The 56852-nt window shown below is 71.9% G+C and carries 53 protein-coding genes and 2 tRNA genes (2 of these 55 only partly in view); 35 read left to right on the forward strand and 20 right to left on the reverse strand.

Translation table 11 applies throughout. The features are described 5' to 3' along the window. The 4 genes from QL987_RS01455 to QL987_RS01470 all read right to left on the reverse strand — a co-directional run. Positions 1-232, reverse strand: partial view of a DUF255 domain-containing protein gene (locus QL987_RS01455; RefSeq protein WP_290155928.1) — the 5' end (the start) only. Its footprint begins 1625 nt before the window's first position; 232 of the gene's 1857 nt are visible here — the first part of the coding sequence; the start codon lies at positions 230-232; its stop codon lies beyond the left edge, outside the window. A gap of 103 nt (positions 233-335) precedes the next feature. After that, the gene (locus tag QL987_RS01460; protein WP_290155930.1) at positions 336-1403 is read right to left on the reverse strand and encodes an NAD-dependent epimerase/dehydratase family protein; all 1068 of its coding nucleotides are present in this window, start codon (positions 1401-1403) and stop codon (positions 336-338) included. A gap of 63 nt (positions 1404-1466) precedes the next feature. Beyond that, complete coding sequence (locus QL987_RS01465) at positions 1467-2312, reverse strand: rhodanese-like domain-containing protein (protein ID WP_290155932.1); 846 nt, start codon at positions 2310-2312, stop codon at positions 1467-1469. Positions 2313-2511: 199 nt separating this feature from the next. Then, positions 2512-4083 carry an MFS transporter gene (locus QL987_RS01470; RefSeq protein WP_290155934.1) on the reverse strand — a complete coding sequence of 524 codons (1572 nt, stop codon included), beginning with the start codon at positions 4081-4083 and terminating at the stop codon, positions 2512-2514. 166 nt (positions 4084-4249) lie between these two features. Between QL987_RS01470 and QL987_RS01475 the strand changes: the two genes are divergently transcribed. Then, positions 4250-4909, forward strand: a complete 660-nt coding sequence (locus tag QL987_RS01475; RefSeq protein WP_290155936.1) for a TetR/AcrR family transcriptional regulator — start codon at positions 4250-4252, stop codon at positions 4907-4909. Positions 4910-5228: 319 nt separating this feature from the next. Here the strand turns inward: QL987_RS01475 and QL987_RS01480 are convergent, their stop codons facing one another. Further along, positions 5229-6860 carry a phospholipid carrier-dependent glycosyltransferase gene (locus QL987_RS01480; protein ID WP_290155938.1) on the reverse strand — a complete coding sequence of 544 codons (1632 nt, stop codon included), beginning with the start codon at positions 6858-6860 and terminating at the stop codon, positions 5229-5231. Between the two features lie 79 nt (positions 6861-6939). Here QL987_RS01480 and rsmI point away from each other — a divergent pair, with 79 nt between their 5' ends. The 4 genes from rsmI to rsmA all read left to right on the forward strand — a co-directional run bounded on the left by rsmI (position 6940) and on the right by rsmA (position 11245). Next, on the forward strand, positions 6940-7761 hold the full coding sequence (gene rsmI / locus QL987_RS01485; RefSeq protein WP_204607095.1) for a 16S rRNA (cytidine(1402)-2'-O)-methyltransferase: 822 nt from the start codon (positions 6940-6942) through the stop codon (positions 7759-7761). A 123-nt stretch (positions 7762-7884) separates the two neighbouring features. Next, complete coding sequence (gene metG, locus QL987_RS01490) at positions 7885-9462, forward strand: methionine--tRNA ligase (protein ID WP_253464344.1); 1578 nt, start codon at positions 7885-7887, stop codon at positions 9460-9462. Then, complete coding sequence (locus tag QL987_RS01495) at positions 9459-10382, forward strand: TatD family hydrolase (RefSeq protein ID WP_111074528.1); 924 nt, start codon at positions 9459-9461, stop codon at positions 10380-10382. Before metG ends, QL987_RS01495 begins: the two co-directional genes overlap by 4 nt. A 2-nt stretch (positions 10383-10384) precedes the next feature. Continuing rightward, a complete protein-coding gene (gene rsmA / locus QL987_RS01500) occupies positions 10385-11245 on the forward strand; it encodes a 16S rRNA (adenine(1518)-N(6)/adenine(1519)-N(6))-dimethyltransferase RsmA (RefSeq protein ID WP_290155941.1) in 861 nt (286 codons plus the stop codon). Between the two features lie 24 nt (positions 11246-11269). Here rsmA and QL987_RS01505 read toward each other — a convergent pair whose 3' ends face one another. Together QL987_RS01505 and QL987_RS01510 are read right to left on the reverse strand one after the other, a co-directional pair. Then, positions 11270-11767 carry a hypothetical protein gene (locus QL987_RS01505; RefSeq protein ID WP_290155942.1) on the reverse strand — a complete coding sequence of 166 codons (498 nt, stop codon included), beginning with the start codon at positions 11765-11767 and terminating at the stop codon, positions 11270-11272. Positions 11768-11828: 61 nt separating this feature from the next. Continuing rightward, a complete protein-coding gene (locus QL987_RS01510) occupies positions 11829-12569 on the reverse strand; it encodes an SDR family NAD(P)-dependent oxidoreductase (protein WP_290155943.1) in 741 nt (246 codons plus the stop codon). Between the two features lie 101 nt (positions 12570-12670). Between QL987_RS01510 and QL987_RS01515 the strand changes: the two genes are divergently transcribed. From QL987_RS01515 to QL987_RS01535, 5 genes are all read left to right on the forward strand, one after another. After that, complete coding sequence (locus QL987_RS01515) at positions 12671-13528, forward strand: helix-turn-helix transcriptional regulator (protein ID WP_290155944.1); 858 nt, start codon at positions 12671-12673, stop codon at positions 13526-13528. 160 nt (positions 13529-13688) lie between these two features. Further along, entirely contained in the window at positions 13689-14687 is a 999-nt protein-coding gene (locus tag QL987_RS01520) for an alpha-L-glutamate ligase (protein ID WP_290155945.1), read from the forward strand. A 128-nt stretch (positions 14688-14815) separates the two neighbouring features. After that, entirely contained in the window at positions 14816-15886 is a 1071-nt protein-coding gene (locus QL987_RS01525; protein ID WP_290155946.1) for an LLM class flavin-dependent oxidoreductase, read from the forward strand. Further along, entirely contained in the window at positions 15886-17214 is a 1329-nt protein-coding gene (locus QL987_RS01530) for a PLP-dependent transferase (protein WP_290155947.1), read from the forward strand. The genes QL987_RS01525 and QL987_RS01530 overlap by 1 nt, the downstream gene beginning before the upstream one ends. 9 nt (positions 17215-17223) lie before the next feature. After that, positions 17224-18156 carry a 4-(cytidine 5'-diphospho)-2-C-methyl-D-erythritol kinase gene (locus QL987_RS01535; protein WP_111074535.1) on the forward strand — a complete coding sequence of 311 codons (933 nt, stop codon included), beginning with the start codon at positions 17224-17226 and terminating at the stop codon, positions 18154-18156. Positions 18157-18222: 66 nt separating this feature from the next. Here QL987_RS01535 and QL987_RS01540 read toward each other — a convergent pair whose 3' ends face one another. Beyond that, positions 18223-19875, reverse strand: a complete 1653-nt coding sequence (locus QL987_RS01540; RefSeq protein ID WP_290155948.1) for a glycosyltransferase family 39 protein — start codon at positions 19873-19875, stop codon at positions 18223-18225. A 108-nt stretch (positions 19876-19983) separates the two neighbouring features. Between QL987_RS01540 and QL987_RS01545 the strand changes: the two genes are divergently transcribed. The 5 genes from QL987_RS01545 (at position 19984) to QL987_RS01570 (ending at position 24284) form a co-directional block, all read left to right on the forward strand. Then, positions 19984-20394: a TOBE domain-containing protein gene (locus tag QL987_RS01545; RefSeq protein WP_111074537.1), complete on the forward strand. Its 411-nt coding sequence runs from the start codon at positions 19984-19986 to the stop codon at positions 20392-20394. Further along, positions 20391-21437 carry a ThiF family adenylyltransferase gene (locus tag QL987_RS01550; protein ID WP_290155949.1) on the forward strand — a complete coding sequence of 349 codons (1047 nt, stop codon included), beginning with the start codon at positions 20391-20393 and terminating at the stop codon, positions 21435-21437. Before QL987_RS01545 ends, QL987_RS01550 begins: the two co-directional genes overlap by 4 nt. Positions 21438-21511: 74 nt before the next feature. After that, the gene (gene modA / locus QL987_RS01555; RefSeq protein WP_290155950.1) at positions 21512-22333 is read left to right on the forward strand and encodes a molybdate ABC transporter substrate-binding protein; all 822 of its coding nucleotides are present in this window, start codon (positions 21512-21514) and stop codon (positions 22331-22333) included. A 77-nt stretch (positions 22334-22410) separates the two neighbouring features. Next, positions 22411-23193, forward strand: coding sequence for an ABC transporter permease (locus tag QL987_RS01560; RefSeq protein WP_290155951.1), 783 nt, complete (start codon positions 22411-22413; stop codon positions 23191-23193). Continuing rightward, a complete protein-coding gene (locus QL987_RS01570) occupies positions 23190-24284 on the forward strand; it encodes an ABC transporter ATP-binding protein (RefSeq protein WP_356839165.1) in 1095 nt (364 codons plus the stop codon). Before QL987_RS01560 ends, QL987_RS01570 begins: the two co-directional genes overlap by 4 nt. A gap of 80 nt (positions 24285-24364) precedes the next feature. Here the strand turns inward: QL987_RS01570 and QL987_RS01575 are convergent, their stop codons facing one another. From QL987_RS01575 to QL987_RS01585, 3 genes are read right to left on the reverse strand one after another with little or no spacing between them, the layout of a single operon-like run. After that, positions 24365-24604: a MoaD/ThiS family protein gene (locus tag QL987_RS01575; protein WP_290155953.1), complete on the reverse strand. Its 240-nt coding sequence runs from the start codon at positions 24602-24604 to the stop codon at positions 24365-24367. A 5-nt stretch (positions 24605-24609) separates the two neighbouring features. Beyond that, a complete protein-coding gene (gene moaA, locus QL987_RS01580; RefSeq protein ID WP_290155992.1) occupies positions 24610-25689 on the reverse strand; it encodes a GTP 3',8-cyclase MoaA in 1080 nt (359 codons plus the stop codon). A gap of 58 nt (positions 25690-25747) precedes the next feature. Continuing rightward, positions 25748-27226, reverse strand: a complete 1479-nt coding sequence (locus QL987_RS01585) for a glycosyltransferase family 87 protein (protein WP_290155954.1) — start codon at positions 27224-27226, stop codon at positions 25748-25750. A 21-nt stretch (positions 27227-27247) separates the two neighbouring features. Between QL987_RS01585 and QL987_RS01590 the strand changes: the two genes are divergently transcribed. The 4 genes from QL987_RS01590 to pheA are packed head-to-tail and all read left to right on the forward strand — an operon-like array spanning position 27248 to position 31157. Further along, the gene (locus QL987_RS01590; RefSeq protein WP_290155955.1) at positions 27248-28594 is read left to right on the forward strand and encodes a molybdopterin-dependent oxidoreductase; all 1347 of its coding nucleotides are present in this window, start codon (positions 27248-27250) and stop codon (positions 28592-28594) included. Next, positions 28591-29076, forward strand: coding sequence for a hypothetical protein (locus QL987_RS01595; protein WP_290155957.1), 486 nt, complete (start codon positions 28591-28593; stop codon positions 29074-29076). Before QL987_RS01590 ends, QL987_RS01595 begins: the two co-directional genes overlap by 4 nt. Before the next feature lie 9 nt (positions 29077-29085). Beyond that, a complete protein-coding gene (locus QL987_RS16885; protein ID WP_356839169.1) occupies positions 29086-30177 on the forward strand; it encodes a GNAT family N-acetyltransferase in 1092 nt (363 codons plus the stop codon). A 20-nt stretch (positions 30178-30197) separates the two neighbouring features. Continuing rightward, complete coding sequence (gene pheA / locus QL987_RS01610) at positions 30198-31157, forward strand: prephenate dehydratase (RefSeq protein WP_111074543.1); 960 nt, start codon at positions 30198-30200, stop codon at positions 31155-31157. A gap of 51 nt (positions 31158-31208) precedes the next feature. Here pheA and QL987_RS01615 read toward each other — a convergent pair whose 3' ends face one another. Beyond that, positions 31209-32276, reverse strand: coding sequence for a diacylglycerol kinase family protein (locus QL987_RS01615; RefSeq protein WP_253464307.1), 1068 nt, complete (start codon positions 32274-32276; stop codon positions 31209-31211). Positions 32277-32415: 139 nt separating this feature from the next. On the opposite strand from QL987_RS01615, the gene serS reads away from it, so the two are divergent. From serS to QL987_RS01640, 5 genes are all read left to right on the forward strand, one after another. Then, positions 32416-33687, forward strand: a complete 1272-nt coding sequence (gene serS, locus QL987_RS01620) for a serine--tRNA ligase (protein ID WP_290155959.1) — start codon at positions 32416-32418, stop codon at positions 33685-33687. Next, entirely contained in the window at positions 33684-34583 is a 900-nt protein-coding gene (locus QL987_RS01625) for an HAD family hydrolase (protein WP_290155960.1), read from the forward strand. Before serS ends, QL987_RS01625 begins: the two co-directional genes overlap by 4 nt. Before the next feature lie 96 nt (positions 34584-34679). Next, positions 34680-34764 (forward strand) — tRNA-Ser (locus QL987_RS01630). A gap of 81 nt (positions 34765-34845) precedes the next feature. Beyond that, on the forward strand, positions 34846-35613 hold the full coding sequence (locus QL987_RS01635) for an SDR family NAD(P)-dependent oxidoreductase (protein ID WP_290155961.1): 768 nt from the start codon (positions 34846-34848) through the stop codon (positions 35611-35613). Beyond that, positions 35610-36455, forward strand: coding sequence for a helix-turn-helix transcriptional regulator (locus QL987_RS01640; protein WP_290155963.1), 846 nt, complete (start codon positions 35610-35612; stop codon positions 36453-36455). Before QL987_RS01635 ends, QL987_RS01640 begins: the two co-directional genes overlap by 4 nt. 60 nt (positions 36456-36515) lie before the next feature. Here QL987_RS01640 and QL987_RS01645 read toward each other — a convergent pair whose 3' ends face one another. Both QL987_RS01645 and QL987_RS01650 read right to left on the reverse strand, forming a co-directional pair. Continuing rightward, entirely contained in the window at positions 36516-37031 is a 516-nt protein-coding gene (locus QL987_RS01645; RefSeq protein ID WP_290155965.1) for a GNAT family N-acetyltransferase, read from the reverse strand. Continuing rightward, on the reverse strand, positions 37018-37203 hold the full coding sequence (locus QL987_RS01650) for a hypothetical protein (RefSeq protein WP_166781397.1): 186 nt from the start codon (positions 37201-37203) through the stop codon (positions 37018-37020). The genes QL987_RS01645 and QL987_RS01650 overlap by 14 nt, the downstream gene beginning before the upstream one ends. Positions 37204-37393: 190 nt before the next feature. Between QL987_RS01650 and QL987_RS01655 the strand changes: the two genes are divergently transcribed. Further along, entirely contained in the window at positions 37394-38029 is a 636-nt protein-coding gene (locus tag QL987_RS01655) for a ScbR family autoregulator-binding transcription factor (protein ID WP_111074588.1), read from the forward strand. Between the two features lie 133 nt (positions 38030-38162). Here QL987_RS01655 and QL987_RS01660 read toward each other — a convergent pair whose 3' ends face one another. Then, positions 38163-39422 carry an AI-2E family transporter gene (locus QL987_RS01660; protein WP_290155968.1) on the reverse strand — a complete coding sequence of 420 codons (1260 nt, stop codon included), beginning with the start codon at positions 39420-39422 and terminating at the stop codon, positions 38163-38165. Positions 39423-39471: 49 nt separating this feature from the next. Beyond that, a complete protein-coding gene (locus QL987_RS01665) occupies positions 39472-39900 on the reverse strand; it encodes a BLUF domain-containing protein (RefSeq protein ID WP_253464296.1) in 429 nt (142 codons plus the stop codon). Between the two features lie 81 nt (positions 39901-39981). Between QL987_RS01665 and QL987_RS01670 the strand changes: the two genes are divergently transcribed. Genes QL987_RS01670 through QL987_RS01680 form a run of 3 tightly spaced genes read left to right on the forward strand, consistent with a single transcriptional unit; the run spans position 39982 to position 42092 of the window. Then, the gene (locus tag QL987_RS01670; RefSeq protein WP_290155970.1) at positions 39982-40716 is read left to right on the forward strand and encodes an MSMEG_4193 family putative phosphomutase; all 735 of its coding nucleotides are present in this window, start codon (positions 39982-39984) and stop codon (positions 40714-40716) included. A gap of 33 nt (positions 40717-40749) precedes the next feature. Beyond that, complete coding sequence (locus tag QL987_RS01675; RefSeq protein WP_290155972.1) at positions 40750-41292, forward strand: DUF3090 domain-containing protein; 543 nt, start codon at positions 40750-40752, stop codon at positions 41290-41292. Next, the gene (locus QL987_RS01680) at positions 41289-42092 is read left to right on the forward strand and encodes an SCO1664 family protein (RefSeq protein ID WP_290155973.1); all 804 of its coding nucleotides are present in this window, start codon (positions 41289-41291) and stop codon (positions 42090-42092) included. The genes QL987_RS01675 and QL987_RS01680 overlap by 4 nt, the downstream gene beginning before the upstream one ends. Positions 42093-42231: 139 nt before the next feature. Here the strand turns inward: QL987_RS01680 and QL987_RS01685 are convergent, their stop codons facing one another. The 3 genes from QL987_RS01685 to QL987_RS01695 form a co-directional block, all read right to left on the reverse strand. Next, a complete protein-coding gene (locus QL987_RS01685) occupies positions 42232-44313 on the reverse strand; it encodes a VWA domain-containing protein (protein WP_290155974.1) in 2082 nt (693 codons plus the stop codon). A gap of 44 nt (positions 44314-44357) precedes the next feature. Beyond that, positions 44358-45746: an AAA family ATPase gene (locus QL987_RS01690; RefSeq protein ID WP_221849215.1), complete on the reverse strand. Its 1389-nt coding sequence runs from the start codon at positions 45744-45746 to the stop codon at positions 44358-44360. A gap of 207 nt (positions 45747-45953) precedes the next feature. After that, complete coding sequence (locus tag QL987_RS01695; RefSeq protein ID WP_290155976.1) at positions 45954-47153, reverse strand: cobalamin-independent methionine synthase II family protein; 1200 nt, start codon at positions 47151-47153, stop codon at positions 45954-45956. Positions 47154-47322: 169 nt separating this feature from the next. Here QL987_RS01695 and QL987_RS01700 point away from each other — a divergent pair, with 169 nt between their 5' ends. The 7 genes from QL987_RS01700 (at position 47323) to QL987_RS01730 (ending at position 56182) form a co-directional block, all read left to right on the forward strand. Continuing rightward, on the forward strand, positions 47323-48852 hold the full coding sequence (locus QL987_RS01700) for an MFS transporter (RefSeq protein ID WP_253464284.1): 1530 nt from the start codon (positions 47323-47325) through the stop codon (positions 48850-48852). A 222-nt stretch (positions 48853-49074) separates the two neighbouring features. Continuing rightward, positions 49075-49779: a GntR family transcriptional regulator gene (locus tag QL987_RS01705; RefSeq protein WP_221849216.1), complete on the forward strand. Its 705-nt coding sequence runs from the start codon at positions 49075-49077 to the stop codon at positions 49777-49779. Positions 49780-50145: 366 nt separating this feature from the next. Beyond that, positions 50146-50234 (forward strand) — tRNA-Ser (locus QL987_RS01710). A 127-nt stretch (positions 50235-50361) separates the two neighbouring features. After that, a complete protein-coding gene (locus QL987_RS01715; RefSeq protein ID WP_290155977.1) occupies positions 50362-51369 on the forward strand; it encodes a glycosyl hydrolase family 18 protein in 1008 nt (335 codons plus the stop codon). Positions 51370-51550: 181 nt separating this feature from the next. Then, on the forward strand, positions 51551-52480 hold the full coding sequence (locus tag QL987_RS01720; RefSeq protein ID WP_111074644.1) for an AAA family ATPase: 930 nt from the start codon (positions 51551-51553) through the stop codon (positions 52478-52480). Further along, positions 52480-53814, forward strand: coding sequence for a DUF58 domain-containing protein (locus tag QL987_RS01725; protein ID WP_290155979.1), 1335 nt, complete (start codon positions 52480-52482; stop codon positions 53812-53814). Before QL987_RS01720 ends, QL987_RS01725 begins: the two co-directional genes overlap by 1 nt. 28 nt (positions 53815-53842) lie before the next feature. After that, on the forward strand, positions 53843-56182 hold the full coding sequence (locus QL987_RS01730; protein WP_290155980.1) for a transglutaminaseTgpA domain-containing protein: 2340 nt from the start codon (positions 53843-53845) through the stop codon (positions 56180-56182). A gap of 93 nt (positions 56183-56275) precedes the next feature. Here QL987_RS01730 and QL987_RS01735 read toward each other — a convergent pair whose 3' ends face one another. Continuing rightward, positions 56276-56852 carry the 3' portion of a TetR/AcrR family transcriptional regulator gene (locus tag QL987_RS01735; protein WP_111074598.1) on the reverse strand. 62 nt of this gene lie beyond the right edge of the window, so 577 of the gene's 639 nt are visible here — the last part of the coding sequence; its start codon lies off the right edge, out of view — the gene reads right to left on this strand; its stop codon occupies positions 56276-56278.

The following is a 56852-nucleotide window of genomic DNA, read 5'->3' on the forward strand; positions in this document are numbered from 1 at the left end:
CGGCGACGAAGTCCTGTCGGAGCATCGCGCCGATCTCCGGGTCGGAGAAGCTCTCGCGCGCCATGACGTGACACCAGTGGCACGTGGCGTAGCCGATCGACACCAGGACGGGCACGTCACGCTCCCGCGCCTCGGCGAAGGCGTCCGCTCCCCACTCACGCCAGTCCACCGGGTTGCCGGCGTGCTGGCGGAGGTAGGGGCTGACGGCGGTCCCGAGCCGGTTGTCGTTCATGCACCCAGCGTGCCTCGCGCGCCCTGTGTGGGCGGGCCTCCAGGCCGATCTGTGGACGAGCCGCCGCTGTCCACAGCCCCGTGCGCCCCTGCCGAGTCCGGCGTCAGCCGAGCCCGAGCGACAGCAGCACCATCGCCGCGTCCTCCGGCCCGTAGTCGAACATCCGGTCCCAGAACGAGTCAGCTGCCCACGGGACGTCCCCGTCGGCCGGCGTGCGGTGCGCGGTCTCGACCAGCCAGTCGATCTCCGGCACGACCGCGTCCGCGAAGCGCGGCGGCACCCATCCGAGCGCCCGTGCTGCGGCGGTGTCGAGCACGAACGGCGACGGCACGGACCACGGCGTGAGGCCGACGAACGCGGGGGCGTCCTCGCCGAGCAGGACCTCGTCGAACGTGTGGCCGAGGTGGCCGCCGACGGTCCGGACGATCTCGAGGACACTGGGCGCCGTGTCGTCGGCGACGTTGAGGATCCGGCGGTCGGGCGCGTCGGCGACGAGTCGGACCAGGGATGCGATGCCCGACGCCGCCGTGGTGTGGTCGACGCCGCGGCCCTCGTCAGCGAGCAGGATGCGCTCGCGGCCGTCGAGCACCCGACGCACGACGAACCATTCGCGGGGCCGGCCGATGCCGACGCCGTACACCTTCGAGGGACGCAGGACCGTGACGGGGGCACCGTGGTCGAGCAGGACCTGTTCGGCGGCGACCTTCGCGGCGCCGTACCCGTCGCGGCTCGTCGGGTCGGCGTCGCCCGGGGCAACCGTGGGCTGGAGTTCGGTGACCGCACCGCCGAACACCGGCTTGTCGACCGAGTTCGCGTGCCGCCCCTGCTCGTCGGCGTAGACCGCCTTGGACGACACGAAGACGGTCGATCCCACGTCGTCGAGGAACGGGGCCAGCTGCAGGGCATCGTCGCGGGTCACGCCGACCGTGTCGACGAGCAAGTCCGCGCCGGGACGCAGCAGGTCGCGCAGGAACGCGGTGTCGCGTCGGTCTCCCGGACGGCCGACCGCACCGCGGGCCAGCAGTTCGTCGGCGACCGGCCCACCGGTGCGGGAGACGACTTCGACCTCCCAGTCGTCGCCGCCCCGGCCGGACACGTCGAGGAGTTCGCGGGCGACCTGGGACCCGATGCCGCCGGTACCGCCGAGGACGACCGCGCGTCTGCTGCTCATGCGGGCAACGCTAGCCCGCCGCGGGGGACCGGCAGCGCCAGCCGAGCAGGGGGCGTCGGCCGGTCAGGAAGCGATCGGCTCCCGCCACCACTCGGCGAGCGACCCGTCGTAGACCCGGACCTTCTGGTGGCCGAGCACCGTGAGGGCCAGGGCGTCCACGCACGAGGCGCTGCCGACACCGCAGTAGGTCACGACCTCGTCCGCCGAGAGGACCGGTGCGAGGGCCCGCTTCAGCTCGGGCTGCCGGAGGAGCGCGTTCGACCCGTCGAGCAGCGCACGGACACCGATGGTGGTGCTGCCCGGGACGATCGGCGGGTGGTCGTCGCCCAGGACGGCCGGGTCGGCAGCCATGACGAGCGCAGCGGGTTCGGACCCGTCGACCGCACGGAGGACCCGCGCGCGGTCGGCCCAGAGCGGACGCTCTTCTCCCGCGACGAACGCGTCCGCGGACGGTCGGGGCGTGCGGGACAGCGCGCCGACGCGGACCGGGCGACCCTCGTCGCGCCACTTCGGGAAGCCGCCGTCGAGCACGGCGACGGCGTCGAAGCCGAATGACCGGAAGATCCACCACAGGCGAGCGCTCCACTCACCGATGCCGTCGTCGTAGACCACGACCGTGGAGGCACGGCTCACCCCGAGCGCGCGGGCTGCGGACTCGAAGCGGTCGACCCCGGGACGGGTGAGCGGCAGGTCTGACTCGGCAGCCGAGAACTCGTCGATGAGGTCGGCGTAGACGGCACCCGGGACGTGTCCGCGACGCTCGTGGGCGTCGCGGGCGGAGTGCCACGACATGTCGAACCCGATGCCGTCCGTGTGCACCGAGGCGTCGAGGACGAGCAGGTCGTCCGCACCCAGGTGGTCGGCGAGCCACTGCGTCGACACGAGCGGCGAGGTCAGGACGGGTGCCATGAGCCAAACGCTAATCGAGACCTCCGACTGATGACAGAGATTCAGCAACAGTTCGGAACAGGGCACGGACAGGACTCTGGGCGTCCGCGCGATGTGGCTTGCGACAGGACGGTGGCTTGCGACATGACGAACGCCGACCCGCTCCGCATGTTGCTGCGGGGCCGGTCGGCGTTCGACGTGCTGCTGTGGTGGGGCCGGGTCAGTGCGCGGCGACCGGGACGCTGCCGGTCGTGTCCGATCCGGCACGAGCGAGGCGTGCCAGACGGACCGACTGCCGGTTGATGAGCAACCCGCTGGCGATCGCGACGAGCACGAGCACGCCGGCCGAGATGCCGAAGGCTGCGTGGTAGCCGTCGAGCGTGGCCTGCGCCTGCTGCAGCTTCGTGGGCGCTGCGTTCAGCCCGGAGAGGCTGTTCTTCACCACGTCGGCGAAGATCGTCGACAGCAGCGCCGTCCCGATCGAGCCACCGATCTGCTGCATCGTGTTGACGGTCGCGGAGGCCACACCGGCGTCGGAGCGGGCCACACCGGTCGTCGCGGTGTTCATCGCGGACGAGAAGATCGTGCCCATGCCGAGCCCGATCACGATCAGTGCCGGCAGGACGGTTCCCGCGTAGGAGCTGTCGAGGTCGGTGCGGAGCAGCAGCAGGAGCCCGGTCGCGGCGACGAGGCCACCGGCGAAGATCAGGATCTTCGGGCCGACGCGGGGCAGCAGGCGGCCGCCGATCTGCGTCGCGGAGATCATGATCGACAGCGGCATCGGCAGGAATGCCAGGCCGGTCTGCAGCGCCGAGAAGCCGAGGGTCTGCTCGAGGTAGTAGGTCAGGAACAGGAAGATCCCGAACATGCCGATCGCCACGAGGCCGATCGCGACGAACGAGCCACCGCGGTCACGGTCGAGCACGACACGCAGGGGCAGTAGCGGGTGTGCGACGCGGGTCTCGATGAACACGAAGGCCGCGATCAGCACGACACCGACGGCGAGCATCGCGATCGTGACGGGGTCGTCCCAGCCGTTGGTCTCGGCGTTCGAGAAGCCGTAGACGACGCCGACCAGCCCGAGGGTGATCGTGAGGACGCCGAGGACGTCGATGCGGGGGCGGTCGGCCTTCGGGGGCTTCACCATGAAGACCAGCGCACCGATGACCCCGAGCACGGCGAAGACGACGTTGACGTAGAGGCACCAGCGCCACGAGGTGTACTCGGTCAGGACGCCGCCGAGCAGCAGGCCGATGGCCGCACCGGAACCGGCGATCGAGCCGAAGATGCCGAACGCACGGCCGCGTTCCTTCGGGTCCCGGAAGGTCGTCGTCAGCATGCCGAGTGCGGACGGGGCGAGCAGCGCGCCGAAGGCACCCTGCAGTGCGCGGGCGGCGACGAGCAGACCGAACGAGTCGGCCAGGCCACCGAGCACCGAGGCCAGGGCGAACCCGACGAGTCCGATGATGAAGGTGTTCTTGCGGCCGAAGAGGTCACCGAGCCGGCCGCCGAGCAGCAGCAGGGAGCCGAACGCCAGCGAGTATGCCGTGACGACCCACTGTCGCTGGTCGGTCCCGAACCCGAGGTCCTGCTGCGCCGAGGGCAGCGCGATGTTCACGATGGTCGCGTCGAGCACGACCATGAGCTGCGCGAGGGCGATGACCGCCAGGGTGATCCAGCGGTGGTCCTTACGCGGTGCGGTGGCACCGGACGCAGTGCCACCGGATGCGGTGGTACCGGATGTCGTGGGCGCCGAACCGGTGGGTGCGGGCGCTGTCTGTTCTGCCGTCACGACAGACCTCCTTCGAGAAGGGGTGGAGGGTGTTCGCAGCGCGCGCCGTCGGGCGCTGTAATGGTGTGGTGGAACCGGATGCCAGGCATCCGCTTCGGACCACTGTAGACCAAAACGGAGCAGGTGCATCCGCTTGTTCCCAGAAAGTTCAACTACGGTCGTCACCGTGAGCACCACCGATCAGCACGCCGACCTCGAACGGCCTCTCCGAGCCGACGCGGCACGCAACCGCGAGCTGATCCTCCAGACCGCACGCAAGTGCTTCGCCGAGCGCGGACTGTCCGTGACGCTGAACGACATCGCGCACGAAGCCGGCGTCGGCGTCGGCACGGTCTACCGGCGCTTCGCCGACAAGGACTCCCTGATCGAAGCCCTGCTCGCGACGAAGTTCGAGGCCATGAACGCCGCGGCCGAACGTGCCGCCGCCGAGATCGACCCGCGCGAGTCGCTCCGCCTCTACCTGATGGGCGTGTTCGAGTTCCGGGCGCGGGACCGCGCCCTCGCCGACGCGATCGTCCGAGCCGGCAAGGCCCGGCCGTCGATCGTCCACGAGCGCGACCGGCTCGAACGCCAGGTCTCCACGATCATCGGCCGCGCGCGCGACGCCGGGGTCGTCCGCGACGGCTTCGACTACCGCGACCTGCCGATGCTGACCACGATGATCGGCGCCGTCGCCGACGCGACCCGCGCCCACGACCCGGACGCCTGGCGTCGGTACGCCAAGGTCGTCATCGACGGCGTCCTGCCGCCGGTCGACCCGGACGGCATGCTCGGCGACCCCCTGGACCGCGAGACCATCGAACGCGCCCTGCACGCCCAGTCCTGACCGGTCACGACACACCGCTCAGGTCCGTCGGCGTCCGCCGCCACCGGGCTGCCGACTGGTCAGGACCCACCGTTCACGTCCGCCGACCGGTCGAGAACCGTCGCCTCAGGCGCGCCGAACCGACGGTTCGTGACCACTCGCGGGCAGCGGGCGGGGTGTCGTGACCGCTCGCCCCGCTCCGGACCGGGCCCACGCCGCCGGTTCCGGACCGCCGTGCCGGCGGCGGGCCGTGTCGGACGGGAGGCCCGTGGCGGCCTGGCACCGGGCCTCCTGTCCGGTGGTCCGGACCGGATCGCCCACGCGACCAGCGCGTGCCCGCCTACAACCAGCTGGGCAGCCAGTAGTGGGACCGGATGAAGTCCCACGGCGCCTGGATCGCCGACCACAGCGGGTACCAGAAGGCCGACGCGAGCACCACGACCACCAGGTAGACCCCGAGCCAGATCAGTGCCCGAGTCCGCCGTGGTCGTGGGTCCTCCCGTGACCCGAGCAGGTGCCCGATCACGGCAGCCAGCGCCATCACGAGGAACGGCTCGAAGGCGATCGTGTAGAACTGGAAGACCGTGCGGTCGAGGTACATCAGCCACGGCAGGTACCCCGCGGCGATGCCCATCAGCACGATGCCGTACTCCCACCGCCGCCGGGTGACGAGCAGCACGAGCAGCACCACGGCCGCGATCACCGAGGCGTACCAGACGAACGGGTTCGCGATGCCGGTGATCGCCGCTCCGCAGCGGTCGGCCGCGCAGCCGTCCTGGCCCGCGTCGACCCCGACGTAGTACATCGAGGTCGGCCGCTGCATGAAGAGCCAGAGCAGCGGGTTCGCCTGGTACGAGTGCGGCGTGTGCAGGCCGATGTTGAAGCCGTAGATCTCTGCCTGGTAGTGCCACCAGTTCTGCAGGCTGTCGGGCACCCAGGCGAGCACGCCGGTCCAGCGCTGACCACCGGTCCCGATCCAGTTCCGGTCCCAGCCGCCGCGGGTCACGAACCACCCGGTCCACGACGCCACGTAGGTGACGGCCGCGATCGGCACGGTGAGCAGGAACGTCACCGGGGCCTGCTGCAGCGCGGCACTCGACGACCAGAACGCCACACCGGCCCGCCGGCGCAGCAGCATGTCGCTGACCACCGAGTACACGGCGAAGAACGCCAGGAAGTACAGCCCGGTCCACTTCGTCGCCGTCGCGAGCCCGAGCGAGAAGCCCATCGCGACCAGCCAGGGCCGCCGCCACAGCACCGGACCCCAGAGCGTCGGCCGACCGGCCGCGGCCTTCCGGTCGATCCACCGGTCGAGCTGTCGGGCCGAAGAACGCCGGTCCAGCAGGAGCGCGCCGAAGCCGAGCACGACGAAGAACGTGACGATGCCGTCGAGCAGCGACACCCGCGACATCACGATCGCCTGCCCGTCCACCGCCAGGAAGCCGCCGGCCAGCGTGCCGATGAAGGTCGAGCGGAACAGCGAGCGGGCGATCACCGCGGTGAGGAAGACGGTGGCGATGCCGAGGACCGCGACCGTGAACCGCCAGCCGAAGGCGTTGTCCGGCCCGAAGAGCAGCATGCCGAGGCCGATGAGGTACTTGCCGAGCGGCGGGTGTGCGATGAACTCCGCGGCGCGCGAGTAGATGTCCGTCTGCCCGTCGGCGAACCGTTGGTCGGTCGTCACCGCGCCGTCGCCGGTCGGGTTCGCCGGCCACGTGCCCTCGTACCCGAGGTGCACCAGGGACCAGCTGTCCTTGACGTAGTACGTCTCGTCGAACACGAGCGTGTGCGGCCGGCCCAGGTCGACCAGTCGGAGCAGGGCCGCCAGCACGGTCACCGCGATCGGACCACCCCAGCGCCAGGCGGCGACCCGCCAGCCGACGGACAGCACGCGGCCCCACCAGTCGTCGAGCCGCGAGCCACGTGGGACGTCCGGCACGGTCTTCTGCAGGTCGGCCAGGTCCGTGGTCATCCGCAGAATCATACGGACGCGACCTCGCCGCTGGCCCACGCCGTCCACAGGGCACGGCCGCGGCGACGACAATGGGGTCGTGATCGTCCTCGCAGCAACCCCCATCGGCAACCTCGGTGATGCCTCCCGTCGACTCGTGGAGACGCTGTCGAACGCCTCCGTCGTCGCCGCCGAGGACACCCGGACCGCGATCCACCTGATGCGCGCACTCGGCATCGAGAACCGGCCGCGGCTCATCGCGCTGCACGAGCACAACGAGCGGGAGCGTGCTGCCGAGGTCGTCGAACTGGCGCGCGAGGACGACGTCGTCGTCCTGACCGACGCGGGCATGCCCGCCATCAGCGACCCCGGTTTCCCGCTGGTGGAGGCCGCCGCCGCCGCGGGCGTCACCGTCACCGCGATCCCCGGCCCGAGTGCCGTCCTCACCGCCCTCGCGCTGTCGGGACTGCCGACGGACCGGTTCACGTTCGAGGGCTTCCCGACCCGCAAGGGCGGCGAGCGTCGTCGTGTCTTCGCCGCGTTGGCGGGGGAGCAGCGGACCATGGTCTTCTTCGAGTCGCCGCACCGGATCGCCGACACGCTCGGCGACATGGCCGCCGGGTTCGGAGCCGACCGGCGCGCCGCCGTCTGCCGGGAGCTCACGAAGATGCACGAGGAGATCCGACGCGGGACCCTCGCCGAGCTGACCGAGTGGGCGGCCGACGGCGTCCGTGGCGAGATCTGCGTCGTCGTCGCGGGCTCGACGGGGTCGGGTGAGGACGCCACGATCGAGGACGGCGTGCGCCTGGTCCTCGAGCGCGTGGCCGCCGGCGCACGCATGAAGGAGGCCGCCGCAGCGGTCGCCGACGCGACCGGGTTGTCCAAGCGGGACCTCTACGAGGGTGCGCTCGCCGCACGCTGACCGGACCCGACACCTGTCGGACGGGAGGCCCGTGGCGGCGTCGCCACGGGCCTCCCGTCCGGTTGTCCACAGGCCGGATGACCGCGCGTCACGGGGCTCGGGCTCGCCTCTAGGATGGTCCGCATGGCCGACGGCAGCTCGTTCTCGATCACCACGCCGATCTTCTACGTCAACGACGTGCCCCACATCGGGCACGCGTACACGGAGGTCGCCGCGGACGTCCTCGCGCGCTGGCACCGCCAGCGCGGCGACGACACCTGGCTGCTCACGGGCACCGACGAGCACGGACAGAAGATCCTGCGCACCGCCTCGGCGAACGACGTGACCCCGAAGGAGTGGGCGGACCGCCTGGTCACCGACGCGTGGAAGCCGCTGCTCGACACCGTCGACGTCGCGAACGACGACTTCATCCGCACCACCGACGAGCGTCACGAGCGTGGCGTGACCGCGTTCCTGCAGAAGCTCTACGACGACGGCTACATCTACGCCGGCGAGTTCGAGGGCTTCTACTGCGTGGGCTGCGAGGAGTACAAGCAGCCGAGCGACCTGGTCCCCGGCACCGGTCCGTACGAGGGCCAGCAGGTCTGCGCGATCCACTCCATCCCGGTGGAGGTCCTGGCCGAGCGCAACTACTTCTTCCGGATGTCTGACTTCGAGCAGCGCCTGCTCGACCTGTACGAGTCGAACCCGCAGTTCATCCAGCCGGAGAGCGTCCGCAACGAGATCGTCTCCTTCGTCAAGCAGGGTCTGCGTGACCTGTCGATCTCGCGGTCGAGCTTCGACTGGGGCATCCAGATCCCGTGGGACTCCGACCACGTCCTCTACGTCTGGTTCGACGCGCTGCTGAACTACATCACCGCGCTCGGCTACGGCACCGACGACGACGAGGCCTTCCAGCGCCTCTGGCCCAGCGTGCACATCGTGGGCAAGGACATCGCCCGCTTCCACGCCGTGATCTGGCCCGCGATGCTCATGGCCGCGGGGCTCCCGGTGCCGGAGCGCGTGTTCGGCCACGGCTGGCTGCTCGTCGGCGGCGAGAAGATGTCCAAGTCGAAGCTGACCGGCATCGCCCCGAGCGAGATCACCGACACGTTCGGCTCCGACGCCTTCCGCTACTACTTCCTCCGCGCGATCACCTTCGGGCAGGACGGCAACTTCAGCTGGGAAGACATCTCGGCGCGGTACCAGGCCGAGCTGGCGAACGGCTTCGGCAACCTGGCCTCCCGCATCGTCGCGATGCTCAACCGGTACTTCGACGGTGCCGTCCCGGAGCGCGGCGAGCTGACCGAGTCCGACGCCGCGGTCGACGCCCTCGCGCAGGCCGTGACCGAGCGGGCCGACGCGTCGATCGCCGCGTTCGCTCCGCACGACGCGATCACCACGGTCTGGGAACTGGTCGACGCCCTGAACGGCTACATCACCGAGCAGGAGCCCTGGGCCCTGGCGAAGGACGACGCCCAGCGGGAGCGACTGGCGACCGTGCTCGTCACGGCACTCCGGGGCCTCGGCACGGTGGCCGTGCTCGTGTCCCCGGTGATGCCGAAGGCGACGGAGAAGCTCTGGGCCTCGATCGGTGCCGGCGGGACCATCGCCGAGCAGCGCATCGACCGCGCCTGGGAGTGGCAGGGCTCGGAGACGGTGACGCCCCTCGCGGCCGGGCTGTTCCCGCGCATCGAGCAGCCGGAGCAGGGCGCCGCGTGACCGACGCGCACGTCCGCGCTCGCGGCGGCGACGGTGGCGGGCAGAAGCGGGACCTGACGTACCCGCCGTTGCCGCAGGCCCTCACCGTGCCGGTGTACGACAACCACACGCACATGGAGATCGCCGACGGTGTCGGGGACGGTGGCGACGGTCCGCTCGACTACCGGGAGCACCTCGACCGTGCCTCGAGCGTCGGCGTCCGCGGAGTCGTGCAGGTCGGCACGGACCTCGCCACCTCGCAGTGGTCGGCGTCGATCGCGGCACGGGAACCCCGGGTCCTCGCCGCGGTCGCCCTGCACCCGAACGAAGCCCCCGTCCTCGACGAACAGGGCCTGCTCGACGAACACCTGGCCGGCATCGCCGAGCTCGCGGCCCTGCCCCGGGTCCGGGCGATCGGGGAGACCGGGCTCGACTTCTTCCGCACGGGTGACGACGGCCGGGCGGCGCAGATCCGCTCCTTCGAGGAGCACATCCGCATCGCGAAGGACCACGACCTGGCGCTGACGATCCACGACCGGGACGCCCACGACGCCGTGGTCGAGGTCCTCGAGCGTGTCGGGGCCCCGGAGCGCACCGTCTTCCACTGCTTCTCCGGCGGCCCGGAGCTCGCACGCCTGTGTGCCGAGCGCGGTTGGTACATGTCGTTCGCCGGCACCGTGACGTTCAAGAACGCGCAGAACCTGCGCGACGCCCTGCACGTCGCACCGCGCCACCTGATCATGGTCGAGACGGACGCGCCGTTCCTCACGCCGACGCCGTTCCGCGGTCGGCCGAACGCGCCGTACCTGATCCCGCACACGCTGCGGTCGATGGCCGAGACGCTGGGGACCGACGTGTCGATGCTCGCAGCGCAGATCACCTCGAACACCGAACTCGTCTACGGCATGTGGGACGCCGAACCCGTCACGGTGGTGCAGTAGCCGTGGGTGCGCTCCTCGGCCCGGCGGAGATCCGGGACCTCGCGGCGACGCTCGACGTCACCCCCACGAAGAAGCTCGGCCAGAACTTCGTGCACGACGCCAACACTGTCCGGCGCATCGTGTCGATCGCCGGCGTCATGCCCGAGGCCGCAGTTCTCGAGGTCGGGCCCGGGCTCGGGTCGCTGACCCTCGGCCTGACCGAGACCGGCGCTGCCGTGACGGCTGTCGAGATCGACGCCCGGCTCGCCGCGCACCTGCCGACGACCGTCTCCGCGATGCAGCCCGACGCCCGCCTGACCGTCGTCCACCAGGACGCCATGCAGGTCTCGGCAGAGGACCTGCCCGTCGCGCCGACGCACCTCGTCGCGAACCTGCCGTACAACGTGTCCGTGCCGGTGCTCCTGCACCTGCTCGCGACCTTCCCGTCCCTGGTCCGCTCGCTCGTCATGGTGCAGGCCGAGGTCGGGTACCGACTGGCCGCCGACCCCGGCAGCAAGGTCTACGGCTCCCCGAGCGTCAAGGCCGCCTGGTACGGGTCCTGGCGGATCGCCGGGCAGGTCAGCCGGCAGGTGTTCTGGCCGGTGCCGAACGTCGACAGCGTCCTGGTCGGGTTCGACCGGCACGAGCCGCCGGGCGACGAACAGCTGCGCTCGCGGGTGTTCACCCTGGTCGACGCGGCGTTCCAGCAGCGTCGGAAGATGCTCCGCCAGGCGCTCTCCGGTGTCCTGGGCGGCAGTGCTCGTGCGTCCGAGGTCCTCGAAGCCGCCGGCATCGCACCGACCGCCCGCGGCGAGGAACTCGGCGTCGACGACTTCGTGCGTCTCGGCAGGACCGTCCTCGCAGCCGCCGGCACGAGCGACTGACCGACGCCGCCCGACGGACGCGACTCAGCGGACGGACGCGCCCCGTGCCTCCAGAGCGGCGACGAGCGCGTCCGGATCGCCGCAGCGGAACCGCAGTGCACGCTTGCCGCGGACGGTGACGTGCACGCCCGGCCCGTTGTCGAGCAGGATCGCGGTCCCGCTCGGGATCAGGCGGATGCCCCAGCCGCCCGAGTTCAGGCCGTTCATCTCCATCGGCGTCACCGATGCGATCCGGTCGAGCGGGATGCGGCGTCGGTACCAGAACGGGGTGACGCGGACCTCCAGCACGTCGTCGACGCGGATCGTCTGTCGCATCCGGACGACGCCGATGCCCAGGACGACCGTGACGACGAGTGTCCCGATCAGGACCGCGGTGTCTCCGGGACCGAGGCCGTGACCGGGTGACGGCGGCAGGACGAGCGGGAGTGCGACCGCGGCGACCGCGATGGCGATCACGGCGATGCCGACCACAGGCATCAGGCGTCCGGACGGCAGGGCTTCCTCGTACGGTGCTGGTCGCATCCACCCATCCTGACATGCCGGAGCAGCACGATGTTCTACATGTCAGGACGGGCGGAGTGGGTCAGTGCTCGCGCGCAGCCATCATCTCGAGGATCTGCTGGTGGTTCCCGTCGCGCTCGGCCCAGCGCAGCGGCTGGACGTTCTGCACCAGGATCTCCGGAGTCGCACCGGACTCGACCAGGCCGACGACCTCGTCGATGAACGCGTCGAGCGGCATCCCGCCGAAGTCCTGCCCACCCATCAGGTCGGTGGCGACGGCCGGCGGCGCGAGCTCGAGGACCTCGACCGACGAGCCGACGAGCTGCTGCCGGAGCGCCTGCGTGTACGCGTGCACGCCGGCCTTGGTGGCGCTGTAGGTCGGGGTGGCGGTCAGCGGCACGAACGCCAGACCCGACGACACCGTCATGACCGTCGCGCTCGGGCGGCCGAGCAGGTGCGGCAGGAACGCGTCGATCAGCCGGATCGTGCCGACCAGGTTCGTCTCGACGATCTCGACGGCGTCCGAGATGTGCGCCGGGTCGCGGAGGTCCTCGTTCCGCATGATGCCCGACATCGTCACGAGGGTGTCGAGCGACGGGTGGGCCGCCAGGACGGTCTCGGCGGCGTGCCGGATCGACTCGGCGTCGGCGACGTCGACCTGCACGGTGTCCAGGCCGTGCTCGGCGGCGATCGAGTCGAGGAGGGCCTGACGACGGCCGCCGACGACGACGGTGCTGCCGGCCTGCTGCAGGCGGAGCGCGAGGGCCAGGCCGATGCCCGAGGTCGCGCCGGGGATGAAGACGGTGCTGTTCGTGATGTCCATGACCACCACGATGCGCCGTGCGGGTCGGGACAACCAGAGCGCGGTCATCGGGGGACCGGCGCTCCCTGGCTCCGGGATGACGGACACAGCAGACTGGGCGCATGGACCGTGCAGCCCTCGCCGACTTCCTCCGCCGCCGACGGGAGCTGCTCCGCCCGGAGGACGTCGGGATCGGCGCGGGCGCGCGACGGCGCACCCCGGGCCTCCGTCGTGAAGAGGTGGCGGCCCTCGCCGGCATGTCCGTCGACTACTACACGCGACTCGAACAGCAGCGTGGCCCGCAGCCGTCGGAGCAGATGGTCGCCGCGATCGCCCGTGCCCTCCGGTGCTCGCTCGACGAACGCGACCACCTGTTCCACCTGACCGGGCAGAACGCGCCCGTCCGGATGCACCGCGCCGACCACGTCGACCCCGCGATCCTCCGCGTGCTGGACCGGCTGGCGGACACCCCGGCGATCGTCGTGAACCACCTGGGGGAAACTCTCGTCGAGAACCCGATGGCGGCGGCGCTCCTCGGCACGTCCGTGGGTCTGGCCGGCAACGAGCGGTACCAGGCGTGGCGGTGGTTCGTGAGCGGCACCGAACGGGCGAAGTACGCGGCCGAGCAGCACGAACACCTGGGCCGGGTCGTGGTGGCGTCGCTCCGGGCCGCGGTCGGGCTGGCCGGGCCCGGGGACCGACGGGCGACCGAACTCATCGCGGAACTCGAACGGCGGAGCCCCGAGTTCGCCGAGCTCTGGGCCCTGCACGAGGTCGCGAGTCGCTGGTCGGACAACAAGACCATCGTGCAGCCCGAACTCGGCCGGATCACCGTCGACTGCCAGGTCCTGCACACGGACGACCAGGCGCAGGCGCTGCTGCTGTTCACCGCTCCCGCGGGCAGCGAGGACGCGCAGAAGCTCGAGCTGCTCGGCGTCGTCGGCCAGCAGTCCTTCGACGCTTCGGCTGCGCCCCACTGAACTGGTGTCCTGGCGGTGCAGGACGCCTCCGGGCCTCCCGCACCCAGCCAACGCCCCGCCGAGTGCGGGGCGTTGTGTCGTGGGGGCAGCAGTGTGGTGCGCCTGCAACACCACGTCACACACCTGGCAGGTGCGACGACACCGTGCTTAGGGTGGTGCGGTGAGCACTCCGCGCGTGTACGTCATCCACGAGAACCCCGAGTGGTTCCCGCCGCTCGCCGCCGCCTTCGAGGCCGAGGGCGTCCCGGTGCAGGAGATCCTCCTGACCGAGGGACAGGTCGACCTGGCCGCCGAGCCGGAGCCGGGCGTCTACTGGAGCCGGATGTCGGCCAGCAGTCACACCCGCGGGCACGAGCACAGCAAGGAGTACACCCGGGCGCTGCTCGGCTGGCTCGAGCGCGCCGGGCGACAGGTCGTCGGCGGCAGCCACGTCCTCGAGCTCGAGGTGTCGAAGGTCGCCCAGCACGGACTGCTCCGCGCCGCGGGCTTCGACGTGCCCCGGACGACCGCGGTGTTCGGCACGACGACGCTCAAGCAGTCCGCGGCCACCTTCACGAACGGTCAGGACGTCCCGTTCATCACGAAGCACAACCAGGGCGGCAAGGGCCTCGGCGTCCGCCGCTTCGACTCGCTGGCCGAGTTCGACGCGTACGTCGACAGCCCCGAGTTCGAGGCGCCGGTCGACGGCATCACGCTGCTGCAGGAGTACCTGACGGCGCGCGAGCCGTTCATCACCCGGGCCGAGTTCGTCGGTGGCGAGTTCGTCTACGCGGTCCGCGTCGACACGAGCGCCGGCAGCTTCGAGCTCTGCCCGGCGGACGCGTGCGAGGTCCCGCAGACCATCGCGGGTGCGGTGTGCGACGTCCCGGGTACCGACGGCGGTGCCACCGAGACGTTCTCGGTCCGCACCGAGGTCGCCGCGGACCACCCGCTGGTCCAGCAGCTGCGCGGCTTCCTCGCCGACCAGCGCATCCAGATCGCCGGTGTCGAGTTCATGGAGACCACCGACGGGCGCACCGTCGTGTACGACATCAACACGAACACGAACTACAACCCCGCCGTCGAGGCGGTCGCGCCCGCCTCCGGGCCGCGCTCGATCGCCCGCTTCCTCGGCGGCCTGCTCGACGCGGAGTACGCGGCCGCCGCAGCGCACGCCTGACCTGACGCGGCCAGCAGCCCGCGCGGCCCCGGCCGTACCGTCCTGACCATCCACCGGACGGGAGGCACGCCCCACCACCCGGGGCGCGCCTCCCGTCCGTCCCTCCTCACCACCCAAGGAACCTCCCCGTGCGATTCGGATACTGGACCCCGCTCTTCGGCGGCTGGCTGCGCAACGTCGACGACGAGCAGATGCCGGTCACGTTCGACTACGTGAAGCTCCTGGCGCAGCGCGCCGAGCGGATCGGGTTCGACCTGACGCTCGTGCCGGAGCTGAACCTCAACGACATCAAGGGCGTCGCGGCGCCGAGTCTCGAGGCGTGGGCCCTGGCGGCGGCGATCGCGGCGACCACCGAGCGCCTCGAGATCATGGCGGCGATGCGTCCCGGGTACCACCTGCCGGCGGTGACCGCGAAGCAGGCGGCGACGATCGACGACATCTCCGGCGGCCGGTTCACCTTCAACGTGGTGAGCGCCTGGTGGGCCGAGGAAGCGCGTCAGTACGGCGGCATCTTCTCCGAGCACGACGACCGTTACAAGCGCACCGCCGAGTTCGTCGAGATCCTGAAGGGCCTGTGGCGGGAGACCCCGTACAGCTTCCACGGCGACTACTACGACGTCGAGAACGCCCACCTCGAGCCGAAGCCCCGCGTCACCCCGCGCATCTACGCCGGCGGCGAGAGCGAGGCCGGCAAGGCGAGCATCACCCACTACGCCGACGCCTACCTGACCCACGGCGGCACGGTCGAGGAACTCCGGACGAAGATCTCCGAGATGCGTCAGCGTCGTGAGGACGCGGGGCTGCCGCCGTTCGAGGCGTTCGGGATGGCGGCCTACGCGATCGTCCGCGAGACCGAGGAGGAAGCGCAGGCCGAGCTGGCCCGCATCACCGACGTACAGCACGGCAAGGCGTACGAGTCGTACCAGGACTTCATCTCGAAGTCGCAGCTCGAGCACGTCCCCTCGCTCGAGGACTACTCGGTGTCGAACCGGGGCCTCCGTCCGCAGTTCGTCGGCACGCCGGAGCAGGTCGCCGCGCGGATCCGCGAGTACGAGGACGCCGGGGTCGACACGCTGCTGCTGCAGTTCTCACCGCAGCTCGAGGAGATGGAGCGCTTCGGCGAACAGGTCATCCCGCTCGTCCGCGCGTCGGTGCCGGCAGACGCCGAGGCGGAAGCCGAAGCCGAGGCGGTGTCCTGATGGCCGCCGAGGACGACTGGGCCTTCGAGACCCGGCAGATCCGGGCCGGCTTCAAGTCCGACCCGGGCTTCGGCGGGAACGTGCCGCCGATCGCGCAGACCGCTGCGTTCGTGTACCCGTCCGGCGAGGACGCTGCCGACCGTTTCCTGCTCAACGCACCGGGGCACACGTACTCCCGCGTGAACAACCCCTCGGCGGCGGCGCTGGAGCGTCGGATCGCCGACCTCGAGGGTGGGGTCGCCGCCCTGGCGCTGGCGTCCGGGCAGGCGGCGACGTCGTTGGCGGTGCTGGGCCTCGCCCGCGCCGGGGACCACGTCGTCTCGAGCGCCTCGCTGTACGGCGCGACGTACACGCTCTTCGCGTCGACCCTGAAGGACCTGGGGATCGCGTTCACCTTCGTGCAGGACCCGACCGACCTGGACGAGTGGGCCGCCGCCGTGCGCCCCGAGACCCGGGCGTTCTTCGGGGAGTCGATCCCGAACCCGCGCGGCGACGTCCTGGACTTCGCCGGGGTGGCCGGGGTCGCCCACGACGCCGGGGTCCCGCTGATCGTCGACAACACGATCGCGACGCCGTACCTGGTCCGGCCGATCGAGCACGGCGCGGACATCGTCGTGCACTCGGCGACGAAGTACCTCGCCGGACACGGCAGTGCGATCGCCGGGCTCATCGTCGACGCCGGCTCGTTCGACTGGGCCGCGTACCCGGAGAAGTACCCGCAGCTGACGACGACCGAGCACTCGGGGTTCTCGGGCACGAACTTCGCCGAGAAGTTCGGGCGCCGCGCCTTCATCCAGCGCACCCGGTCGAAGCTGTCGGCGGACCTCGGTCCGGCGATCGCCCCGTTCAACGCCTTCCTGGTGCTGCAGGGCATCCAGACCCTGTCGCTCCGGATGGACCGGCACGTGTCGAACGCGGCGACGGTGGCGTCCTGGCTGGACGCGCACGAGCAGGTCGAGCACGTGCACTACGCCGGCCTGCCGAGCTCGCCGTGGCACCACCTGCAGCAGCGCTACGTGCCGAAGGGGCCGTCGAGCGTCCTGGCGTTCGACCTGGCCGGCGGGGTCGCGGCCGGCCGCCGGTTCGTCGCCGCGCTGGAGCTCTTCGACCACGTCTCGAACATCGGTGACGTCCGGTCCCTGGTGGTGCACCCGGCGTCGACCACCCACGTGCAGATGGCCCCGTCCGAGCGCGCGGCCGCCGGTGTCGGCGAGGGGCTGATCCGGCTGTCGATCGGCCTGGAACACATCGACGACGTCATCGCGGACCTGCGGCGCGGGTTCGCCGCAGCGGCCGACGCGACCGGAGCCCGACCCGGACGGGGATAGGTTGGTCGCATGACGTCGACGCCCGCTCCGGATCGGGTGCGGACGCGCGCACCGGGCAAGATCAACGTCCACCTGTCCGTCGGGGCGCTGCAGGACGACGGCTACCACGACATCGCCACCGCCTACCAGGCCGTGTCCCTGTACGAGGACGTCACCGCCGAGCGCGCCGACGACTTCTCGGTACGGTTCACCGGTCCGATCGACACCTCGTCCGTGCCGACGGACGACACGAACCTGGCGATCCGCGCCGCCCGTCTGGTCGCCCGGACCGCGGGCCACCGCGGCGGCGTGCACCTGACGATCGACAAGCAGGTGCCGGTCGCCGGTGGCATGGGCGGAGGCTCGGCGGACGCCGCCGCGACCCTCCTGGCCGTCGACACCCTGTGGGGCACCGGCCTCGGGCGGGACGAACTGCTGCGCCTGGCGGCCGAACTCGGCGCCGACGTGCCGTTCGCCTTCGCCGGGGGCACCGCCGTCGGCACCGGTCGTGGTGACGAACTCAGCCCGGCGCTGGCGAAGGGCGAGTTCCACTGGGTCCTCGCGCTCAGCGAGACCGGTCTCTCGACCCCGGCGGTGTACCGCGCCCTCGACGAGCACCGGGAGCGCTACCGGGCCGACATCTCGCCCGCACCGCGCACCCCCGTCGTCGAGGCGCAGGTGCTGCAGGCCCTCCGCGCCGGCGACGCCGAGCTCCTGGCCGAGAACCTGCACAACGACCTGCAGGCCCCTGCCATGCGTCTGCAGCCGGCGCTGGCGGAGACGCTGGAGCTGGGGGAGCGCTCCGGCGCCCTCGCCGGACTGGTGTCCGGCAGCGGGCCGACGGTGGCGTTCCTCGTGCCGGACCGCGACGCCGCACTCGAGGTGCAGGTCGCGCTCAGTGCGTCCGGCTTCGTGGCGCTGCGGGCGAACGGCCCCGTGCACGGCGCCCGCGTCCTGCACTGACGGCGGACGGCGACCGGACCGGCCGTCGACCGGACCGGACCGGACGTCGTTCGGTCGGGGTGACCGTCAGGAGCGGACGAACTCCGTCATGATGACCTTGCCGGTCTGCCAGTTGTGCACCGGACGGAACCCGCGCTCCGCGAGCACGGCCTTCAGTTCGGGCCGGATCGTGCGCGACGTGCCGCCGACGTACCAGACGGTGTCGATGTCGCCGAGACGGGCGGGGACCGTCGAGGCGAGGTCCGCGTTCCGGTTCCACAGCACGCCCTGGTCGGCACCGTTCGCGCCGACGGCCAGGTCGGTGAGTCCGGCGAACGCCTCCGGGTACGAGACCTTGATGATCTCCGCCGTCGTCGTCGGGTGGCGGTAGACACTGCCGAAGACGACGCCCTCGTTCGCGCTCGGGCGAGCGGCGCGCTCGGTGCTGATGATCGACGCGGCCTGGGCCCAGGTCGAGTCGGACTTGGCCTCCGGCCCCTTCACGACGACGGCAGTGGGGACCGACAGGACGACGAGCGCGGCGACGGCGACCGCGAGCAGCGCCCTCGGCCGGATCAACGTCAGGGCCAGGGCGATGAGGACCGCGACGAACGGCAGGCTCAGTGACGCGTACTTCGGGGAGTAGAGACGCTCGCCCAGCGCGGTCGCGAGCAGGAGGACCGTGGTCGGGACGACGACGAGCGGGAGCGCCACACGGACGGCCTGCGCCCGCACGACGGCGCGGGCGGACGGCGCCTGACGACGCGCGTGCACCAGGGCGGTGGCGACGCCGATCGCCATGAGCGTCCACGCCATCGCAGCGTACGGGCCGGAGGCGCCGAACCACGCCGTCGAGAAGACCTGCCGGAACGTGCCGGTGCCGATGCCCTTGATCCAGCCGATCTGCTTCGCCTGGGACGACACCACGAGGACGAACGGCGTGACGACCACCGCGGCGGTGGCTGCGGCGGCGACCCACCGGACCAGGACGCGACGGGTGACGAGCGGGGTGCCGGGCATCCGGCCGGTGCGCGAGAAGGTGGCCAGGCGGAGGTCGTGCCGCTCGGCGAGCAGCGTCCAGGCGAGGGCCACGGCGTGTGCGACGACCGCGAGCGAGAGGTACACGTTGAACGCGACCGCGACGACGGCGAGCACGCCGTACGCCACCCACCAGCCGGTCGCCCGGCCCCGTCGGCTGCGACGGAGGGCGGTCAGTCCGACGAGCGTCAGGCAGACGGAGAGGGTCGTGATGGTGGCGTAGGGGCGGCCCTCGGTGCCGGCCCATTGCACCCGGGGCAGGAGCAGGAACACGATGCCCGCGGTGATCCCGAGGCGCTTGCCGCCGATCCGACGACCGAGGGCGACCACGAGTGCGGCGGCGACGCCGACGGCCAGTGCGCTCGGCAGTCGCAGCGTGAACGGCGTGTAGCCGACCAGCCAGAACCAGACGTGGATGAGTGCGTAGTAGACACCGTGCACCGCGTCGACGGTGTGCAGCTCGGCCCACAGCTGGGGCCAGGAACGCTGCGCGCTGGTGACGGTCGCGGCCTCGTCGTACCAGAGTGACGGGACCCACGAGAAGGCCGCCGCGATGACGACGCCGAGTGCACCGATGGTGAGCTCCGGGGTGCGGACAGCGGTGGTGGCGGCGGCCGAGACGGCGCCGCGGAGACCGCCACGGACCGGCACGTGGCGGACCGCGTGCGGGACGCCGATGCTGCCGGTACGGGGAGAACTCACGCCGGAGACGGTACCGAGCGCCGCTGGACGGGAACCGCACATACAGCCCCCCGAGCCGGTGAGTGTCCACAAGCCGATGGTCGGCGTTCCACAGTTAGGGTCGTCGTCATGACGCAGCTCCGGATCCGTGACGCCGCGACGTACCTCGGGGTCAGCGACGACACCGTGCGCCGCCTGGTCGAGGGCGGCACCTTCAGCCGCGCGACGGACGCCGTCGGACGGGCGGTCGTCGACGGTCGGGAGCTCGCCGAGTACGCCCGTTCGCGGGGCGACCAGCTCGCCGACCCCTCGGGCGTCCGGAGCTCGGCACGGAACCGCTTCGTCGGCATCGTCACCGGGCTCGTCGTCGACACCGTGATGGCCCAGGTCGAGCTGCAGTGCGGCCCGCACCGGGTCGTCTCGCTGATGAGTTCCGAAGCCGTCCGCGACCTCGGACTCGAGATCGGGTCGGTCGCCGTCGCCTCGGTCAAGGCCACGATGGTCACGGTCGAGACACCGGGTCCGGAGGAGGACGCATGACCGTCAGCACCGCACGCCGCCGACTCGGCTCGCGGACGGCGGCGCTCGCCGGCTCCGGCCCGGACGTCCTGGAACTACTCGGGCGGGCGCGGGTCCTGGTCGTCGGTGCCGGTGGGCTCGGTGCGCCGGTGGTCTCCTACCTGGCGGGCAGTGGGCTCGGACGCCTGACGATCGTGGACGACGACGTCGTGGACGGCTCGAACCTGGCCCGGCAGACGCTCTTCACCACTGCGGACGTCGGCGCCGCGAAGGCCGAGGTCGCTGCAACCCGGGCCCGCGCGGTCGATCCCGAGCTCGACGTCGTCGCGGTCGTCGGTCGCTTCCGGCCCGAGCACGTCGCGGGGCACGACGTCGTGGTCGACGCCGCCGACGCGGTGGACGTCACGCGGGCGATCTCGGACGCCTGTGCACCGCTCGGGATCCCGTTCGTCTGGGGCACCGTGCTGTCCTACGACGGCCAGGTCTCGGTCTTCCGCGACGCGGGGGACGACGGCATCGACTTCCACGACCTGCACCCCGAGGTCCTGCCCGACGAGGGCTCGTGCGCGATCGACGGTGTCCTGCCGGCGCTCTGCGGGGCGGTCGGGTCGGTGATGGCCGCGCAGGTGACGGCCCTCGTCGCCGGCCTCGGAGAACCGTTGCTCGGCCGACTCCTGACGGTCGACGCCCGGCGCTGGCGGTGGACCGAGAGCCCGATCCGACGTGGGCCGGCGTCGCGACGTCCCACGGGCCTCCAGGCCGGAGCGGCAGGAGCGGCCTCGGCCGCCCCACGCATCTCGCCCGCGGCGCTCGCCGCCCGCCTGGCCGATCCGGCCGACACCCTGACCCTCGTCGACGTCCGCACCGCCGAGGAGTGGGCCACCGGCGTCATCGCCGGCTCGGTGCACGGCGACGCCGCCCTGCCGGACGGGGACGTCGTCGTCACCTGCGCGCGCGGGCCGCGGGCCGACGCATGGGCGCGGACCGTCGGGAGGCCCGTCACCGTCCTCGACGGCGGTGTCGACGCCTGGCGTCGCGAGGGGTTACCCCTCTCACCGAACTGATCCGCTGCTGCGGGTAGGATCGTCGCACCGGTCCGCACCTGCGGATCACCTAGGTGAGTGAGAAGGCCCCTCCGATGCGACAGCGCACACAGTTGACGACCGTCCTGACCACCGGCGTGCTGCTGGCCCTGGCGCTCGCTGGCTGCGCGAGCACGCCAGCAGCCGGGGGTGCCAGCACGACGCCGGGCCCATCGTCGGGCACATCGTCGAACGCCGTGCCCACGGGCTCGATCACGGTGTTCGCCGCCGCGTCGCTGCAGAAGACCTTCACGACGCTCGGACACGACTTCGAGCAGGCGCACCCGGGCACCACCGTCACGTTCTCGTTCGCCGGCTCGAGCGACCTGGTCTCCCAGATCCAGAACGGCGCCCCCGCCGACGTCATCGCCTCGGCGGACCAGGCCACGACGGCGAAGCTCGGCAAGCAGAGCCTCGCCAGCGGTTCACCGCAGGACTTCGCGACGAACACGCTCGAGATCGCCGTGGCCCCGGGCAACCCGCACCACATCCGGGACCTGGCGGACCTGGACGACTCCGGCGTGCAGCTCGTGACCTGTGCCGCCCCGGTGCCGTGCGGCGCTGCGACGGCCGCGGTGGAACGCTCGAGCGGTGTCGACCTGCACCCGGTCAGCGAGGAGCAGTCCGTCACCGACGTCCTCGGCAAGGTGCGCTCCGGCCAGGCCGATGCCGGCATCGTCTACCGCACCGACGTGCAGGGTGCCGGTGCGGACGTCGACGGGGTGCCGTTCGCGGCCGCGTCCGACGCGGTGAACACCTACCCGATCAGCGTCCTGCGCGACGCGGCGAACCCCGCGCTCGCCCGGGTCTTCACGTCGTACGTCCTGTCGTCCGCCGGCCAGCGGACCCTGGGCGACGCCGGCTTCGGCAGGCCCTGAGCCCCGTGCCGGACGCACAGCCCAGCGGCCACCGGGACGGCCGCCGCAGCCGCCGCAGCCGCCGCAGCCGCCCGGCGGTGCGCGGCCCGGTCCCGTGGTGGCTGCCGGTCCCCGCGGTGCTCGGCGGCCTGTTCGTCGTCGTCCCCGTGCTCGCGATGGTCGGTCGGGTCCAGTGGGGGTCCTTCGTCGCGCTGGTGACCTCACCCGCGTCGCTGACCGCGCTCGGGCTGAGCCTCGGCACGGCGACCGCGGCGACCGGCATCGCGTTCGTCCTCGGGTACCCGCTGGCGGTCCTGTTCGCGCGGTCGCGCTCACGCTGGACCGGGGTGGCACGGGCCGTGGTGCTGCTGCCGCTGGTCCTGCCGCCCGTGGTCGGCGGGTTGGCCCTGCTCGCCGCGTTCGGTCGGCTCGGCGTCGTCGGTGCGTTCCTCGACGAGCACGGGTTGCGGATCGCGTTCACCACGGCGGCGGTCGTGATCGCGCAGACGTTCGTGGCGATGCCGTTCCTGGTGTCGTCGATCGAGGGGGCGCTCCGCGTCGAGGGAGACCGGTACGAGCGGGTCGCCGCCACGCTCGGCGCCGGTCCGACGCGCACGTTCCTGACGGTCACCACGCCCCGGGTGCTGCCCGGCATCACGGCCGGCCTGGTCCTCTGCTTCGCCCGGGCACTCGGCGAGTTCGGTGCGACCCTCACCTTCGCGGGCAGTCTGCAGGGCGTCACCCGGACCCTCCCGCTCGAGGTGTACCTCCAGCGTGAGATCGACCCGGACACCGCGGTCGCACTCGCGCTGGTGCTCGTCGTCGTCGCGGTCCTGGTGATCGGGCTGGCCTCGGTCCGGACCCGCGGAGCCGCGCTGTGACGGCCGGGCCGGCCGACCTGGTCGACCCGGCCGGCTTGGTCGCCCACGTCGTCCGTCACGACCGCGGCGTCGACGACGGTGGACTTGCCGGCACCGTTCGGGCCGATCAGGGCGACGCACTCGGTCGGTCCGACGGTCAGGGCGACGTCGACGCCGTCGCGGGCCTCCTCGCCCTCGACGCCGGCGAGGTCCGCTCCGCCGGGCGACTGCTCGCCGGCCCGGGCCGCAGCGTCCCGGCACACCGCCGCCGCGTCGGCCTGGTCGCCCAGCGCCCCGACCTGTTCCCGCACCGGAGCGTGCTGGCGAACGTCGCCTTCGGTCCGCGGGCTGCCGGACGCTCCGGCCGGGAGGTCCGCCACACCGCCCGTCAGGCCCTGGCCGCCGTCGGGGTGGCCGAGCTGGCAGACCGCGCACCCGGGACCCTCTCGGGTGGTCAGGCCCAGCGCGTCGCGATCGCCCGGGCCCTGGCGGCGGACCCGTCGGTGGTCCTGCTCGACGAACCGACCTCGGCGCTCGACGTCGGCGCGCGGCAGGAGGTCCGCGCAGCCCTCCGCACCGCCGTCGCCGGCCGCCCGAGCCTGCTCGTGACGCACGACCCGGTCGAGGTGATGGCCCTCGCGGATCGTGTCGTCGTGCTCGAGGACGGCCGCGTGGTCGAGGAGGGGCGTCCCGCCGACGTCCTCGCCCGACCCCGGAGTGCCTTCGCGGCGACGTTCTCGGGCCTCATGGTCCTGCACGGCACGGCGACGGCGGACGGTCTCGTGCTGGACCGTGCCGCTCCCGGTGCCGGGAGCCGGCCCGACGACGGGGGCCGGCTGGTGTCGGGGACGCACGGCGTGCCTCCCGGCCGTGCCGTCTCGGCCGCGCACCACCCGACCGCGGCCGTCGTCACCCGCGCGGACCAGGACGCCCGGGGCGGGCTGCTCCGGACCGTCACCGAGCTGGAGCCGCGCGACGGACTGGTGCGGGTACGGGCCGGGGAGCTCACGGCGGACCTGACGCTCGCCGCGGTCGCGGCGCTCGGGCTGACACCGGGGACACCCGTGCGGGTGCAGATCCCGCCTGCCGAGCTCACGGTGTGGGAGCGCTGACGACCCTGCCGTCGTGGTGCTGGCCGCGGCCCGGTCCGAGCTTCCGGAACCGGCCGTCCCAGCCTCCGGAACCGGCCGTCTCAGCCGCCGGCGAAGGGCGGCATGACGTCCACGACGTCGACCCCGACGAGCGACGTCGAGCGGTCGCGGGTGGTCACGCCGTCGACCAGGTAGGAGCAGCGCTCCTGCAGTGCGGTCCAGCGGTCGACGTCGGTGGCCTCGACCCGCCGGAGGGCGTCGTCGAGGGAGTCCGCCGTGACGGTCGTCTCGTCGAGCCCGACCGCGGCACGGGCGGCGGCGAAGAAGCGCAGCGTGGTCATGTCCGTCATCCTCCGATCGCGCTCATGCCCCGGGTGGGGTGCACGAAGCCGTCGCTGTCGTCGCCGTGGTCGCGCGGCTTCGCCCACATCGCCCGACGCCACCGGTCGAGGACCACGTCGTCGTCGGCACCGGCGCGCAGCGGTCCGAGCAGATCGACCTCGTCGTCCGAGAACAGGCAGCTGCGGACGTGGCCGTCGGCGGTCAAACGGGTGCGGGTGCAGTCGGCGCAGAAGGACTCGGTGATGCTCGCGATGACGCCGACCGTGCCGAGGTCCTGTCCGGTCGCCCGGGACCGCACGCGGTAGCGCTCGGCCGGGGCACCGTTCCGCGGGGCCTCGTCGGGAGTGAGTTCGTAGTCGACGCTGAGGATCTCGCGGATCTGCACGGCGGTGATCATCGTCGACGCGTCCCAGGCGTGGCCCGGGTCCAGCGGCATCTGCTCGATGAAGCGCAGTTCGTGGCCGCGCTCGAGGCACCAGGCCAGCAGCTCGGAGGCCAGGTGGTCGTTGACCCCGCGCATCAGGACCGCGTTGACCTTCACCCCGAGGCCGGCGTCGGCGGCGGCCGCGATGCCCTCGAGGACCCGGTCGAGGAACGGCCGACGGGTGACCTCGGCGAAGACGTCCGGGTCGACGGTGTCGAGCGAGACGTTGAGCCGGTGCAGTCCGGCGGCGCGGAGGGCGGCGGCGCGTCCGGCGAGCCCGATGGCGTTCGTGGTGAGCGAGAGTTCGAGGTCGGGGTGGGCGGCCGCGCTCCGGGCGATCACGTCGACCAGGTCCTTGCGGAGCAGGGGTTCGCCGCCGGTGAAGCGGACCTTGCGGATACCGAGCTGCTCCGCGCCGAGGCCCACCAGCCGGGCGATCTCGTCCGCCGACATCAGCGCGGCATCGGGCGCGAAGGGCAGCCCCTCGGCCGGCATGCAGTACGTGCAGCGGAGGTTGCAGCGTTCGGTCAGTGAGACCCGGAGGTCCACCGCGTACCGGCCGAAGCGGTCCACCAGGCCGGGGTCACCGGCGGGACGCGGCGGCAGGTCGGTGCGGTCCAGGGGTCCGGGCGCCGGCGCCTCGGGGTGGACCCGACGCATCAGGTCCGACGAGGGGAGGAGCTGACCCGTCGAGGGCAGCATCTGGGCCGGCATCGCCTCAGGATACGGTGCCGTCGCTGCGATCCGGGTGGACCGTGTCGTGGCGCACCGCGTCTCGGCCGAGCAGCCGGTCACGCCAGCGCAGCCAGTCCTCGCGGCGGGTGCGGACGAGGGTGACGACGAGCACGACGGCGATCGCCGCGAGCAGCCACCACCGGTAGGCGACCACCGAGGGCCACACCCCGCGCAGGGCGATCGCGAGCGTCAGGGACAGCCACTCCCACCGGCCGGAGAGCACCACGAACGGGATGAGCAGCAGTGCGTACCAGGGGTAGCGCGGGGTCACGGCGAGGAAGGTCACGCCGATCATGAACACCTGGCCGGACCAGGGGTTCGCCGGGTCGGACAGCCGCCAGGCCAGCACCGCGGCGACGAGCACGACGAGCCCCACCACGATCGTCGCGGCGTCCCCGGGCACGACCTTCGCGACCAGGGCGAACCGCGAGCCGTCCTCGTACCCCTCTTCCGACAGGTACCCGGGCAGGTACCCGAGGACCTTCGGGCCGGTCGTCAGCACGTAGGGCACGTAGAGCAGCCCGAACGTGGCGATGCCGACCGGGATCGCCCACCAGCTGCGCCACCGCCCGAGCAGCGCCGGGTACACGATCGCCGGGATGAGCTTCGTCGCGGTCGCGGCGCCGAGCGCGATGCCGCCCCAGATCGGGCGACCGAACGCGACGAGCACGGCGCCCGCGGTGGCCAGGGCCGCGCCGACCACGTCGACGTGCGAGTTCGTGACGGCCTCGGCGGCGACGAGCGGGGACCAGGCCCAGAGCGCGGCCCACCAGGTGGGACGGCCCAGGCGACGGAGGACGACGAGCAGCCCGACGGTGACGCCGAGCGAGACGACGAGTCCGGCGAACTGGAACGGCAGGTACTGCGCGGTGGCGGGGACGAACGCCCGCACCAGCGCGAACCACAGCTCGGCCATCGGCGGGTAGATCGTCGGGACGTCAGGGCGGTTGATCGCCGTGCAGTGGCCGAGCCGACCGTCGCCGAGACCGCGGAACCGGGGCTTGATGTCGTCGCACGTGCCGTTCACCTTGTCGGGGAACAACCAGTCCGGGCGGAGGTGCTGCAGCACGTCCGACTGCGGGGTGTGCAGGTACGGCGAGATGCCCGCGTGCTGCACGATGCCGTCCCAGGCGTAGCGTGCGGAGTCGGTGCTCGTGTTCGGTGGTCCGATCAGGGCCGCGATGCCGACGATCACCGCTCCACCGAGGACGATCCGCGTCACCAGGTGCGGGGGCACGAACCTGAGCGCCAGCACGGCGCCTGCGAAGACCGTCCAAGCGATGAGGGTCCACGCAACGAATGGAGAGCGATGACCCTCCCGGAGGAACCCCAGATGCGTGACACCCACCGCGATGACGATGCCGAGCACCAGCACGCCCACGACGGCGAGCGCGGTCGGGACGAGCACGCTCGAGGCGAGCGCTCGTCGGTCGAGACGGGTCGGACGCAGTCGTTCGCTCATGGTCCGACGACAGTAGCGGGGGTGCAGCGCCTGATGCGCCACACCCGTGACGCGATGGCCTCGCCGAACCGCACCGCCCGCAGCGCCGTGGTCACCGGCCGCCTGCTCGGCATCGCGTTCCTGGTCTGCTTCCTGACCGGCGTCTACAGCCACCTGCTGCAGGAGCCCCTCGGCTGGATGCGCTTCCCGACCCGGCCCGTGCAGCTCTACCAGTTCACGCAGGGCCTGCACATCACGGCGGGCATCGCGATCATCCCGCTGCTGCTCGCGAAGCTCAACGTCGTGATGCCAGCGCTGGTGCAGACCCCGCCGGTCCGGAGCGTCCTGCACCTGCTCGAGCGTGCGTCGATCGCGGTGTTCGTGGCGTCCGCGCTCGTGCAGGTCGTCACCGGTCTGCTCAACACCTACCAGTGGTACCCGTGGCCGTTCCCGTTCAAGCAGGTGCACAACGCGCTGGCGTACGTGCTGATCGGGTCGCTGCTCATCCACATCGGCACGAAGCTGCAGATCATCACTCGGTACTGGCGGAAGCGGGACTCCTTCGACGCGCAGGGCCGCTTCGTCGCCGACGCGACGGTGGGCAGCGAGTTGCCGGATCCGAACGACCCGGCCGGACAGGAGGCCCGTCCCGGCTCCGCCTCACCCTCCGGCGGGTTCGTCGGACGCCTCCACCGCTGGATCGACGGCACTCCCGCCCCCGGTCCGGTCGCACCGGCGACCGACACCGTCCCGGTGACGCGGACCGCCGCGTCCGCCGACGGCCGCCGTCAGCGCGTCGCCCGCCGTGGGTTCATCGCCGGCGTCACCGCGGCCACCGCGGGCGTCGTCGCCCTGACGGTCGGACAGTCCTCGGCCGTCGGTGAACCGTTCAACGTCTTCGGTCCCCGCAAGCGGCACCTCGGCCAGAACGGACTGCCGGTGAACCGCACCGCCCGCGCCGCTGGCGTCCTCGCCACCGCGACCGCCGCCGACTGGGCACTCACGGTCGCCGGCCCCTCGGTCAGCCGGACGTTCTCCCGTGCCGAGCTGATCGCCCTCGGCCAGACCGAGGCGCGCCTGCCGATCGCGTGCGTCGAGGGCTGGAGCCAGATGGCGACGTGGAAGGGGGTCCGGATGCGCGACCTCCTCGCCGCGGTGCAGGTCGCCCCGGACGTGCACGTCCGGGTGACGAGCCTGGAGCGGCACGGCGGCTACCGGATCATGGAGATGGGGCCGGAGTACACCGCCGACCCGACGACCCTGATCGCCCTCGAGCTGAACGGCGAGAAGCTCGACCTGGAACACGGGTTCCCCGCCCGGATCATCGCGCCCGGCCGTCCGGGTGTGCTGCAGACGAAGTGGATCGAACGGATCGAGGTCATCGCATGAGCGCCGTCGTCGTCGACAACCGGGTCCGCACGGCCCGCATCGTGCTGGTCGTCCTGGGCGTGCTGGTCCTGGCGTTCGGCGCCTGGGTCCTCGTGACCACCGTCCGGCCGAACCGGATCGGTGGGCTGGCGACCTGGCTCCTCGGCGCCGTCGTGCTGCACGACGCGATCCTGTCCCCGTTCGTCCTGGCCGTCGGCATGGGGCTCCGGCGGGCCGGTCGCTCCCTCCACAGATGGGTGCTCGTCGTGGTGCAGGCGGCCGTCGTCCTCGGCAGCGTCCTGGCGCTGGTGGTGCTGCCGGAGATCGCGGCGAAGGCACACGGCACGAAGAACGACACCGTGTTGCCGTTCGACTACACGACGCGGTTGCTCGTGGTCGAGGGAGTCCTGGTCGCCGTCGTGGTGATCGCCCTGGTGGTGGGCGCGGTCACGGCTCGGCGTCGGTCGGACCAACCTGTGGTTGCAGGGACAACCTCTCCCTAGGATGAGGGCATGACCGACGACACCCCCTGGCTCTCCCGCGAGCAGCTCCGGGCGTGGATGGGGTTCGTCGCCGTCATGGAACTCCTGCCGGCAGCGCTCGACCACCAGCTGCAGCGCGACGCCGACCTGACGATGTTCGACTACATGGTCATCGCGATGCTGTCCGAGACCGAGCTCCACACGCTCCGGATGTCGGTGCTGGCCTCGGCCACGAACGCCTCGTTGCCGCGGTTGTCCCACGTCGTGTCCCGGCTCGAGAAGCGGGGGCTCGTCGCCCGGTGCCCCTCGACCGAGGACCGCCGAGCCACCGACGTCCGGCTCACCGACGCCGGCTTCGACCACATCGTCGCCGCAGCGCCCGGGCACGTCCGGACCGCCCGACGCCTGGTCATCGACGCACTGTCGGACGAGCAGGTCGCGGAACTCGACGGCATCTCCCGCGTGCTCCTCAGTCGCGTCGACCCCGAGGGACGCTTCGCCGCGGTGGCGAACATCCCCGACGACGAGCCGACGATCTGCGAGGGGCGGCTGACCGGCACCGCCGACGACGCCTTCCCGGACGTGGTCGACGGCGTGACCTACCGGCCGGCAACCCGGGAGGACCTGCCCCTGCTGCGCCGGGCGAGCCTCGACGCGATGAACTGGTCGGGTGAGCGGTTCACCGACGCCGACCTCGACCGGCCCGAGTTCGCGCACTACTTCGTGGCCTTCGACCCGGACCGGAGCACGGACGACCCGGACCGGAGCGCGGACGCCCCGACCGACCGTCGCCCCGCCGACCTGGGCGTCGTGGCCTCCGACACCGACGGGCCGCTCGGCGTCGCCTGGGCCGTGCACCTGCCCGCCAGCGACCCGGGCTACGGCTTCGTCGCCGAGGACGTCCCCGAACTCACGCTCGCCGTCGATGCCCGAGCGCGCGGCCGTGGTGTCGGCTCGGCCCTGCTCGCCCGGCTCGTCGCCGCCGGCCGGAGCGCGGGCTGGCCGGGGATCAGCCTGAGCGTCGAGGACGGCAACACCGGTGCCCGGATCCTCTACGAACGCGTCGGCTTCCGCACGGTCGGACGCAACGGCGACTCCGACACCCTGCAGCTGCTGTACTGACCGCCGCTAGGCTCACCGGTATGAGCCATGCCGCCGACCAGCCCGCCGAGACCTACAGCTACCTCGGACCGGCCGGCACCTTCACCGAGGCGGCCCTCAAGCTCGTCGAGGCCGCCGTCGGCAAGCCCTGGCGGAGCGTCAACAACGTCGGCGAAGCACTCGACGACGTCGTCACCGGACGCTCGGTCGGCGCGGTGATCGCGATCGAGAACAGCGTCGACGGCGGGGTCAGCGCCACGCAGGACGCCCTGGCCCGGATCCCCGGCGTGCGGATCGTGGGGGAGTACCTGGTCCCCGTCGACTTCGTCCTCGTCGCCCGACCCGGCACCGCGCTCGCCGACGTCCGCACCGTCAACGCCCACCCCGTCGCCTACGCGCAGACACATCGGTGGCTCGAGGCGAACGTCCCCGGGCACGGGCACATCCCGGCCTCGTCGAACGTCGCCGCGGCCGCGGAACTGCTCGCGGAGCACTCGGTCGCGGACGCAGCCGTCGCCCCGCCCGGCATCACGGACCACTACGACCTGGCGGTGCTCGCGGACTCCATCGGCGAGAACGCCAGCGCCGTGACCCGGTTCGTGCTCGTCTCGAAGACGCTCGCGCTGCCGGAGCGCACGGGTGCGGACAAGACCAGCGTCGTCGTCGAACTGCCGAACGAACACCCCGGCGCCCTGGTCGACATGCTCGAGCAGTTCGCCACCCGCGGCATCAACATGGGCCTGTTGTCGTCGCGGCCGATCGGTGACGAACTCGGTCGGTACCGGTTCGTCATCGACCTCGACGGCCACGTGCGGGACGAACGGGTCGCGGACGCGCTGCTCGGACTGCGGCGCTTCAGCCCGCGTGTCACGTTCCTCGGGTCGTATCCCCGGGCGGACGGTGTCCGCTCCGAGGTGTCGCCGCGCTACTCCGATCAGGCGTTCGTCGAGGCGCGCGACTGGCTGCGCGCGATCGTGAGCGGCGAGCCGGACGCGAGCTGAGCCTCCCGGCCCGTTCCGCCGGAACGGAACAGTCCGCGGTCCGGCGCGTCGTCAGCGGCGGCGGGTCGCCCGCGTCTGGTCTTCCGGGCCCGCGACACGGACGGTCAACCCGCCCGGGTCGATGCGCGCACGGAACGCCACGACCTCGCCCACGGGGTCGCCGTCGATCTCGAACTCGTCCGGACGCTCCAGGCGGGCCGTGAACTCCTCGCCGCGCAGGTAGCGCAACGGACGCTCCTCACGCGCCTTCGTGACGATGCGCTTGCCGATCTCGGTGTTGCCGAGCGCCGAGCGGCGGACGGAGCGGAGGATCGCGTTCTCCCACAGCATCCGGGCGGCGATCCGGACCCAGCCGAAGAAGCCCCGGGGACGCATCACGACGATGTCGAACACGCCGTCGTCGATCTCGGCGTCGGGCAGCAGCGTCGCGCCGGCTTGCAGCATGCCGCAGTTGCCGACGATCAGGGAGTGCGCGCGGACCGAGCGGTTGGACTCACCGTCCAGGCGGTACCGGAACTCGAACGCGCTGGCGTCCCGCAACGAGCGGACCAGCGAGTCGACGTAGGCGAGCCAGCCGACCTTCTTCTTCAGGTCGTCGTTCGTGTTCGCGAGCATCCGGGCGTCGAGGCCCAGGCCGGCCATCACGAGGAAGCCGAACTGCTCGCGCGAGCCGTCCTCCCGCTCGACCCCGACGGTGCCGAAGTCGATCGGCCGGTCCTCGCCGTGGAAGATCGTGTGCGCGCTCGCACCCAGGTCGTCGATCGGCGCCGGGATGTTGCGGGCGAGCAGGTTGCCGGTGCCGCTCGGCAGCAGCGCGAGGGCCGCGTCGGAGCCGTGCACGACCTCGGCGACCGCGCGGACCGTGCCGTCACCGCCCGCAGCGGCGATCACGTCGGCGCCGGCGTCGAGGGCCTCGCGGGCCATGCCGCCGCCCGGGTCCTCCTCACTCGTGGCGTACCACTTGGTCTCGGCCCAGCCGGCTTCGCGCTGGTACCGGTTCACGGTGCGCTTCAGCGTCGGCAGGTGGACCTTGACGGGGTTGTAGATGACTGCGGCGGTGCGCTGCTCCGTTGCGGGGGCGTCCTCCGGCACAGCGGTGGCATCCGAGGGCGTCGACATGCGATCAACGCTACCGAACAGGTGCTGCGCGGTCCGGAACGCGGCCACGAGACGGACGGGAGGCGCGGATCGGCCGTGCCACGGGCCTCCCGTCCGGTGGTTCACCGGCTGGTCATCCGTGGCTGGGTAAGCTGGGCCGGTGATCGACCCCCAGCTGTTGCGCGACGAACCGGACCTCATCAAGGCCTCGCAGGCGGCGCGCGGCGCCTCCGTCGACGTCGTCGACCAGGCCGTCGCAGCCGATTCCGCCCGACGGGCGGCAATCACCACGTTCGAGGCGCTCCGCGCCGAGCAGAACGCGTTCGGCAAGACCGTCGCCAAGGCGCCGAAGGACGAGAAGGCCGCGCTCGTGCAGCAGGCCCAGGCGCTCTCCGCGAAGGTGAAGGAGGCCCAGGCCACCGTCACCGCGGCCGAGGACACCTTCAACACGGTCGTCCGCTCGATCCCGAACGTCGTCATGCCCGACGTGCCCGCCGGGGGCGAGGACGACTTCGTCACCCTCCGCACCGTCGGCACCAAGCCGGAGTTCTCGTTCGAACCGAAGGACCACGCCGACCTCGGCGAGTCCCTCGGCATCATCGACATCGCCCGCGGCGTCAAGGTCTCCGGCTCGCGCTTCTACTTCCTGCGCGGCATGGGTGCCCGACTCGAGATCGCGCTGATGTCGCTCGGCCTCGACCGTGCCGTCGCGCACGGGTTCGAGCCGCTCATCACGCCGACGCTCGTGCGCCCCGAGACGATGGCCGGCACCGGCTTCCTCGGCGAGCACGCGGCCGAGGTCTACCGCCTCGAAGCCGACGACCTGTACCTGACCGGCACCAGCGAGGTCGCCCTCGCCGGGTACCACGCCGACGAGATCCTGCAGTTCCCGGACGGCGACGACCAGGCCCTCCGCTACGCCGGCTGGTCCACCTGCTACCGCCGCGAAGCCGGGTCCGCGGGTCGCGACAACCGCGGCATCCTCCGCGTGCACCAGTTCAACAAGCTCGAGATGTTCGCCTACGTCCACCCGGACCAGGCCGACGCCGAGCACCAGCGGCTGATGTCCTACCAGGAGTCGATGCTGCAGGACCTCGGGCTGCACTACCGCGTCATCGAGACCGCGGCCGGCGACCTCGGCACGAGCGCCGCACGCAAGTACGACCTCGAAGCGTGGGTCCCGACGCAGGGCACCTACCGCGAGCTCACCTCGACGTCGAACTGCACGACCTTCCAGGCCCGTCGCCTCGACATCCGGTACCGCACCGAGAGCGGCAAGACCGCCCCGGTCGCCACGCTCAACGGCACCCTCGCCACCACCCGCTGGCTCGTCGCGATCCTCGAGACCCACCAGCAGGAGGACGGCTCGGTCGTCATCCCCGAGGTGCTCCGTCCGTACCTCGGCGGCGTCGAGGTGATCGAGCCCCGATGAGCTCCTCCCGCGGATTCGTCGACGGTTCCGAGGCATCGGGGTCGGGCCTCGCTGCGGCTTCGGCTTCGGGCTCGGCCCGTGCCGCGGAGCCCGCGCGGGTCAAGCGCTGGCTCGTCGCCCTCGACATCGACGGCACCACCATGCGCGAGGACGGCGTCGTCACCGACACCGTCATCCAGGCGCTCCTCGACACCGAAGCCGCCGGGCACGAGGTCATGCTCTCCACCGGTCGCAGCGAGGGCATGACCGTCCCGCTGCTCGAACGGCTCGGCATCCAGCCGAAGTACCTGGTCTGCGCCAACGGTGCGCTCACCCTGAAGCGCACCGAGTCCGGCGCGTACGAGCGCGTGCACGTCGAGACGTTCGACCCGACCGAGGTCCTGCAGACGATCCGCGGTGCCCTCGAGAACGGGGCCTACGGGGTCGAGGACGAGACCGGGCACTACCTGCTCTCCGGCGACTTCCCCGACGACACCATGACGGCGTCCGGCGACCACGTCGAGTTCGAGCGCCTGCTCGGTGTCCAGGCCACCCGTGTCGTCGTGATCTCCCCGGAGCACGGCCTCGAGGAGTTCCTGGACATCGTCGACAAGATGGGCCTGCACAAGGTCTCGTACACGGTCGGCTGGACCGCGTGGCTCGACATCGCACCCGAAGGGGTCACCAAGGCGACGGCCATGGAGCGCGTCCGCGAGTGGCTCGACATCCCGCGCTCGCGCGTCTTCGCGGCCGGTGACGGACGAAACGACATCGACATGCTGCGGTGGGCCTCCACCTCGGGCCGCGGGGTCGTCATGGGGCAGGCGCCCGACGACGTCGTGGACGCGGGCAACGAGCTGACGGGCGGCGTCACGGACGACGGGCTCGCGGCGGCACTGGACACGTTGCCGCGCTGACGGCTGTTCCGGCTGACGGGCGCTGGCTGCGCGCGGGCCGGGAGGCTCGGTAGACTGCTCGGGACCCGGTCACGTCTCGCCACGTGGTCGGGTCACGGAGGGTTGTCCGAGCGGCCGATGGAGCCTGTCTTGAAAACAGGTGGGCAGAGATGTCTCGTGGGTTCGAATCCCACACCCTCCGCTCCAGCATCTCGGTCGTGACCGATGAGGGGTCCTCGCAGGGCCCCGGATGAGGGCACCGCGTCGACCTAGCGTCGAGGGCATGGACATCACCACACGCTCCGTCGCCGTCATCGGCGGCACCTCCGGCATCGGCCTGGAACTCGCACGGCGCTTCCGTGACGCCGGCAGCCGGGTCGTCGTCGGCGGCCGGCGAGCCGACGTGCTCGACCAGCTCGCCGCCGAGGGCTTCGGCACCGTCTCGATCGACGTCACCGACGACGACTCCGTCACCACCGCCCGCGACACCGTGCTCGACCTGCTGCCCGACCTCGACACCGTCGTGACCATGTCGGGCATTGGCGTCGCCGAGGACCTCCGCGACCCAGCGCACTTCGCCGACGCCGCCCGAATGGTCGACGTCAACCTGCTCGGTACGATCCGGGTGGTCGACGCCTTCACGCCGCACCTGCTCCGACAGGGCAGCGGCACGATCGTCACCGTCAGCTCGGGCATCGGCTTCCTGCCGTTCCCGCTGATGGCGACGTACGCCGCCACGAAGGCGGCGGTGCACGCCTACAGCGAGGCGCTCCGGGCACAGCTCGCCGAGACGGGGATCGACGTCGCCGAACTCGTGCCCCCGGCGGTGAACACCACGATGGGCGCCACCAACCCGAACGCGCTGGACCTCGGCGACTTCGGTGCCGAGGTGATGGCGATCCTGGCACAGGACCCCACCCCGCACGAGCTCTTGGTGCAGGGTGTCCTCATGCACCGGTGGGCAGAACGTGACGGCACGTACGACGACCTGGTCACTCAGCGCTCCCGGGCTCTGGCGACGCTGCCCGGACGGTCGGGCTCAGCGGCGTGACACGCGACGGGGACCCGACCGCGACGCCGACGAACCCGCTCGGCGCGTACCTCCAGGCACGGCGTGGACTCGTCACACCGGAGCAGGTCGGGCTTCCCGTCGGTGGGGTGCGACGCGTGCCGGGCCTCCGCCGTGAAGAGGTCGCGATGCTCGCCGGCGTCAGCACCGACTACTACCTCCGCCTGGAGCGTGGGCGGGACACCCATCCGTCACCCCAGGTCCTCGACGCGCTCGCCCGGGTGCTCATGCTGGACGACGTCGAACGCGCGCACCTGCAGCACCTCGCCGAACCCGTCCGACGTGCACGTCCCCGGCGCACGGTGGAGCGGGTCCCGGCCCGCCTGCACGCCTTGCTGGCCGCACTCCAGGTCCCAGCGTTCATCGAGGGGCGGGCGTTCGACGTCCTCGCGGCGAACGACCTGGCGGCCGCGTTCTCGCCCCGGCTCCGGGTCGGCGAGAACCGGCTCCGCTCCCTGCTGCTCGACGCGGAAGAGCGTGTGTTCCACCGCGATTGGGAGGGTGCCGTCGCGAGCTTCGTCGGAGCCTTCCGGCACTCGGTGGCCGACGAGGTCCATGACCAGCGGGTCGTCGAACTCGTGGGGGAGTTGTCGCTGGCCAGCGGGCGCTTCCGGCAGCTCTGGGCACGGCAGGACGTCCGGGTGCTCGAAGGTGGATCGATGACGGTCGACCACCCGGTCGTGGGGGAGCTGCACCTGCACCGGGACAAGCTGCCGGTCGACGGGCTGCTCCTCGTGCTCTACTACGCCGACCCGGGCAGTGCGAGCGCCGAGCGGCTGGGCATGCTCGCGTCCCTCGCGCGCGAGACATCACCGCACCCCTGACACCGCCGTCGGACACCGGCGACGAACGGCAGCGGGCTCAGCTCGAAGGTTGATCCGAGGTCAGAGGAGGTCGTGCACCCAGTACTCGAGGTTCGGTTCCTCGAAGTCGTTCTCGAGGTACACGAACCCCGCGAGTTCGAACATCCGACGGCTCGGCTCGTTCCGGTGATCCACGCGAGCGAACGCACCACAACCGGCCCCGGCTTCATCGCGAACCGTACGGAGGACGTCGAGCGTCTTACGGAGCAGCACGACGCCGAGGCCGACGCCACGGAAACGGACGTCACGCGCGATGCTCATGACCAGGAGCTGCTCGCCACCGTCGGTCCAGCTGACGCGGGACACTCCGGCGAGTGCGTCGCCGGAGAACGCGAGCAGCGCGTTCTCCTCCGGAGGCAGAGGTGGCCGCAGTCCACGGATCGAGGACTGGACGGCGAGCTCCCACGGCCGCGGGTGAACGTGGTCCCGACGCAGTCGATCCCAGGTGGCGCGTGCAGGGTCAGCGCAGGTGAAGCCCTGCAGAGCCGGGACGTGTTCTCCGGCGAGCCCGACCCAGGTCAGGTCATCCGGCTGCACGCGAGGCGAGCCAGCGGTCGATCACGTCCTTCTCGACGGCCTTCAACGACTTCCGCGCGACCGTCGCGTGGTATTCGGCCACGAGAGCGGCGCGTTCGTCATCGGTGAGGCCGTCGCTGCCGACGTCGCGGCGCGACCGGCCCGGACGAGTCATCGGCAGGCGGGGGAGCATGCATCGATGGTAGTCCCGCGCCACCGACGACCGACGAGCCTGTGGAGAACTCGGCATGCTCGCGTCGCTCGCCCACACGCCACCAGATCGGGGGCATGAGGCGGCTCGCCGACCGCGGTACGGTTGTCGGCGGAGTGTACGGGTCGTTCTGTGCACGGCCTGCAGGACGGACCACGGGGGAAGCACGACCATGACCACGCCGACGTCGGTCCCCGGCCGCGGACCGGACCGCCGCACCGCGATCCTCGAGGCCGCCGCCGTCGAGTTCGACCGCCAGGGCTTCGGCGCCGCGAGCATCTCCGGCATCGCCAAGGCCGCCGAGGTCAGTCAGGGCGCCATCCACTTCCACTTCCGCACGAAGCAGGCCATCGCGCTCGCCGTGATCGACGAGCAGAACGCCCGCACGTTCGAGGCAGTCACCTACGACGGGCCGTCGCCGCTCGGCGGGCTGGTCGAGGCCTCGCGGACGATCGCGGGCCTGCTGCTCGACGACCCGGTCGTCCGCGCCGGCATCCGCCTGTCACTCGAGAACCGGGTCTTCGCCGGCGCGACGTCGTCCTTCTACGACCAGTGGATCGCCAGCGTGGTCGACGTCTTCCGCCTGGCGGTGGCCGCCGGGGAGGTCGGACCGACGGTGACCCCGGAAGCGCTCGGCGCCACCGTCGTCCCGTGGTTCACCGGCGTGCAGCTGGTGTCCGACGTCCGTGCCGCGCGGGTCGACCTGCTGCCGTCGGTGGCGACGATGTGGCGCGTCCTCGCCCACGCCTGCGTGGTCCCGGCGCACCGCGACCGGTTGCTGGCGGTCGTCGACCGCGCCTTCGCCTGACCTGTCGCCGCAAGCCTGACCTCCAGTCATCGGACGGACCTCTCGCGGCAGCGTGGTGCCGGACACATGACGGGAGGCCCGGACCGGCCCCGGTGGGCTGGTCCGGGCCTCCAGTCCGGTCGTGTCGTCGACGTCAGTCGGTCTTCGCGACCCGCTTGGCGCGCTCCTTGACCTGCTCCTCGCGACGCTTGTCGCGGGCCTTCTGTGCCTTCGCGCGACGCTTCGCCCGCTTGTTCTCGCGCTCGTGGTGCTCGACGTCCTCGGGACGCTTCTGCCGCCACGGTTCGGCGGCCAGGTCCGGGCCGTCCCAGACCTTGATGGCGCCCCAGGCGGCGGCGAGCAGCGGCACCGAGATGATCGCGCCGGTGATGCCAGCGAGGACGGTGCCCGCGGTCAGGCCGACCAGGATCACCAGGCCGTGCAGGCGCAGGGTCTTCCCCATCAGCACCGGCTGCAGGAGGTTGCCCTCGAGCTGGTTGACGACCACGACGATGCCGACGACGATCAGCGCCGGCACCGGACCGAGGGCGACGAGGGCGACCAGCGCGGCGAGGATGCCGGCTGCGGTGGCGCCGACGATCGGGATGAACGCGGTGATGAAGACGATGACCGCGAGCGGCAGGGCGAGGGGGACGCCGACGATGGCGATGCCGACGCCGATGCCGATCGCGTCGACCGCGGCGACGGTCGCGGTGCCGCGGACGTAGCCGCCGAGGGTCGAGACGACGCGGTCACCGACACGACGGGCGCGGTCGTACGAGGCGCCGGTGAAGGGGCGGAGCAGGAACTCCCAGATGCGGGGCCCGTCCTTGAGGAAGAAGAACAGCACGACGATCATCAGCACCAGGCCGGTGAGGAAGTTCGCCGTGGCGGATGCACCGGCCAGGGCACCGGAGCCGAACTTGGCGCTCGTGACGAAGTCGGTGGCGGTCTTCACCGCGTCGTCGACCTGCTTGTCGGAGATGGCGAACGGCAGGGTCTTGCTGAAGTCCTGCAGCTGCTGGAAGCCCTCGACGGCGGACTTCTGCAGGCTCGACCACTGGTTCTCGACCGCGACGACGATGAGGTAGCCGAGCAGGCCGAGGACGACCAGCACACCGAGCAGGACCGTCAGCGTCGCGAACACCGACGGGAACCCGTGCCGGCGCAGCCACGAGACGACCGGGTGCATGGCCGAGGCGATGATGAGCGCCAGGAGCACCGGGATCGTCACGACGCCGAGCACCTGACTGGCGTAGACGATGCCCGCGGCGATGACGATCAGGATGATCAGCTGCAGGCAGCGGGTCGCCAGACGGCCGAACGAGTCCGACCAGGCAGCGCGCACCCCGGTCACCGGCTCGGTCGGTGGCGTCGTCGGTGGGGCAGCGGCGGAGGAGCGGAAGAACGGCATGACGCCGACGGTACAGACGCACAGGTGGGTGCGCCGGGTCTCGGCGCGCTCAGTCCTCGACGAGGTCGCGGTCCCGGAACCACTTGAGCAGCCAGGCGGCGCTCGTCCGGTCGAAGGACCGCGGGAAATCCAGGGTGCCGGACAGGAACGGGCTGAAGCCCTCGACGGACGCGATGTCCGAGTCGTCCAGCCCGCGGTACGCCATCGACCAGCCGTCGAACCGGCGGCGGTCGATCTCCTCGCGGATCAACGACTTGACGGTGTGGTGGCGGGGGTCCCGCTCGATCGCGGCGAACCGGTCGTCGACGCTCCACGCCGGACCCTCGAGCAGCTGCATGAACCGGCCGCCCTTGACGACGAGCAGGCCGGAGACGCCGAGCGCCTCGTTCCGCAGCCGTGCACCCGCGAGCATCTCGGTGAGCTCGTCCTCGCTGAACTCGTGCGTCGCGACGCTCATGTAGACGATGGAGACCAGCACACCGGCATCATCGCCCCCGTACCCCGGTCGGCACAATCGTGTCCGCATTGTGCATCCGGGTGGCCGCCTAGGATCGTCCCCATGGCGACCGTCCTCCTCGTCCGGCACGGACGCACCACCGCGAACGCGACCGGACTCCTCGCTGGCCGGACCGCCGGGATCGCGCTCGACTCCGTCGGCAAGCGGCAGGCTGCCGCCACCGCGGAGCGCATCGCCGCCGTGCCCCTCGCCGCCGTGGTCTCGAGCCCGCTCGAACGGTGCCGGCAGACCGCACGGGCGATCACGGCCTTCCAGCCGGGCGACCCGCAGCAGTTCGTCGAGCGCGGCATCATCGAGGCGGACTACGGCGACTGGCAGAACCGCAAGATCAGCGAACTCGCCACCGAGCCCCTGTGGCGGGTGGTGCAGTCGAACCCGAGCGCGGTCGTGTTCCCCGGCGGCGAGTCCATGCAGACCATGCAGTCCCGCGCGGTCGCCGCGATCCGCCGGATGGACGCGCAGATCGAGGCCGAGCACGGCGCGGCCGCGGTGTGGGTCGCGGTGAGCCACGGCGACATCATCAAGTCCGTCCTGGCCGACGCCCTCGGCATGCACCTGGACCTGTTCCAGCGCATCTCGGTCGGACCGGCGTCGGTGTCGATCGTCCGCTACGGCGAGGCCCGGCCGGACGTCGTCGCCACGAACACCGAGTCGGGGGACCTGTCGTGGCTCGCCCGGGCCGCGGCTCCAAGCGGGGACGCGGTCGTCGGCGGCGGCGCCGGGCACGAGGAGCCGTCGCCGTCGTCCACCGAGCGTCCGGACCCGACCACTCCCTGAACGGTCGGAGCCGCACGCTCCTACAATGCGGGTATGCCCACCATCGTCCACTGCTTCGACTGGCCGGACAGACTCGTCGTCGGCACGATCGGACGCCCGGGCGAGCGGTCGTTCTACATCCAGGCCCGTGACGGCCGCCGTGTCGTCAGCGTCGCCATCGAGAAGGAACAGTCGGCCGTGCTGGCCGACAAGATCAACGAACTCCTCGACGAGGTCGCCACGGTCGAGGACAACCGCTTCAGCGTCCCGGACTCCGCGCCCACCGAACTGCGCGACGGCGAACCGCTCGACCAACCCGTCGAGCCCGAGTTCCGCGCCGGTGCCCTGAGCCTGGGCTTCGACCCCGCCACCGCGCAGGTCGTCATCGAGGCGTACCCGATCGAGGACGACGTCGAGGTGTTCACCGAGCCGACCGGCGACGGCGACGAGGTCGAGGCGGTCGTCGAGCTGTCCGAGCCGAGCGAACTGCTGCAGGTGAAGATCCCGGTCGGCAGCGCCCGCGCCTTCGTCGAGCGCACGCGGGAGGTCATCGCCGCCGGACGACCGAGCCCGCCCGACTTCCCCGAGCTCGGATGACGCTCGGCCCTGACGCCGCCGGCGCCGCGGTCCCCAGCGTGCCGGGTGAGCTGCGGATCACCGGACGCATCCGCGAGGCCTCGAACGCCACCTTCCTCGCCCGGCTCGACGGCGAGAACGTCGTCTACAAGCCGATCGAGGGCGAGAAGCCGCTGTGGGACTTCCCGGACGGCACGCTCGCCGGGCGTGAGGTCTCCGCCTACCTGGTGTCCGAGGCGCTCGGGTGGAACGTCGTGCCCGAGACCTGGATCGGCGACGGCCCGTTCGGCCCGGGCATGGTGCAGCGCTGGCAGGACATCGACCCCGACCAGGACGCCGTCGACCTGGTCCCCGCTGAGGACGCCGCCGTCGCGGTCGCCGAGGGCACGGTGCGCGAGGTGCTCGACGCCGTGGACGAGGACGACCGGGCCGTGACCCTGGTGCACGAGGACTCGGTCGCCCTCCGGCGGATGGCGGTCTTCGACGTCGTCACGAACAACGCGGACCGCAAGGGCGGCCACGTCCTGGCGATGGCCGACGGGCACCGGTACGGCGTCGACCACGGACTGACCTTCCACGTCGAGCACAAGCTCCGGACCGTGCTCTGGGGCTGGATCGGCGAACCGCTCAGCGAGGACGAACTGGCCGGGCTCCAGCGGCTGTCCGAAGCGCTGCGCGGGTCGCTCGGCGAGACCCTGCGCGAGCACCTCACCGACGACGAGCTGTCGGCCCTCCGCGGACGGTGCGCCGCGCTGGCCGCGGTCGCGACGTTCCCGCCGCCGGACGGCTACGGTCCGGCCGTCCCGTGGCCGGTCTTCTGACGCCGGCCGCCTGCTGACGCACCGCGCGTGACGGACGGGAGGCGCGCCTCCCGTCCGCAAGACACCGGTGTTCGTCGGACGAACACCCGTTTGCCGCGGCGTGTTCGACGAACACCGGTGTTCCGTGCCGCCCGCGCGGTCAGCCGAAGCGGGTGAAGGGGCTGCCCCAGCGGCCGTCGTCGCCGAGGCCGTCGTCGCCGGGGCCGCCGCCGAACCCGCCGAAGGCGGAGCCGGACCCGCGCCGGGCGCCGAGGTAGGAGCCGACCACGGCGACCCCGAGGTCGTCGTTCTCCGGCGCCGTCACCGTGCCCTCGACGCGGCGGGCCATGCCGTCCACGAACCGGGCGAGCCCCGGGTCGTCGCCGAGCCGGAAGAACGTCGTCTTCGCGCCCAGACGGTGGGCGTTCTCGAGCTCGCGGACGCTCAGCGCGATCGTCACCGGGTCCGGCGGGTAGCTGAAGTACACCTGCCCGTTCGGCTCGAGGTGCGACGTCGGCTCGCCGTCCGTGACGATGAGCAGCACCGGCTGGGCGTTCGGGTGCTTCCGGAAGTGCCGGTTCGCCAGCAGCAGCGCGTGGTGCAGGTTCGTGCCCTTGTCCCACATCGCGTCCAGGCCGACGAGCTGTTCGACGTCCATGACCTCGGCTTCGCGACCGAACGCGATGAGCTGTAGGTCGTCGCCACGGAACCGGGTCGAGATGAGCGTGTGCAGCGCGAGGGCGGTGCGCTTCATCGGGACCCAGCGGTCCTCCATCGCCATCGAGAACGACGTGTCGACGAGCAGGGCGACGGCGGCCTGGGTGCGGGCCTCGGTCTCCTGCACCTCGACGTCCTCGATCTGCAGCCGCACACCGGCGCCGGTCCGGGGTCCGTCCCCGGCGGTCCGGGTGAGCGCGTTCGTGATCGAGCGGGTGACGTCCCAGGGCTCGGTGTCGCCGAACTCCCACGGACGGGTCGACCCGGAGCGGTCGCCGGCAGCACCGGCACGGCGGAGGTCCCGCGCACCCTGCCGACCCGACATCCGCTCGGCGACGTCCTTGAGCAGGCTCTTGCCGAGCTGCCGCATCGCCTTCGGGGTCAGTCGGAGCTGTCCGTCGCTGCCGCGTTGCATCGCGCCCGAGTTCCGCAGCGCCTTCTCGAGCTGCTGCAGGGTCCGGGCGTCGACGGCTGCCTGGTCGCCGAGCTGCTGCGCGAGGGCGTCGAGGTCCAGGTCGTCGAGCTCGGATCCGGGGCCGACCTGGGCGAGCTGGTCGGCCAGGGCGTCGAGGTCGGCGATGTCCTGGAAGACCCCGGTGCCGTCGCCGAGCCCGAGTCCCTGCTCGCCGTCCATGCCCTCGGAGCCGCCCCAGTCCTCGCCGGGGCGGAGGGCGCGGAGGTTCTCGTCGAGCTGGGACAGCGCCCCCATCAGCGCGGGGGAGCCGAACGCCTGCTCGGCCAGCGCATCGAGTTCGTCGCGTTGCTCCTGCGTCATCGAGTTCCGCATCCGCTGGGCGGCGGCGGCGCGGGACGCCAGGTCGTCGAGCAGTTCGTCGACGTTCTGCGGGTTCGACGGGAACTGGTCGCCGTGCTTCGCCATGAACTCGTCGAACTGCTCCTGGCTGTCCTCGCCCCGACGGTGGGCGTCGAGCAGCTCGTTGAGGTCCTGCATCATCTGCGCGACCGCCGCCCGGTCGTCGTCGGTGGCGTTCTCGAGCGCCTGCTTCATGCCCGCGAACCGTTGGTCGAGCATCTCGCGGCCGAGCAGGTCCTTGATCTGCTCGTACTTCTGGCGGGCCGTCGGGCTCTTCCAGTCGTAGCCGTTCAGTTCGCTGACCGCGGCGGCGGGCGAGGCAGGCAGGCTGTCGAGCTGCAGTTCGGCCAGTACCCGGTCGCCGTCGTCCATCGCCGTGTCGCGGGCGAGCTGTCCGCGTTCGGCCAGGACGGCCTGGTCGAGGAGCTGCTTGATCTCCTGCAGGGTGCCGTCGAGGTTGTTCTTGCTGGTGAGCTCGCGACGCTTCTCGGCGACGAGTCGGGCGAGGTCGTCGAGCCCGCGCTGCGACCGTCCCCCGCGACGGAGGAACTCCCGCATCGCCCGCTCGGGCGAGGTGCCGGCCATCACGTCCTGGCCGATGGCGTCGAGCGCCTCGGACAGGTCGGCGGGCGGCGCCAGGGGGTCCGGGCCGCCGTCGTACTTGCCGTACCGGCTGTCGCGGCTCAGCCGACGGTTCGGGCGGCTAACCACGGGTCACCCCGTCGGTGCCGGTGTCTGTGTCGCTGTGCACCGGGTCACATCCCATACGCTGCTTCGCCCCCGCCGGACTCCTTGCTGATGCGGCGGGCGAGGAACAGGCCCTCGAGTGCGAGCTCGATCGCGCCCGCACGCTCGCCGTCGGACGTCGCGTCGAGGCGCTCGCACACCTGGTCGTAGAGATCGGACTCGCCCAGGGAGGGCAGCCCGGCGAGGAAGTCCCGCGCGCTGACCTGTTCGCCGGTGGTGACCATCGTGCCGCCCTCGAGCGCGTCGACGAGCACCCCGAAGTCCAGTCCGCGGAAGCGCGAGCGGACGGTCTCGGCCGTCGCGGTGCGGAGCAGGTGCTCGAGGACCTCGTCGGCACGGTCCTCTTCACCGGACTCGAACTCGATCTTGCCGCCCAGGACGTCGACGGCGGTCTCGAGGTCGATCGGGCGGGCGACCGCGTCGGACTCACCCTGACGTGCCGCGCGGTGGACCGCAGCGGCGGACACCGTCTCGGCACCGGCGATCGAGAAGCGGGCGCTGACACCACTGCGCTGGTCGACGGCGCTCGACTCGCGGAGGGCCCGGGTGAACCGGGCGAGGATCTCGATGAGGGCGTCCGGGACCTCGGCCGTCAGCTGGGCCTCTTGCCGGATGACGGCGATCTCGTCCGCGAGCTCGATCGGGTAGTGCGTGCGGATCTCGGCGCCGAAGCGGTCCTTCAGCGGCGTGATGATCCGGCCGCGGTTCGTGTAGTCCTCCGGGTTCGCACTCGCGACGACGAGCACGTCGAGCGGCAGACGCAGGACGTACCCGCGGATCTGGACGTCGCGCTCCTCCATCACGTTGAGCATCGCGACCTGGATGCGTTCGGCCAGGTCGGGCAGCTCGTTGATCGCGACGATGCCCCGGTGGCCGCGGGGGATCAGGCCGAAGTGGATGGTCTCCGGGTCACCCAGACTGCGGCCCTCGGCGACCTTCATCGGGTCGACGTCGCCGATCAGGTCCGCGACGGAGGTGTCCGGCGTCGCGAGCTTCTCGACGTAGCGGTCGTCGCGGTGCACCCACGAGATCGGCAGGGCGTCGCCGAGTTCCTGGGCCCGGCGGATGCTCGCCGTCGTGATCGGTTCGTAGGGGTGCTCGCCGAGTTCGGAGCCGGTGATGACCGGTGTCCACTCGTCCATCAGGCCGTTCAGGGTGCGGAGCAGTCGGGTCTTGCCCTGGCCGCGCTCACCGAGCAGGACGACGTCGTGCCCGGCGATCAGGGCGCGTTCGAGCTGCGGGATGACTGTGGTCTGGAAGCCGTGCAGGCCGGGCCAGGGGTCGCGGCCCTCACGGAGGGCGGTGAGCAGGTTGTCGCGGATCTCGGCGCGGACCGACTTCTGGACGTGCCCAGCAGCGCGGAGCTCGCCGACCGTGGAGGTTGCAGGTCGGTTCACGGGCGCCACGGTACGCCCGCCCACCGACGGCGGCAACGGAACGGGAGGCGCGTGGCGGCGCCGCCCCGCGCCTCCCGTCCGGCACGCCCGCGCCGAGACGCCCCCGTCTCCGATCGACGCCGCATCAGCGCCGAGACGCCGCCGGATGTGGCGGCGTCTCGGCGGGTCGGAGGCGCCTCGGACAGACGCCCCCGTCTCGGCACCCCGTCAGCCGAACAAGCGGCGGGACGCGATCTCGGCGCCCTCGACGAGCGCGCCGAGCTTCGCCCACGCGACGTCGGACGCCACGAACTCGTAGCTCGCGAACGTGGCGAGCCCGCAGTCGGTGCCGGCGACGATGCGGGTCGGGTCGCCCACGGCCTCGGCCGCCTCGACGATGCGGTTCGCGACCAGCTGCGGGTGCTCCAGGTAGTTCGTCGTCACGTCGATGACCCCGGGCACCAGGACCGCGCCGTCGGGCAGCGGCAGGTCGCGGAACGCCGGGAACTCGTGCGCGTGCCGCGGGTTGCCGAACGGGATGCTGAAGGACCCGACCTCGGCCCGGTACAGGTGCGGGAGCAGCACGTCGACGGGGACGTCGTCCTGGTGCGGCCCCTGCCAGTTGCCGTAGCAGACGTGCAGCCGCGTCTGCTCCTTCGGGATGTTCCGCAGCGCGTGGTTGAGCGCGTCGACGTGCAGGTCGACGGCCGCCAGGAACTCGTCGAGCGAGGCGTCGCCGAAGTGGATCACCCGTTCCATCGCCAGGTCCGGGGCGTCGAGCTGCAGGACGTGCCCACGGGCGACGATCTCCTCGTACTCGACGCGGAGCTGCTCGGCGAGGGCGAAGACGTACTCGCGGTGGTCGGCGTAGTGCGGGTTCGCGTCGTCGAGCAGCAGCGTGGTCGCGACGATCCCGGGTGTCGCCGCCGAGAGGAACGTGCCGGCCGGGGTGCGTCCGGCAGCGGCGTTCCGGTCGAGTTCGCGGGCGAAGCCGTCGAGGTCCTCGCGGATGCCGGCGCGCTCCTCGTCGTACTGCAGCAGCCCCTGGGCCACCGGGGTGTCCCAGACGCGGGCGAACTCGGCACCCTCGTCGATCTGACGGGCCTGGAACGCGGCGTACTCGGGGAACTTCACCGAGTCGAGCGTCGGCTTGCGGTGCCCCGTCCCGCCGAACCCCGACAGACGCTCGCGGATGTACGTCGAGAAGCCGACGCGGGGGACCTCGCCGTCGTTCACGACGTCGATCCCGGCGTCGAGCTGCGCGTCGACGGTGCGCGCGAGGACCGCGGCGGTCTCGTCGCGGAGCGCCTGCTCGTCGAAGGGCTTGCCCTGGTCGCGGGCGACCAGGAGCGCGGTCAGCTCCGGCGTCCGGGGGAGCGACCCCGTGTGGGTCGTGAGGATGCGGTCGGTCGAGTTCTGCAGCGGCACGCGACCACGCTACTGACTGGAGGCCCGTGGCGGGCCGGTCCCGCGCCTCCAGTCCGTCACACCCCGGTTCCGGGGCCGGTTCTCGCGGACCGTGGACCTGAGCGGCGGCTGAGGCGTACGTTCCGATTCTGCGGCAGCCGAAGGGGCTGGCCGCGGGAGGAGCATGCGCATGACGAGCGCCAGCGGAACGAGAGACGGATCGGTGACGAGCCTGGTCCCGGCGAGGATGGACCGACTGCCGTGGACCCGGTTCCACTGGAGCGTCGTGGTCGGCCTGGGGGTGTCCTGGATCCTCGACGGCCTCGAGATCCAGATCGTGTCCAACGCCGGGTTCAAGGCGGACCTGGGCCTGAGCAACCAGGACGTGGCGTCCCTCGGCAGCATCTACCTGGTCGGTCAGGTCGTCGGCGCCCTGGTCTTCGGGCGGCTGTCCGACAAGCTCGGTCGTCGCAAGCTGTTCATCCTGACGCTCGCGATCTACCTGATCGGCTCGGGTGTCGCCGGCCTGGCGCAGGACTTCTGGTTCCTGGCGGTGTTCCGCTTCGTCGCCGGTCTCGGCATCGGCGGTGAGTACGCCGCGATCAACTCCGCGATCGACGAACTCATCCCGGCCAAGTACCGCGGGCACGTCGACATTGCGATCAACGGCACCTACTGGGGCGGTGCGGCACTCGGTGCGGCGGCGAACATCTACCTGCTCGACACGGCGAACTTCTCCGAGAGCATCGGCTGGCGCATCGGGTTCTTCCTCGGCCCGGTGCTCGGCATCGCGATCATCTTCCTGCGGCGGCACATCCCGGAGAGTCCGCGGTGGCTGATGACGCACGGCAAGGAGCAGGACGCCGAGGACACCGTCGCCCGGATCGAGGCGGAGGTCGAGAGGGAGTCCGGCAGGAAGCTCGAGACCGTGCCGCAGTCGAAGGCGCTGACGGTCACCCCGATGGACAACGTCGGGTTCCTGACCATCGCCCGCGTGCTGCTCAAGCAGTACCCGACCCGCACCCTGGTCGGCGCGACGATGATGATCACGCAGGCGTTCCTCTACAACGCGATCTTCTTCACCTACGCGCTGGTGCTGACGAACTTCTTCGGGCTGAAGACCGCCGAGACGTCGGTCTACTTCTTCCCGTTCGCGATCGGCAACCTGCTCGGCCCTATCATCCTCGGTCGCTTCTTCGACACCTGGGGGCGGCGGCAGATGATCTTCCTGACGTACCTGGTGTCCGGGCTCGTGCTCGCGACGTCGGCGTTCCTGTTCCGGGCGGACGCGATCAGCGCCGGAGTCCAGGTCGTGTTCTGGTGCATCTCGTTCTTCTTCGCCTCGGCCGGAGCCTCGAGCGCCTACCTGACCGTCAGCGAGATCTTCCCGCTCGAGCTGCGGTCGCAGGCGATCTCGTACTTCTTCGCGCTGGCCCAGGTCTTCGGTGCCATCGCCCCGCTCATCTACGGCGCCTTCATCGGCGACGGCTCGGACCGTGAACCGCTCTTCTGGGGGTACCTGCTGGGGTCGGCGGTGATGATCATCGGCGGGGTGGTCGCCTTGGTCTTCGGGGTCGATGCCGCCCGGAAGGGGCTCGAGGACATCACGCAGCCCCTGTCGGTGCTGACCGGCAAGGACAGCGCGGACTCCGGACCCGGCTCCGGAACGGGAGGCCCGTCCACCGCCGGACGCGCACCGGACGCTGGGCGAAACTCCTGATGCAACATGTTTAGCGGCGGCTGTCGCGTCCTGTGACCCTCGTGACCACGGCCCCGCCCGGGGCCGTGGTCACGGAGGATCCGATGCACGACACCACCCCACCGGCGGCATCCCGCCCGACAGGACAGCAGGCTGTCCTGCACAGACGACAGGCCGACACGGTTGTCCACCGAGCCGCCGACGGATCCCGTCATCGGAGCCGCCGTGCACGACGGTGACCTGATGACCGGACTCCTGCGTGCCGACAGCGACACGACCAGCGCCAGCGACCCGCTCGGGGTGCCGCGGAACCTGCTCCGCGACGCGGTCTTCGAGCGGATGCTGCGCAGCATCCTCTGCGGTGAGTACCGCCGCGGGCAGCGCCTGCGACTCGACGCCCTGGCCGACGACATGCGGGTGTCGCGGACGCCGGTGCGCGAAGCCCTCGTGCCGCTCGAGGCCCTGCGGCTGGTCATCGTCCAGCGCTACGTCGGGGTCGTGATCGCCCCGTGGACGGTCGGCCAGATGGTCGAGCGCACCCGGATCGCGCAGTCGATGCTCGTCGACCCACCGACCAGCTGCGCGCGGTCGGACGAGCCCTTCGACCCCGCTGTCCTGCGCGACTGCCTGTCCGAAGCCGGCGCGTTCGTGGAGCTCGCGGTCTGGGTGCTCCGACGCTCCGGGGCTCCCGTCAGCGCGGACTGGTTGCGGTCGCAGCAGCCGGTGCTCGACGTGTTCCACACGGACGACATCGCCCGTGCGAACGGCATCGACATCGCCGCCGACTGGACCAAGCGGATGCAGGTGCTCAAGGCCGCGCGGACGGCAGCGCTCGCCGACGACGTCGACCTGTGTGCCGTTCGGTTGATCGAGCTGTCCGAGCTGCTCATCGCGCTGCCGGAGCGGTTCCGGAGCGCCGAACGGTTGCGGACCGTCGAGACGGCATGACCCGGGGGCGGCCTCGCGCGGGGCGCGGAACGAAGTCGCTCCCCGGGCGGGCGCTGACGATCGGGGCGTCAGGCCCAGGCCACGGGGAGCGACGTCCGGGTGCTCTTGCTGGGTGCTGTGTCTGCTGCACTTGCTGGGTGCTGTGTCGCGGCGACGAGGGTGTGACGCCTCGGAATGTGATGCCACGTCACGATGAGACTATGCATCGGGGTACACAACGGCAACCCCCCATCGTCCCCACTTCGGGGGACCGGTCGATCTCTGTCCGTGCCGCCCCTCGACCGGGCGGACCGGCGGCTCCGATCCCGGTGCTCCAGTCGGGTCGAGAGTCCGCCCGACCTCCTGTATGCTCTTGGTCGAACACCTGGAGACGTCGCATAGTCAGGCCGAGTGCACCACCCTGCTAAGGTGGAGTCCCCTCTAGGGGACCGAGGGTTCAAATCCCTCCGTCTCCGCACTCCACGAAACCCCGGTCTCGCGCCATGCGAGCCGGGGTTTCGTCGTTCCGCCGTGCGGTGCTTCGACGAGGTCGAGCCAGGCGCTGGACCGGCGTACCGGCGCACCGGCTACGGTCATCGGGTGATGCGACGGAGGACGACAGCCGCGGTGATCGTGGCGGTCGCCGCCCTGCTGATCGCCGGCTGCAGCGCGGGCAGCCCACGCGCCGACGGCAGCGGCATCGAGGGCTACGTCGAACCCGGTGCTGGCGCTGCCGATCGCGTCCGGACGGCGGTCGACCGCGGCGCGGACGTCATCGGCGTCGACGGCGCTGCACTGTCCGACGACGGCACGCACCTGCTGCCGACCTCCGGCGACGTCGGGGAGCTCGTCGGCGTGGCTGCGACGGCCGGAGCCCGGACGGAGGTGCTCTTCAGCAACTACTCGTCGACCATCGGGGACTTCTCGCCCGAGGGTGCAACGGCCCTGTTGTCGTCGTCGACCAACCGTGCCCGGGTCGTCGGGCAGCTCGTCGACCTGGCGGCACGACTGGGGACCGACGGCGTGCAGATCGACCTCGAGTCGATGCGCTCCCAGGACCAGGCCGACCTGGTCACCTTCACCCGGGCGCTCCGCACGGCGGTCCGTGAGCGGCTCGGCGACGACGCCGAGGTGTCCCTCGCGATGATGTCGTCCACCGACCCGGCCGAGTACCGCGAGCGGGGCTACGACCTGGCGGGACTCGCCCCACACCTGGACCGGACCGTGCTGATGACCTACGACCAACACGGGCCGTGGAGCGACGCCGGGACGATCGGGTCCCTGCCGTGGGCACGGAAGGCGATCCGGACCGCGATCGACGGGGGACTGCCGGCGGACCGGATCGACGTCGGCGTCGCCGGCTACGGCTACGCCTGGGGCCCCGGCGCGGATGCCGCACCGATCCCGGCAGCCCGGGCCGCGCACCTGGTGGGCGACCGCGCGGAGTGGTCGGACCGCACGGGGGAGTGGTCGGCGACGCTCGCGGACGGGCGGCAGCTGCACTGGTCGGACGACCGGTCGTACGCCGCCCGACGCGACCTGGCTCGCGACCTCGGCGTGCACGGCGTCGCGATGTGGTCCCTCAACCTGTCGGCACTGCCCGATCGTTGAGCGGGAGGCGGCACCGGGCCTTCCGTCCGGACGACGCGTTCGGTGACGCATCCTCCGGTTGTGCTCACTCGGCCGTTGTAGCATCGCCGGACATCGACCCAGCGGCGAGGAGAAATGCGTGCCGGAGCTGACCCACCACACCGTCCCGATCGACCGGATCCAGGACGCGGGGGCGGCCGTCATGGCGTCGGTCGCGACCGTGGTGGACGGCAAGTCCGACGCCATCCGCACGGCCCTCACCGTGATGCTGGCGGAGGGGCACCTGCTCGTCGAGGACGTCCCCGGCGTCGGCAAGACGGTGCTCGCGAAGGCCCTCGGTGCCTCCGTCGGCGGGTCCGTGAGCCGCATCCAGTTCACCTCGGACATGCTGCCCTCGGACGTCACCGGCGTGAACATCTACGACCAGTCGTCCGGCACCTTCCGGTTCTCACCCGGGCCGGTGTTTGCGAACGTCGTGATCGGCGACGAGATCAACCGCACCAGCCCGAAGACGCAGTCGGCGCTGCTCGAGGCGATGGCGGAGTCGCAGGTCACCGTCGACGGCGTGACCCGGCCCCTCGAGTCCCCGTTCATGATCGTCGCGACGCAGAACCCCGTCGACATGGAGGGCACCTACCCCCTGCCGGAGGCGCAGCGCGACCGGTTCATGGCGCGCATCACGATGGGCTACCCGAGCCCCGGTGCCGAGCGCCGGATGCTCGCGGCCCGCGGCGGCCACGACCCGCTCGCCGACCTGCGTCCGGTCGTCGACGTCGACACGCTCCGGGCGATGATCGCGTCCGTCCGCACGGTGCACATCGCCCCGGACGTCGAGGCGTACATCGTCGAGATCGTCCGGGCGACACGGATGCACCCCGACCTGCTCCTCGGCGCCAGCCCGCGAGCGACCCTGCACCTGGCGCAGGCCGCCCGGGCGCACGCGGCGCTGCTCGGCCGCCCGTTCGTCACGCCGGACGACGTCGCGGTCCTGTCCCCGGTCGTGTTGGCCCACCGACTCGTCCCGGTGGCCCGTGGCCTCGGCGGTTCGGCGGAGGACACCGCCCGCGAGATCGTCGTCCGGATCGTCTCCGACACCGCGGTGCCGTTCACCGCGACCCCCGTCCGCTCCTGATGGTCGACCAGCGCCCCGCCGTCCGTCCGTTCGCGCTGCGCGCGGGCGCGGCCGGCTCGGTGCTGTCCCGGGTCGGACGCCGCGGGCTCGGCATGCTGCGCCGGACCCCGTTCCCCCGGCCGACGCTCCGCGGCTGGACCGTCCTGGCGGTCGGTCTCGGCCTGGTCGGCGGCGGCCTGGTCGCCTCGATGAGCGTCGCCGTCTCCGCGGGGCTGCTGCTCCTGGTGCTCGTCGTCTCCGGCGTCGTCACCGCACTGGCCGTGGCGGCGCCGCTCCGCGCCTCCCGGTCGGCACCGCGCGCGATGGTGCAGGTGGGCGAGGTCTACCGGGAACGGGTCACGATCCGCGGGTCGGAGGTGCGTTTCGCACCGCGCTCGACGCTGCTCGTCCGCGAGCAGCTCGATGACCTCTTCGTGAGCACCAACGAGGCTGCGTCGCTCGTCACCATCGGACCCGGCACCCCGCCGGCGGTGCTCGACGTCGAGGCCCTCGCGATCCAGCGTGGGCGGGCGTTCGTCGGCCCGGTCACCGTCCGCGTCGAGGACCCGTTCGGGCTGCTCCGCATCGACCGACCGGTCGTGCCGGCCGAGGAGGTCGTCGTGGTCCCCGGCACGACCCCGCTCTCCGCACTCGACACCGGGGCGCTCGCAGGCGCGGTCTCCGCCGACGAGGGCCGGGTCGGTCAGGGCGGATCCGCCGACGACAGCGAGCTCCGCCCCTACCGGCCGGGCGACCCCATCCGGCGCGTGCACTGGGGGCAGAGCGCGAAACGCGGCGTCCTGCACGTCCGCCAGACCACGCAGGCGCAGCCGCCGGAGGCCGTGGTCGCCCTGGACGTCCGCCGCTCGTCCTACCAGCAGCTCGGCCGCGACGACCTGTCCGAACTGTCCGACCTCGGCGGCGACCAGGCCTTCGAGCACGCGGTCGTGGTGGCGGCGAGCGTCGCCCGGGCACTGTCGGCTCGGACCTCCCGGGTCGCGCTCGTCAGCGACGGACCCGGCGGCGACGTCCGGCACAGCGGGGACGCCGGCGGGCTGTCCGAGGTGCTCGTGGGTCTCGCCGACGTCCAGGCGCGGTCCGATGCCCGGGAACTGACTGACGTCCTGCACGGCGTCCGCGGCCGGGACGTGCACGGCATGACCGCCGTCGTCACCGGGCACTGCAGCCCCGAGGAGGCCGCCGAACTCGTCTCGACGACGAACGGGTCGAGCCGCGGTGTGCTCGTCACCGTCGTCGCCCCGGACCCCGTCGTGCGCGGGATCATGGGCCGTGCCGGGTGGCGCGTGCTCGTGGTCCCGGTGCCCGGCACGACCATGAGCGGACACAGCCGATGACGGCCACCAGCCCGAGTGGACACACCCGATGACCGCCACCAGCCCGGCTCGGCAGCGCGAGCACGTCGACGTCCGCCAGGTGCTCGACCGCGACGACCGCAGCCCGGACACCCCCGGCGCCTGGGTCGTCGCCCTCGCCCCGCTCCCCGTCCTCGTCGCCGCGCTCGCGATGCGCCCACTCGTCCAGGGCATCTCGTGGTGGCTGTCCGGCGCGGTCTTCACAGCCGTGCTCGTCGCGGTCCTGCTGGCCGTCCGGACCCGCCCGCGGGGCGTCCGGTTCGTGGCGCTCGTCGCGACGCTCGTGCTCGGCTCCTGCGCCGCCGCGCTCCTCAACGACACCGCACCGCTCGGGTGGCTCGACCGGAACGGCGCCCTCGGGCAGACGCTCGCGGCGATCCGCCTCAACCCGGCGCCGCTGCCGCAGACGGACTCGATCCGGCTGATCGTGACCGTCGCGATCGCCTGGGTCGCCGGCGCCTCGCTGTTCCTGGCCGCCGTGGCCCCGACCGCCGCGCTCGCCGCTGCACCCGCGCTCGTGATCCTCCTGGTGCCGGGCATCATCACCGGCGAGGCCCCGTCCGCCTGGCTGATCGTGTTCACCGCGCTGGCCTTCCTCGCACTGCTCTGGACGTCGGTCCGGCCGGTGCAACGGGTGTTCCCGGCCGCCGTGGTCGGTGCGATCGGGCTCGTCGTGGCGATCGGTCTGCCGGTCCTGGTGCCGATCAACGCCGGCTGGCTCTCCGGGGTGACCGGGGCGATCCAGTCGCCGATCCAACCGGGGCGCCCGGGGACCCTGCTCGAACTCGGCCAGGACCTCCGCCGACCGAACGAGCTCGAGGTGTTCCGCTACCGGTCCTCCGACGGGCAGCCCGAGTACCTCAAGCTCGCGGACCTCGACGAGTTCGGCACCGGCGACTGGGTGCCGACCGTCACCGACGCCTCCACCGCGGACACCGCGGACCAGTCCCGCCGGGTCGACGGCGTGAACCCGCGGTTGGCGGACCGCGGGGACGTCACCGTGCAGATCACCGGGCTGTCGAGCAACTACCTGCCGCTGCCCGCCGGGGCGATGTCGGTCGAGTCGAAGTCGACGAACCTCGACCTCACCCAGTGGCGCTGGTCCGGCGACGCCAACACCGTGCGCTCCGCCGGTCCGGCGACCCGCCGCGGTGCCACCTACGAGGCGTACGGCGCCTCGGTCTCGGCGAACGCCTACCTCGACGCCATCGCCGCCTCGGGCCGGTTGTCCCAGGCCGACGGTCGTGGCTTCGTCGCCCCGTCGTCGGCGCAGCTCCGCACCGACACCGAGCTGCCGAAGGACCTGCCGGCCGTGATCCGCACCACCGCGGCCCGCGTCGACGCCGGTGCGACCACCGACTACGCCCAGGCCCGGGCGCTCGAGCAGTGGTTCCGCAGCGGCCTGTTCACCTACTCCGAGACGGCCCCGGTCGAGCAGGGCTACGACGGCGACAGCATGGACGTCATCGCCCGGTTCCTGCAGGAGCGTTCCGGGTACTGCGTGCACTTCGCGTCCGCGATGGCCGTGATGGCCCGGACGCTCGGCATCCCGTCCCGCATCGCCGTCGGCTACCGCGCGGGTGCGAGCCGCGAGGACGGCCAGTACACGGTGTCGAACCGCCAGCTGCACTCGTGGCCGGAGCTGTACATCCGGGGCGCCGGCTGGGTGTCGTTCGAGCCGACGCCGGACTCCGACCAGGCCGCGCAGCCGCAGCCCTCCGCGTCCGCCACGCCAGCACCCGTCCCGACCGCGACACCGCTGCCGGCCCCGGGGGAGACCGCGCCGGCGTCGGCCTCGGCGACGCCCACCCCGACGCCGACCTCGGCGGCCGCGGGTGGCAGCAGCACCCGGGGCGGCAGCATCCCGTGGGGTGTGCTGGTCGGCGTGCTCGTCGCCCTCGCGGTGCTGGTGGCGCCCGGTTCGGTCCGTGCAGCACGACGACACCGTCGACTGGGCGCGGTCGCCGCCGGACGCCGGCCGGCCGTCACCGCCTGGCGGGAACTGCTCGACGACCTCGCCGACCACGGCTTCACGCCGGGGGCGGCTCCGCCCGGCGACGCGGCTGCGGTCGCCCGGACCGCTCGCGCCGATCTCGGCCGGCTCCGGACGGTCGTGCCGGCATCGGTGCTGCCGGCCCTCGGATCCGTCGTGGACGCCGTCGACCACGAGCGGTTCGCCGCCGACGGCCGGTCCGACACGCAGGCACTCCTCCGGTCCGTCCAGGAGGCCCGCACCGCGTTGGACGCAGCCGTCTCCCGTGGCCGCGTGGTCCGGTCCCGACTGCTCCCGCCGAGTCTGCTGCCCTCCGGGCGTCCGACCGACCGACGACCGGCACCCGCGGCGGGCTGACCCAGGCCGCTGGCCCGGGCGGCGGGCCCGGGCGGCTGACGCGGCCCGCCGTTCCGGACCACGCTGGCCCGGCCACGCTGGTGCCGTGGCCGGTCAGCGCGGCCGGAGCACCGCCTCCACCATCGTCGCGACGGCGTCGCCCGGGTTCATCCCGTCCAGGGCGGGTGCGTCGAACACCATCCCGGAGTTCGTGGCGATCAGGATCGTCGCGAAGGTGTCGAGCGGCATGCCGGGGTCGACCTCGGGGTGCGCGGCGAACCAGGTGTGGACGAGTTCGCGGACGCCGTCCTGCAGGGTGCGCCGCTGTCGGATGAACTCGGGCATGAACTCCGGGTGCCGGATCGCGTACGCCCGCAGTTCGGAGAGCAGGGCGAACTCGGCGCTCTGGTCGTGTCGTCCGAACGCTGCCCGGACCACGTCGCCGACGTCCGCGGCGCTGATGTCGATGCGGATGAGCTCCTGCAGCGACTGCAGCACCCGGTTCGTCGCGCGCTGCATGACCTGTGCGAGCAGGTCCTCCTTCGACGAGAAGTTCGAGTAGACCGCGCCCTTGCTGAAGCCGGCGGCGGCGGCGACGGCGTCGAGTCGGGCTTCGTGCACGCCCTGTTCGGCGAAGACCCGCGAGCCGGCGGCGAGCAGACGCTCCCGGACCTCGGATCGTGGAGTGCGG

The sequence above is a fragment of the Curtobacterium sp. APC 4022 genome (assembly GCF_030407555.1).
Lineage (GTDB): Bacteria > Actinomycetota > Actinomycetes > Actinomycetales > Microbacteriaceae > Curtobacterium.

What these genes read in the sequence shown, in the direction of transcription:
- QL987_RS01460 (WP_290155930.1), bottom strand. Translation starts at nt 1,403, where the DNA reads ATGAGCAGCAGACGCGCGGTCGTCCTCGGCGGTACCGGCGGCATCGGG.
- QL987_RS01465 (WP_290155932.1), bottom strand. Translation starts at nt 2,312, where the DNA reads ATGGCACCCGTCCTGACCTCGCCGCTCGTGTCGACGCAGTGGCTCGCC.
- QL987_RS01480 (WP_290155938.1), bottom strand. Translation starts at nt 6,860, where the DNA reads ATGACCACGGACCTGGCCGACCTGCAGAAGACCGTGCCGGACGTCCCA.
- metG (WP_253464344.1), top strand. Translation starts at nt 7,885, where the DNA reads ATGGCCGACGGCAGCTCGTTCTCGATCACCACGCCGATCTTCTACGTC.
- QL987_RS01505 (WP_290155942.1), bottom strand. Translation starts at nt 11,767, where the DNA reads ATGCGACCAGCACCGTACGAGGAAGCCCTGCCGTCCGGACGCCTGATG.
- QL987_RS01510 (WP_290155943.1), bottom strand. Translation starts at nt 12,569, where the DNA reads ATGGACATCACGAACAGCACCGTCTTCATCCCCGGCGCGACCTCGGGC.
- QL987_RS01515 (WP_290155944.1), top strand. Translation starts at nt 12,671, where the DNA reads ATGGACCGTGCAGCCCTCGCCGACTTCCTCCGCCGCCGACGGGAGCTG.
- QL987_RS01530 (WP_290155947.1), top strand. Translation starts at nt 15,886, where the DNA reads ATGGCCGCCGAGGACGACTGGGCCTTCGAGACCCGGCAGATCCGGGCC.
- QL987_RS01535 (WP_111074535.1), top strand. Translation starts at nt 17,224, where the DNA reads ATGACGTCGACGCCCGCTCCGGATCGGGTGCGGACGCGCGCACCGGGC.
- QL987_RS01545 (WP_111074537.1), top strand. Translation starts at nt 19,984, where the DNA reads ATGACGCAGCTCCGGATCCGTGACGCCGCGACGTACCTCGGGGTCAGC.
- QL987_RS01550 (WP_290155949.1), top strand. Translation starts at nt 20,391, where the DNA reads ATGACCGTCAGCACCGCACGCCGCCGACTCGGCTCGCGGACGGCGGCG.
- modA (WP_290155950.1), top strand. Translation starts at nt 21,512, where the DNA reads ATGCGACAGCGCACACAGTTGACGACCGTCCTGACCACCGGCGTGCTG.
- QL987_RS01575 (WP_290155953.1), bottom strand. Translation starts at nt 24,604, where the DNA reads ATGACCACGCTGCGCTTCTTCGCCGCCGCCCGTGCCGCGGTCGGGCTC.
- moaA (WP_290155992.1), bottom strand. Translation starts at nt 25,689, where the DNA reads ATGCGTCGGGTCCACCCCGAGGCGCCGGCGCCCGGACCCCTGGACCGC.
- QL987_RS01585 (WP_290155954.1), bottom strand. Translation starts at nt 27,226, where the DNA reads ATGAGCGAACGACTGCGTCCGACCCGTCTCGACCGACGAGCGCTCGCC.
- QL987_RS01595 (WP_290155957.1), top strand. Translation starts at nt 28,591, where the DNA reads ATGAGCGCCGTCGTCGTCGACAACCGGGTCCGCACGGCCCGCATCGTG.
- QL987_RS16885 (WP_356839169.1), top strand. Translation starts at nt 29,086, where the DNA reads ATGACCGACGACACCCCCTGGCTCTCCCGCGAGCAGCTCCGGGCGTGG.
- pheA (WP_111074543.1), top strand. Translation starts at nt 30,198, where the DNA reads ATGAGCCATGCCGCCGACCAGCCCGCCGAGACCTACAGCTACCTCGGA.
- QL987_RS01615 (WP_253464307.1), bottom strand. Translation starts at nt 32,276, where the DNA reads ATGTCGACGCCCTCGGATGCCACCGCTGTGCCGGAGGACGCCCCCGCA.
- QL987_RS01625 (WP_290155960.1), top strand. Translation starts at nt 33,684, where the DNA reads ATGAGCTCCTCCCGCGGATTCGTCGACGGTTCCGAGGCATCGGGGTCG.
- QL987_RS01635 (WP_290155961.1), top strand. Translation starts at nt 34,846, where the DNA reads ATGGACATCACCACACGCTCCGTCGCCGTCATCGGCGGCACCTCCGGC.
- QL987_RS01650 (WP_166781397.1), bottom strand. Translation starts at nt 37,203, where the DNA reads ATGCTCCCCCGCCTGCCGATGACTCGTCCGGGCCGGTCGCGCCGCGAC.
- QL987_RS01655 (WP_111074588.1), top strand. Translation starts at nt 37,394, where the DNA reads ATGACCACGCCGACGTCGGTCCCCGGCCGCGGACCGGACCGCCGCACC.
- QL987_RS01660 (WP_290155968.1), bottom strand. Translation starts at nt 39,422, where the DNA reads ATGCCGTTCTTCCGCTCCTCCGCCGCTGCCCCACCGACGACGCCACCG.
- QL987_RS01670 (WP_290155970.1), top strand. Translation starts at nt 39,982, where the DNA reads ATGGCGACCGTCCTCCTCGTCCGGCACGGACGCACCACCGCGAACGCG.
- QL987_RS01675 (WP_290155972.1), top strand. Translation starts at nt 40,750, where the DNA reads ATGCCCACCATCGTCCACTGCTTCGACTGGCCGGACAGACTCGTCGTC.
- QL987_RS01680 (WP_290155973.1), top strand. Translation starts at nt 41,289, where the DNA reads ATGACGCTCGGCCCTGACGCCGCCGGCGCCGCGGTCCCCAGCGTGCCG.
- QL987_RS01700 (WP_253464284.1), top strand. Translation starts at nt 47,323, where the DNA reads ATGACGAGCGCCAGCGGAACGAGAGACGGATCGGTGACGAGCCTGGTC.
- QL987_RS01705 (WP_221849216.1), top strand. Translation starts at nt 49,075, where the DNA reads ATGACCGGACTCCTGCGTGCCGACAGCGACACGACCAGCGCCAGCGAC.
- QL987_RS01715 (WP_290155977.1), top strand. Translation starts at nt 50,362, where the DNA reads ATGCGACGGAGGACGACAGCCGCGGTGATCGTGGCGGTCGCCGCCCTG.
- QL987_RS01720 (WP_111074644.1), top strand. Translation starts at nt 51,551, where the DNA reads ATGGCGTCGGTCGCGACCGTGGTGGACGGCAAGTCCGACGCCATCCGC.
- QL987_RS01725 (WP_290155979.1), top strand. Translation starts at nt 52,480, where the DNA reads ATGGTCGACCAGCGCCCCGCCGTCCGTCCGTTCGCGCTGCGCGCGGGC.
- QL987_RS01730 (WP_290155980.1), top strand. Translation starts at nt 53,843, where the DNA reads ATGACCGCCACCAGCCCGGCTCGGCAGCGCGAGCACGTCGACGTCCGC.